Consider the following 47,258-nt stretch of genomic DNA (forward strand, 5'->3'; position numbering starts at 1 on the left):
AAACCGCTGGATATGAATAAGCTGAATGATGTTCTGGAAAACTGGCTGTAATTGCTTTTTCGGTGCATGGGAAAAGCAGACAGGAAAAAGAGAGAGGATTTTGTTATGACAGAAATGAAATATATATTTCCGAAGCAACTGCAGTCTGTGGCTGCTTTGGCTTTTATAGCCGTGCTGATCTTTCTGCTTCTTATCCTGACTGTAATGGTACATATGAGGAACAGAAAACTGAAAAGTACGCTGGAAGAACAGATGGCAGAACGACGGCTTTTGGACAAAATATGTTCAGACTTTACGGCGGTCTATATGGATATCATGATGCCGAGAATGAATGGACTGGATGCCGCAAGGACAATCAGGGAAATGAAAAGAAGGGATGCCATGAGGGTTCCGATCATTGCAATATCAGCAAATGCCTTTGCAGAAGATATTATCAACAGCCGGCTGGCAGGAATGAATGTCCATCTTGCAAAGCCGCTGGATGCGGAAAAAGTGATCGTTGCCTTAAAACAATGTATGGCAGATAATAGCGATGTAAAACTGCACGAAGATTTGTAGGAATAAAAAGACAGAGTATACTAAGAAAGGAAAAGAAACACCTGCATCAGGTGAACACCGTGATGGCAAAGGAGCCGTTCCTTCCTGTCGTCCGTCTGGAAAAGGATTTTACCAGGAACCGGCTTCTCCCCCTGAAGACAGTTTTGTCCGCACTGATCTCCATGGGTGGTTATATTATTTTTTATCTAGCTGATCCTGTCTCATTTTTACAACCAAGATAAGAGACGTTTTTGGGTAAAATAAACTCAGCGTGGTTGAAATTATGAGACAGGAGGTAAGATACGTGCCGAAGTCCAGAGGAGAGTCCGGCGAGAAGAACCTCATTGCAGATAGACTTAGACAGCTCCGGGAGGAGCGAGGGTTTTCGCAGAGAAAGCTGGCGATGGAGTTTCAGCTTATGGGACTTGATATTGATCGAAATGTTATTACAAGAATTGAGACAAAACAGAGATATGTGACGGATATTGAGCTGTGTGCCATCATGAAAGTCTTCCGGGTCTCAAGCGAGGAGCTATTAAACGGCTGGGAGGAGAAGATGCAGTTTATCCACACGCCGGAGGAGGAGCCGACGGAGCAGGAGAGACTGGGCGGAAGAGAAAAGCACCAGGGCGTTTCCCTGAAAGATTTTCCGAGAGAGGAAGATTTCAACGAGGTGGAACCGGAATAAGAAAAACCTGGAAAAGCGGGGAAGAGACCAAATGTGGAATCTTCTCCGCTTTTCATTCGTGATTTTATCGACTTATTGTGTAAGAATTCTGAAAGCATGGATTCTGACTGGATGATGTCAAACATGGGTCAGAATTATGCTTAAAGTTGGTGATGTGTAAGCAATTTTAGGAGATCACTTCCTCGAGTTCGAGCTTCGGGGATGCCATCAGCGAGTAGTTTGTGTGGTAGATGACAAAGCCCGGTGCACCGCCGGCTGCCTTCTTGACATGTTTGCGCTGAATGTAGTCGATCTCGACCTTCTCGTTGGTGCGTCCCTTCGAGTACCAGGCTGCGAGAGCACCGGCCTCTTCAAAGACGCGGTCCGGAAGTTCTTTTCCCTCCGTGCGAACGACAACGTGCGAACCCGGGATTCCCTTTGCATGGAACCACCAGTCATTGCCGTTTGCGATCTTGAAGGTGACTTCCTCGTTCTGATAGTTGTTCTTGCCGACGTAGATGTCAAAGCCGTCGGTCGAGCGGTAGTGATAAGGACGGCTCGTGATCTTCGGCTTCTTTGCGCCAAACGGACGCTTCTTGATAAAGCCAAATTCCGAGAGCTCTTCTTTGATCTGAACGAGGTCTTCCTCCCGGACGGCGATGTCGAGGGCGGCACTGATCGACTCGAGGTGATCGATCTCCTGCTTCGTCTCGGCGGTCAGATCGGTCAGAGCCTCAAACGTTCTCTTGAGCTTATTGTATTTGCTGAAATACTTCTGTGCGTTTTCCTGAGCGGAGAGCTGAGGATCGAGTGGAATCTTTACTTCTTTGTTCTCATAGTAGTTTAAGCATTTCAGTTCCTTCTCTCCGCCGGAGAGCTCATAGCCATACGTATTTAAGAGTTCGCCGTAAATCTTGAATTTATCGCGCTTCTCGGTATCCTTGAGCTGGCGAAGCTGAAGATCGTACTTCTTGTAGTTTCGCTCGAGGGCAGTCTGGACGACACGGCGCAGATCAACGGATTTCTGGCGGATTCGTGTCAGAATGCTCTTTTCTGCGTAGTAGGACTCGAGAAGCTGGCTGATGTTCTCAAATGTCTTTGCGGTGTAGGTCGCGCTGTCAAAGCAGGTCAGCGGGACGGACGCAAATTCAACCGGTTCTCCGCCCTTGTAGACGATGTTCGGTGTAAAACGTCCCTCTCTGACATCGTCGATCATCAGTGAGAACATGTGATAGAGATGAGTCAGCTCTGTCTCGTTCAGCTCGTTTGCGGAGCGGTCTCCGTCGATCGAGGCAATGTGGCAGAGTTCCTCTCCGATGATCGGGCTGATGCCCGTGAGTTTCTGGTAGAGTGCTTTCTGGATCGGGAGCGGGGCAGAGTGCATCAGATCAATAAACTCAGCTTCCGTTATGCTTAAGGGATCAGACTTCTCCGTCGTATGTGGGATGAAGTAGGGGCGACCCGGCAGAACCTCGCGCACGGAGCTGACCTGAGCGGAGATGTGCTTGATGCTGTCGAGAATTGTGCCGTCCTCCTTGCAGAAAATGATGTTGCTGTGCTTTCCCATCAGCTCAACGATCAGGCGCTTGCGTCTCAAATCTCCGAGCTCGTCGAGATGCTCGATCTCAAAGTCGATGATTCGCTCAAGACCCGGCTGGCTGATCTTCACGATTCTGCCGGTGCCGATATGTTTTCGCAGGAGCATGCAGAAATTCGGAGCCGTCAGTGGGCTTGGCTTATTCTTGTCTGTAAAGTAGACGAGAGGAAGGCTTGCGCTCGCCGAGATCGACAGACGCAGAGTCTCCCTGTTGTTTTTTACCGTAAAGAGAAGCTCGTCTTTCTCCGGCTGAGCGATCTTGTTGATCTTTCCACCCTCGAGCTTCGTCTTGATATCATGAACCAGATTTGCAATTACAATTCCGTCAAATGCCATATATTTATACCTCGTGTAATTTCTGTTGCTGTTTGCAGGGCGCGTGGACAGTAACGAACCATTTTATTATACAGGATTCACATTTGAATTTCAAGTTGACTTGCTTTTCCATTTGTCTTATAATGATTATTATCTATGGAAATCGTAGAGTATCACGCCTGACTAACCAGATCAGACATGTTTAAGATAGTTGAGACAGCAAATATGCATATCGCAGACAAAGGAGCAATACGATCAGATGATTAAGAGCATGACCGGATTCGGAAGGTGTGAGGTTGTCACATCAGAGTGCAAGATCTCTGTGGAGATAAAGGCGGTGAATCACCGGTATCTGGATCTGAGCATTAAGTTGCCGAAAAAGTTCAATTACTTTGAGGCTGGAATAAGAAATCTTCTCAAAAATTATATTCAGAGAGGAAAGGTGGATGTCTTTATCTCTTATGAGGACTACACCGAGGGAAACCTCTGTCTTCGCTACAATCGTTCTCTTGCAATGGAATATATGGAGCATTTCAAGAAGATGGAAGAGGAGTTCGGAATTCCGAATGATGTGACGGTTTCAAAACTTGCATCTCTGCCGGAGGTTCTTGTGATGGAGCAGGAGCCGGAGGACGAGGATGCGATGTGGCGTCAGCTCTCTGCTGTCGTCGAGGAGGCAGCAAAGAAATTTGTGGAGTCCCGCGTTCAGGAGGGAGAAAAGTTAAAGGCAGATCTCCTCGGAAAACTTTCCTATATGGAAGAACAGGTGGACTTCATTGTGGAGCGCTCTCCGGTGATTTTAAGCGAGTATCGCCAGCGCCTTGAGGACAAGGTGAAGGAACTTCTCGCCGGGGCCGTTTTGGAAGAAGGACGGATCGCCACGGAAGTGACGCTCTATGCGGACAAGATCTGTGTGGATGAGGAGATGGTTCGTCTGCGCAGTCACATTTCTGCAACTCGCAAGGAACTCGAGACCGGTGGAAGCGTCGGAAGAAAGCTCGATTTCATTGCACAGGAGATGAACCGGGAAGCAAACACGACACTCTCGAAGTCAACCGATCTTCAGGCGTCTGACTGCGCGATTGCGCTCAAGACCGAGATCGAGAAGGTGAGAGAGCAGATTCAGAATATTGAGTAAGAAGGAGCCGAGAAAGATGAGTCAGAAGGGATTGTTGACGGTTGTTTCCGGATTTTCCGGAGCTGGCAAGGGAACGCTGATGAAGGCACTGCTTGCAAAGTACGCAGACCGTTATGCGCTGTCGATCTCTGCAACCACGCGCGGACCGCGTGAGGGAGAGCAGGATGGACGGGAATATTTCTTCCTGAAAAAAGAAGAATTTGAGCAGATGATTGAGGAAGATGCCCTGATTGAGCATGCGCAGTATGTGGGAAACTATTATGGAACCCCGAAGAAGTATGTGATGGAACAGCGGGAAGCTGGAAAGGACGTTCTTCTCGAGATCGAGATTCAGGGTGCTCTGAAGGTGAAGGAGAAGTTCCCGGATACTCTGCTGATCTTTGTCACTCCTCCGAGTGCGAAGGAGCTTGAGTCCCGTCTGCGCGGTCGCGGAACGGAGACTGCTGAGGTCATTGAAAAGCGTCTTGCCCGTGCGGGGGAGGAGGCTGTCTACATGGATCAGTATGATTATATTCTGGTCAATGACGATTTGGACACCTGCGTGGAAGAGCTTCACCATTTGATTCAGTCTCAGCATGCGAGAAGCGAGGAAAACAGGGAGTTCTGTGCACAGATGAATCAGGAGCTTCAGGTTTATCGCAAATAAAATTATATTAATATGTCAGCGCAGGACGCAAAAGCGCCTGTGGAAAGGAGATTTTTCTATGTTACATCCGTCTTATACAGATTTGATTAATGCAGTAAACAGCGATGTGGAGCCGGGCGAGCAGCCGGTTGTACAGAGCCGTTATTCTATTGTTCTTGCAGCTTCCAAGCGTGCAAGACAGATCATCGGTGGAGATGATCCGCTCGTTGCAGCAGCACCGGGAAAGAAACCGCTTTCCATCGCAGTTCAGGAGCTGTACGAGGGTCGCGTAAAGATCCTTGGCGATGTAGAGTCCGAAGAGGATGAAGAGGAGACCAGAGAGGAGTATCTCGAGCTCGAGAAGAACACCGCTACCCTGTCTTACATTGACGAGAGCGCAGTTCGTGCAGCTGAGGATGCATCCAATGTCGTTCTTGAGATGGCAACCGAGGAGGCTGCTGGCCTGATCGGCGAGATGGCTCTGAAGAATCCGGCTCACATCGGCGAGGAAGAGTAAGATTGGCAAAAAAGGGATTCTATGAATTCTAAGAATAAGAATCCTGACAGAGAGAATTTAGAAATAAAGGGGGAGCCGTCTCATGATTTTTATCCGAGATGGCTTTTTCCATAGATATAGAAAAAATAAAAAATTTATTAAAAAATATTATCGTTGTACAAAGAGATAGAGAGATTAGGAGTAGTTTGTATAGATGAAAATTTTATGTGTTTCTCTTGGCTGTGACAAGAACCTGGTAGATACCGAGATGATGCTCGGTCTTCTGAATAAGGACGGATACAGCTTTACCGATGATGAGAACGAGGCGGATATCATTGTGATCAACACCTGCTGTTTCATCAATGACGCAAAGGAGGAGAGTGTCAATACAATCCTTGAGATGGCAGAGTTAAAGAAGACCGGTAAGTGCAAGGCTCTGATTGTAACCGGATGCATGGCACAGCGCTACAAGCAGGAGATCATCGATGAGATCCCGGAGGTGGACGGAATTCTCGGAACCTCGACTTACGATGAGATCTCTGCTGTCTTAAAGAAGGCTCTTGGCGGTGAACACGGCGTGAGCTGTTTCCATGACCTCAATGCACTTCCGGAGGTTCAGACGGAGCGTATGCTGACAACGGGCGGTCACTATGCATTCTTGAAGATTGCTGAGGGCTGTGACAAGCACTGCACATACTGCATCATCCCGAGCCTGCGCGGAAATTACCGCTCTGTTCCGATGGAGAGACTGTTAAAGGAGGCGGAGAGCCTTGCAAAGAAGGGTGTGCGCGAGCTGATTTTAGTCGCTCAGGAGACGACCCTCTACGGCGTGGATCTCTACGGAAAGAAGATGCTTCCGGAATTGCTTCATCGCCTTGCACAGATCGCGGGTATCTACTGGATTCGCATTCAGTACTGCTATCCGGAGGAGATCACGGATGAGCTGATCGAGACGATCCGCACCGAGGAGAAGGTTTGCCACTATCTCGACATTCCGATCCAGCATGCGAGTGACAATGTGTTGAGACGTATGGGACGGCGGACAAACCAGGCTCAGCTTCGCGAGATGATCAGCAAGCTCCGCACCGCAATTCCGGATATTGCACTCAGAACAACGATGATCGCAGGTTTCCCAGGTGAGACCGAGGAGGATCACGAGGAAGTGATGCGGTTCGTCGATGAGATGGAATTTGAGCGTCTCGGTGTGTTTGCGTACTCCGCAGAGGAGGATACTCCGGCAGCAGCCTTCCCGGATCAGATTGATCAGGAGGTCAAGGAGGAGCGCCGTGATGAGATCATGGAGCTTCAGCAGGAGATCGCGTTTGAGAAGTCCGAGTCGATGGTCGGTCGCGTGCTTGATGTGATGATCGAGGGCAAGGTCGCAGACGAGCCGGCGTATGTGGGACGTACCTATATGGATGCTCCGGGTGTGGATGGATACATTTTTGTCAATACCGGCGAGGCGATGATGTCCGGTGATTTTGTGAGAGTAAAGGTAACCGGTTCTTCAGATTACGATTTGATCGGGGAGGTCTACAATGAATCTGCCGAATAAACTTACGGTAATGCGTGTGATTCTGATTCCGTTTTTTGTGGTGAGCCTGCTTGCATTTAATGGTCAGGTTCAGATTTTGAGAAACCTGGCATGTGGTATTTTTATTGTTGCGAGTCTGACCGACATGCTTGATGGAAAGATTGCAAGAAAATACAATCTTGTGACAAATTTTGGAAAGTTTATGGACCCGTTGGCAGACAAACTTCTTGTCTGTTCGGCGCTGATCTGTTTGATTCAGCTTGGACAGATGCCGGCATGGATGGTCATTGTGATTGTCAGCCGAGAGTTCATTATCAGCGGTTTTCGCCTTGTGGCAGCGGAGCAGGGAATTGTGATTGCGGCAAGCTATTGGGGAAAATTTAAGACCACGTTTCAGATGATTGCAGTGATTTTGATGATTGTCAATCTTCCGGTGCTCCACCTTCTGACTCTGGTATGCACCTGGATTGCACTGATTCTGACGGTGGTATCCCTTGTGGATTACATTTCAAAGAACCATCGGGTTCTGACAGAAGGAAGGATGTAAAAAGAGATGACAGCGGAACTGATTGCAGTAGGAACCGAATTGCTTCTTGGAAACATTGTGAATACGAATGCGCAGTATCTCGCACAGCAGTGTGCAAATCTTGGAATTTCCATTTATTATCAGACGGTCGTCGGGGACAACCATGATCGTATGACGGAGACCGTAAAGACGGCACTCGACCGCTCGGATGTTGTGATTCTGACCGGAGGTCTTGGCCCGACAGAGGATGATCTGACGAAGGAAGTCTGCGCAGAGATCATGGGATTTGAGCTTGTGGAGGATCCGCACACGAGAGAACGGATCGAGGAATATTTCCGCGGAGGAATCTACAAGGAGATCCCGTCAAACAACTGGAAACAGGCGATTGTTCCGGATGGGGCGACCGTGCTTGACAATGACAATGGAATGGCACCGGGAATGATTATGGAGAAGAATGGCAAGACGGCAATTCTCCTTCCGGGACCGCCGAATGAGCTTGTTCCGCTGTTCAAGAATCAGGTGTATCCGTGGCTTAAGGAGCGTCAGCCGGAAGTCCTTCGCTCCCAGATGATCAAGGTGTGTGGAACGGGTGAGAGTCAGGTGGAGAGCAAGCTGATCGATCTGATTGACGGTCAGAAGAACCCGACGATTGCAACTTATGCAAAGACCGGAGAGGTTCATATCCGTGTGACTGCAAAAGCTCCGACGGAGGAAGAAGCGAAGAAGCTGATGAAGCCGGTGGTCAAGGAGATCAAGAACCGTCTCGGGGACCTTGTCTACTCGACGAAGGAGGATGAGACGCTTGAGATGGCGGTTGTCCGTTTGCTCAACAAGTATGAGCTGACTGTGACAACGGCGGAGTCCTGCACAGGTGGACTCGTCGCAGGTCGTCTTGTCAATGTGCCGGGAGCATCAGAGGTCTTCAATCAGGGATTTGTCACCTACTCAAACAAGGCAAAGCGCAAGTATCTCGATGTGAGCAAGAGCACGCTCAAGAAATACGGGGCAGTCAGCCCACAGACCGCGCGTGAGATGGCGACCGGAGGCGTGTTTGCAACGGATTCCGATGCGTGCGTCGCTGTGACCGGAATTGCCGGACCGGATGGAGGAAGCGAGGAGAAGCCGGTGGGTCTTGTCTATATTGCGACCTACATGAAGGACAAGGTCAATGTTGAGAAGTACCAGTTTAAGGGAAACCGCGAGAAAGTCAGAGAGCAGGCAGTGATGCGTGCACTCGATCTGCTCCGCCGTTCGATTCTTGATAATTATCGTTAATTATCGCTAGTGATTGCTAATGCGAATTGATTAATTGTGCATTGCGAAGTAAAAAGTAATTGCATTACGAATAAAAAGAAAAATGGGGGATTCGGAGATGGCAAATCAGTGGAGAAAACTCAGCTCGTCCGCATATGGATATTCGCTGGCGAGACTTGCGTTAAATTCCTGTATGTTGTGCGACGGCGAAACAGCTCTGGAATTTGCGGGATGTAGCGCGGACAAGGAATCATATGGACCTCTGGTGGAGACGCTTGTAAAACTTTTAAAGCGTTTCTGTGAGGGGGAGGATTCTGCGGAATTGACGCAGGAGGCACTTACGCTGAGAGAAGCGTGCAAAAAGCATATGGAGACGATGATTGGATTTGTGGATAATTTCTGCACCTATGAATATGTGTTCAACCGTATGGAGCGCAAGTATCGCGATGATCTTCCGACTGTGGAAGATTCTGATGATGAATTCTTTGCGCGACTGGTCCACTATATCACGGATGTGGAAGATCAGGCGACGATGAACCAGCGGATTCAGTTGGTGATCCGGGAGCTTCCGGTCCGCATGACGAGACAGAAGTTTTACAGCATTCTCAGAGAGTCCCTGTCTGTCTATATTGGATCAGATAAAGAAAGTCTCAAATCAATGATGTACTTTGTGCGCTCTGCGAGTATGTTGGAGATGAACGAGGAGCAGAAGCACCAGAAACCAGAGCTTGCAGAATTGTTGGATCAGCTGAGACAGCAGAATTTCTCCGACATGCCGAAAGAAACGTTTTTGGCATTTCAGGAGAAAATCATAAAAGCTGGATTACAGCTTTCGGGCGAGACGGATCTCTTCCGGAATCTTCAGGAAATGGTAAATGATCTCTGTGTGGTCTGCCTGTGCAAATCTTCGGCAGTCCGTGATGCAGTGGAAGAACAGCATGTCAATGCAATTTTGCGCGCCGTCTGCGAAGCTTGTGAGAAGAAGGAAGAGCTCGCAGAGACTGTCTTTGAAGAACTCGAGGCACTTGAGGGGATCCAGGAAGAGAATTTTGAGAAATATATGCGCATGGATTTTCAGGAAGACGCTTGGAAGAACGAGGAAGAGCTTACTTTGGCATTCCGTGTGGTGAACCTGATTTCAGACAGTCCATTTGCGAATCTTGAAAAGACGAAGTCCGAGGGCGAAGTTGACCGTACAATACTTGATCAGACGGTGAATGATTTTATCGCAGAGGTTGATCCACTCTTAAAGTCTCTTTCAAAAATGGTCTCCCGTGCAATCATGGCAGGAGTTTTGGGTGTGATTCCATTCTGCTTTAATTCCTCGCAGGAACTGTTTGAGTATGTGAAGAACAGTCTGGAGAGCTGTTCCGACTGGGCAGAGAGGGAGACGAGCAAGGAACTTCTGGAAATGTTGATGGAAGAAGAGGACTATGATCTGGTATAAACATCTCTACATCGGAAAAAAGGCATCGAGACGGCGTTTTGCGATTCTTCAGGGAATCCGACAGAAGAAGATTCAGCCGGAGGTCTATGTGATTACTCCGCCACAGAATGGGAATAATGTGCTTGATATCTATCCGTCTGCGATGCTTCTTCTTCCGCCTTACCGGGATCAGGAGCATCTGCTGATCGGAGTTGCCGTGACCTACTGGGAGGCGCTTGAGGTCGTGCGCCAGATTGTAGATGATATGTACCGGACAACCGGAGGGTTTGACTGGAGAGTGTTTGTCTCGGATTGTTCGGAGGCTTCGGATGTCGTAGATTTCTCGGAGTGTTCGAGCTTTTCGGAAGATTTGGATTTTTCAGAAGCTGATTTGAAGGAATCTTTTGAGTGTGGTTTTTCAGAGCATAATTCAGAACAGAACCGTTTGGATGAGGACGGGGCGGAAAAGGAAAATTAACGGATGCTGGCTGTCATTTTTGGAATCTTGAAAATTCTTGGACTGCTGATTCTTGGAATTCTCGGATTGATTTTACTGGTGTTGTGTCTGATTTTGTTTGTGCCGATCTGTTACCGGGCAGATCTGTCTCTCTATGAGAAATTTTGTGCGGAAGCTACGGTGAGCTGGCTGTTTCGTGCGATTTCTCTGACAGTTCGGCGAAAGGAAAAGACAGAGATTTCTCTGCGGATTTTTGGAATTCCACTCGGAAAGAAAAAGAGGGCTGAGGCTGTTGCAGTTGAGAAAGAGCAGAGCAAAGCATCAGAGGAGAGCACGCCTGGGCGTGTGACGGTACAGCCGAAAGAAGAATCGAAAGAAGAACCGAAAGAAAAGGAATCGGGGAATCCGATGAAACCAGAACGGTCAGAGATCACGGAAACGTCAGGAACGACCAGGAAATCCGAAACCGTCATAAAAAAATCGAAACAACCGGAACAAACAGAACAACCAGAAAAGCTCAGCGAGAAGAAACGGGAGGAAAACAAGGAAGATCCCAAAAATCCGAAAAGAACGACAGAAGAAATACAAGAAACGCAGGAAACGTCGAAGAAAACGAAACAGAAGAATCCGATAGAAAGAATAAAACAAAAGGCAAAGGCGATTCTAGGAAAAATCAAAATGTTTCTGAGTGGACTTAGAGGGCGTCTCGGAGGACTCAAAAAACGCCTGATGAGAATCGGCTCGAATCTTCAGGAGTTGAATGAGAAGCGAAAGCGTCTGATGGAGTTTCTTCGAAAAGAGGAGAACAAGCGAGTTTTTCGGCTCTTGAAGCGTCAGCTTGTTCGGTTTCTACGCCACGTTCTCCCGCAGAAACTCTCCGGAAAGCTGGTGTTTGGTCTCGGAGATCCGTATCTGACGGGGCAGGTGCTGACAGTCGTCAGTCCGTTTTATGGATTTTATGGAAGAAATTTTGCACTGACACCGGTGTTTGACGCGGAGGCGCTGGTGCTTGAAGGTGAGGCAAAGTTCAGAGGTCGGATTCGGATCGGGACTCTGCTTTGGATCGGACTCAGGATTCTGATTGATAAAGATGCCCGGAGACTGTGGAAGACATGGAGAAATTCGCGCAGATAGTTTTCTAAAGAGGGCAGGTCATAAGGAGGAATAGTGATGGCAGATAATCATTTTGCAGAGACAGTGGAGGCGCTGTTTAAGGGAATGGATCAGTTTGTGACGACGAAGACAGTTGTGGGTGAAGCAGTCAAGGTGGATGATGCGATCATTCTTCCGCTTGTGGATGTGACCTGCGGAATGGCTGCCGGTTCGTTTGCCGACAATGCGAAGCAGAACGGCGGAGGCGGAATGAGTGCGAAGATGAGCCCGAGCGCGGTTCTCGTGATCCAGAACGGAGTGACGAAGCTCGTGAACATCAAACAGCAGGACGCTGTGACGAAGATTCTCGACATGGTACCGGATTTTGTGAATAAGTTTACGGGCGGACAGAAGGAAGTCTCAAAGGAAGCGGTCGAGACCGCGGAGACGATCGCTGAGAATGCAAAAGAAGTGACCAAGAAATAGGAAATAGAAAAAAGAAGTAAACCAAAGAAGCTTGCAAAAGTAAAAGAACAACAATCAGGGAAAACCAAAAGAAGATTAAAGAATAATAAGAAGTAAAGAAAAGCATCCGTCTGCGGAATCGTTTTATGGACACTTGCATATGGTGATAGTATCAGAAGAAAAAGGATGAGAAGGATCAAAAGAATTTGATTTTGATCCGTTGATTCGATCGATCCCATCGTGTAAGGAGGAATCCATGAAGCGAGTCTGTGGTCTGATGCTTTTTTGTTTTGGAATGGGGATGACCCTCTTACTTTTTATCCCCGAAACTCTGACAACCCTGATTTTCATCATCGGGTGTCTGACGTTTGGGTATTATCTGTTTGCATGTTGACAAATTGGAAGTGTTATGGTGTTAGAATCTGAGAAAGATGACTCAGTTAATTCATGAAGATTGGTTCATGAAATGCAAAAAAGCTGTCAGCCCAAGTGGACTAACAGCTTTTTAAATGCCATAAATTAAGCACGCTCTACTAAGCCAGAACGTAAGCAAGAAGTACAAACGTACATCTTCTTAGCGCCGCCGTTTACCTTAACCTTGACAGATTTAACGTTTGCTTTCCAGATCGCGTTGGATCTTCTATGGGAATGGCTCACATTATTTCCGAAGTGAGCAGCCTTTTCACAGATTGCACATTTAGCCATGATTGCACCTCCTTCACCGCTACTTGCCTCCGGGTGGAGGCTACAACAAATGTATGATAACAGAAGTTCGACATTTTTGCAAGTAAAATTTGAAAAATTTCAAAAAAAATGTAACAAGAAAACTTGGAATGGACACAATATCGGGTGTGTGGTATACTTATTTAGTTAAAAGATGTCTTGAATTTAGATTTTGGCGTGATAGCATGGTAACTTTCTAAGGGGTATGAAGTTGCGCGTTTATGCGCCTTATTGGTATCGCGTTAAGATCTGTGTAGGTAACTGTGAATGTGAAGAGGAAGATGAGGAAGACACAGAACAGTTATTCAGTTAAGAAAAATTGCGACCCGAGATGGAATTTGCCCGATCAGGCAGATGGTATCATCTTTCGATCGCGGAAAAATAAAAATGGAGGGATGGCTATGAAAGGACATATCAACAACAAACTTGGCGAAATCCAGATCAGTTCAGATGTTATCGCCCTTTATGCAGGTATGACAGCAGTGGAATGCTTCGGAATCGTCGGAATGGCGGCAGTGAGCATGAAAGACGGACTTGTAAAACTGCTTAAAAGAGAGAGTATCACACACGGAATCACAGTAAGTGTGGAGGACAACCACATTTCTCTGGACTTCCATGTGATTGTGGCTTATGGAGTCAGCATCTGTGCAGTTGCAGACAACCTGATTGCCAATGTAAAGTACAAAGTAGAAGAATTCACCGGAATGGAAGTTGACAAGATCAATATCTATGTAGAAGGTGTACGAGTAATTGATTAATGAAGGAGGAAGCATACCGGTGAGTATGAAGGATATTGATGCACATCTGTTACAGAGAGCATTTCTCTCTGCGGCAAAAGGATTAGAGGCAAAAAAAGAATGGATTAATGAGTTGAACGTATTTCCGGTTCCGGATGGAGATACGGGAACAAACATGACGATGACGATCATGTCGGCAGCGCGCGAGGTTGCAGGCATTGAGCAGCCGACGATGGAGAACCTTGCAAAGGCAATCTCCTCTGGCTCCCTGCGCGGTGCACGCGGTAACTCCGGTGTTATTTTATCTCAGCTTCTGCGCGGATTTACGAAGGAGATCAAGAATGCGGACAAGATCAATGTCACAGTTCTTGCAAATGCCTTTGTGCGTGCGACTGAGACGGCTTACAAGGCAGTTATGAAGCCGAAGGAGGGCACAATCCTGACCGTTGCAAAGGGCATGGCAGACAAGGCTGTGGAGCTGGTTCCTCAGACCGATGATGTCATTGAGTTTGCAGAGAAGGTCATTGAGCAGGGTGACTATGTGCTGAGCCAGACCCCGGAGATGCTTCCGGTTCTGAAACAGGCAGGCGTTGTGGATTCCGGCGGTCAGGGTCTGATGCAGGTGCTCAAAGGCGCCCTTGACGGACTTAACGGCAAGGAAGTCGATATGACGATTCCGGCGTCCACCGGTGCAGGTGTCTCTGCGATGACCTCAGGAAAGAGCGCTGCCGGTTCTTCTGACATTGAGACTGCTGACATCAAATTCGGTTATTGTACCGAGTTCATCATCAATCTCGAGAAGGAGTACACCGAGAAGGATGAGCATGAATTCAAGGCATACTTGGAGTCTCTCGGCGATTCGATCGTTGTCGTTTCCGATGATGATGTCGTGAAGGTTCATGTTCACACGAATGATCCGGGTCTTGCAATCCAGAAGGCACTGACCTACGGTTCTCTGTCCCGCATGAAGATCGATAACATGCGCGAGGAGCACCATGAGCGTCTGATCCAGAACGCAGAGAAGCTTGCAAAGGAGCAGAAAGATCAGGAGGAAAGAGAGAAAGCAGAGCAGGCAAAGGCGAGCGAGGAGCCGCGCAAGCCGGCAGGATTCATTGCAGTTTCTGTTGGAGAAGGACTCAGTGAGATCTTTCGCGGAATTGGAGCAGACTATATCATTGAGGGTGGTCAGACGATGAACCCGAGTACCGAGGATATGCTTTCTGCAATCGAGAAAGTCAATGCGGATGTGATCTACATCCTTCCGAATAACAAGAACATCATCCTTGCAGCGGAGCAGGCAAAGTATCTCGTCGAGGACAAGAAGATTGTGGTTGTTCCGTCCCGCACCGTTCCGCAGGGAATCACGGCTCTGATTAACTTTGTTCCGGATCAGACCCCGGAGGAGAACCTTGAGACGATGAAGGATGAGATGGCGCGCGTGAAGACGGGTCAGATCACCTACGCAGTCCGCAACACGAACATTGACGGCATGGAGATCCATGAGGGAGACATCATGGGAATCGGCGATCATGGTATGCTCACGGTCGGCACCGGAATCGAGACCGTCGCTCTCGACAGCCTCAAGGCAATGGCAGACGAGGAGTCCGAGCTTGTGACGATCTACTACGGAAGCGATGTGAAGGAAGAGGATGCTCAGGCACTCTTAGACAAGGCAAAAGAGGCATTCCCGGATCTTGAGATTGAGCTTCAGAATGGCGGACAGCCGATTTATTATTACATGATTTCCGTGGAATAATCTTGTTTCCATGAAATAACTTTATTTCTGTGGAGTAATTTTTTATGAATCAGGAACCTATTACGAGTTTAAAGGGCATCGGTGAAAAAACCGGTGCCCTGTTTCAAAAATTGGGAATTGAGACTGTGGACGATCTGCTCCACGACTATCCGAGAGGATACGATTCCTACGAGCCTCCGACACCGATTGAGTCGGTGAGAGAGGGGGAGATTGTCGCGGTCTCCGGAGTTCTCTTAAAGACGGCATCGGTGCGCCGATTTAAGCAGGTCGAGTTGACGCTTGCCTCAGTCAAGGACCGGAGCGGAGTCATGCAGTTGACGTGGTACCATATGCCTTATCTGCGCGCAACGCTTCAGATGGGAAAACGTTTCGTCTTTCGCGGAAAGGTCGTGAAAAAGGGAAGTCGTCTTGAGCTGGAACAGCCGGAGATCTTTTCGCTCGAGGATTATGAGCGGGTCATGGGATCGATGCGCCCGGTCTACGGTCAGACAAAAGGGCTTGGAAACAAGGCGATTGTGCGCGCGATGGAGGAGGCATTTGCCCGTCGCACGATGGAGAGGGAGTACCTTCCGGAAGATCTGCGGAGCCGTTATGAGCTTGCGGAGTACAACTATGCGCTCGAGCACATTCATTTTCCGGCTGACCGCGCGGAACTTCTGATGGCGAGAAAGCGTCTCGTCTTTGATGAGTTCTTTTTCTTTTTACTGGCAGTGCGAAGACTCAAGGAAAAACGGCAGGATCAGACCTCCGCGTTTGTGATGCATCATGCAGAGGAGGTCGATGCGCTTGAAGCCCGTCTGCCGTATGCGCTGACCTCAGCCCAGAAGCGCACGCTTACCGAGGTGCGGAGGGATCTTGAGAGCGGTCTTGTGATGAACCGTCTCGTTCAGGGTGATGTCGGATCGGGAAAGACCGTGATTGCGATCCTTGCTCTTCTCCAGACCGCATACAATGGATTTCAGGGCGCTCTGATGGCTCCGACCGAAGTCCTCGCAAGACAGCATTTTGAGTCGATGCAGGAGTTGTTTGAGAAATGGGGAGTCACAAAGCAGGTCGTGCTCGTGACCGGTTCAATGACAGCGAAGGAGAAGCGGGAAGCATACAAGAAGATTGCCTCCCACGAGGCAGACATCATCGTCGGCACCCATGCGCTGATTCAGGAAAATGTTCACTACGACAAACTAGCCCTCGTGATCACCGATGAACAGCATCGTTTTGGTGTCGGACAGAGGGAGGCGCTCGGTCAGAAGGGCGCTGAGAGCCTGAAAGTTTTATCTGGTGCAGAAGCAGAGAAGCACCAGGAGACAAGCACTCTGCCCCATGTGCTTGTGATGAGCGCGACACCGATCCCGAGAACACTTGCGATCATTCTCTACGGCGACCTCGACATCTCGGTGATCGATGAGATGCCGGTCGGCCGTCTGCCGATCAAGAACTGTGTCGTCGATACGGGATATCGCGATCGCGCCTACCAGTTCCTTGCAAAAGAGCTGGGCGCGGGTCATCAGGCATATGTGATCTGCCCGATGGTCGAGGCGAGTGAGATGATCGAGGCGGAGAATGTGCTTGATTACACGAAACTTCTGAGGGAACGGCTTCCGGGCGCGCGGATTGAGTATCTTCACGGTCGGATGAAGGGCAAAGAGAAGAATAAGATCATGGAGGCATTTGCATCCGGCGAGATCCAGATTCTCGTGTCGACGACGGTTGTCGAGGTCGGAGTCAACGTGCCGAATGCGACAGTAATGATGATTGAGAATGCGGAGCGCTTCGGACTCGCCCAGCTTCATCAGCTTCGCGGACGAGTCGGGCGCGGAAAGGCTCAGTCATACTGCATCATGGTCAATGGCTCCGATCAGGATGGAACGCAGGAGCGCCTTGACATTTTGAACCGCTCAAACGATGGATTTTACATCGCATCGGAGGATCTGAAACTGCGAGGACCGGGAGATTTCTTTGGCATGCGTCAGAGCGGAGATCTGGAATTTCGCCTTGCGGATATTTTCACGGACGCAGATCTCTTAAAGACCGTCGCCAGAGAGGTTGACGCGCTATTAAAGTCAGATCCGGAACTTATAGACCCGGATCACGAGGCACTTAGGGAGCGGATGGATGTGTATGTGAGCAAGGGGTATGAAAAGTTGAATCTGTAAGAGATGGTTAAGATAAAAACTCTGCTTGACAAATTTGAAATTCAGGCTTACAATTCATTTAACAAAACAAACCAAAACCAAACAAACCGATGAGAAAGACGAGTAGGCTTTCCTCTAAAATCACAGAGAGTTGCAGATGGTGGGATTGCAACATGGCGGAGATTGTTGAATGGACTTTCGAGGGCGATTCTGAAACTGAGACAGATCATCAGAACCTTACTTTTTTACTTTTATGAGGTTATTTTTGATGAATGAAGATCGGGAGTATGGAGCGACGGAAACTGTGACCGTTATCTGACAGCACATATGCATGTATGTGAAAAAGAGGGCTATTGCCAATTTGAGTGGTACCGCGGATTAAGTAAATGTGAATTCGTCTCAGATACAGGAAACTGTATCTGGGACTTTTTTTATTTCATAGGAAATGGCATTCCAAATGGCGTCCCATGAAACAAAAAATGCTCCACGAGAATGTGCCAAGGCATATTCCTTATTTCAAAATTTCAGGAGGAAAAGATTATGAAAAAGAGAAATGTGAAAGCAGTGATTCTGGCGACAATGGCGATGGCAGTACTTGCAGGATGTTCTTCCTCAAAAAATACCGAGACGACAACCACTTCTTCCGAAGCGACAAGCTCCGCAGAGTCCAAGGCAGAGGACGGAAGCAGTGCAGAGAGCAGTAGCGCAGGAGAAGATACCGGCGTGGCAGAGATCGCAGATGGCGATTTCACCGTAGGAATCGGTCAGTTTGCAGAGCACGGTTCTCTTGACAACTGCCGAATCGGTTTCCTTCAGGGACTTGCAGATGAGGGCATCGTCGAGGGCAAGAACCTGACCGTCCTTTATGAGAATGCACAGGCAGATGGCGGTACCGCAAGTCAGATCATGGATAACTTCCTTGCAAAGAAGGCAGATCTGATCTGCGCGATTGCAACTCCGATTGCACAGAGTGCATACAGCGCAGTTAAGAAAGATGGCGTTCCGGTTATCTACACCGCAGTAACCGATCCGGTTGCAGCAGAGCTTGCAAATGCAGATGGAACTCCGGTCGGTGAGATTACCGGTACAAGCGACAAGCTCCCGGTTACCCAACAGCTTGAGATGATCCGTAAAGTGCTTCCGGATGCAAAGACGATCGGTATCATGTACAGCACAAGTGAGATCAACTCCGTTTCCGCAATCGAGGAGTACAAGGAGGCAGCGGGAGATTACGGATTTGAGATCGTGGAGAGCGGTATCTCTTCCACAGCAGATATTCCGTTGGCAGCAGACAATCTGGTTGAGAAGGTAGACTGCATCACGAACCTGACTGACAACACCGTTGTAAGCTCTCTTCCGGTCATCCTTGACAAGGCAGGAAAGAAGAACATTCCGGTATTTGGAAGTGAGGTAGAGCAGGTAAAGATCGGCTGTCTCGCAGCAATGGGACTTGACTATGTGAGCCTTGGTGAGCAGACCGGTAAGATGGCAGCACAGGTATTAAAGGGCGAGAAGAAGGCAAGCGAGATGAACTTTGAGGTCATCAAGGAAGCTGCTTTCTACGGAAACACAAAGGTAGCAGAGAACCTCGGAATTACCCTGCCGGATGAGCTGACTGAGAGTGCAGCAGGACTCTTCGATGAGATTAGCTCAACCACAAAGTAACTTCGATAACTACTGATAACTCGAAAGACGATTAGAAGCTGGGGGAGAGAGATGTCCATTGTACTTGGCGTGATGGAGGAGGGTCTGATCTATGCGATCATGGCACTCGGCGTATATATTACTTATAAAATTCTGGATTTTCCGGATCTGTCTGTGGACGGCACGTTTCCACTCGGAGCAGCAGTCACGGTCATGCTGATCTTAAAAGGTGTGAATCCATTTCTGACTCTGTTTCTTGCATTTTTAACCGGAGCGTTTGCCGGATGCATCACAGGAATCATTCACGTCAAGTTCAAGGTGCGTGACCTGCTTTCCGGTATTATCGTGATGACAGCGCTCTACTCGCTCAATCTTCGCATTGCGGGAAAAGCAAATGTGCCGATTTTCAGTCAGGAGACAATTTTTGAAAATGCATGGCTTGAGAGTATGGTACCGGAGGCACTTGAACCGTATCTCGTAGCTTTGATTCTTCTTGTGATTGTTGTGGTCTGTAAGATACTTCTCGATCTGTATCTGAACACGCGCTCAGGATTTTTGCTTCGGGCAGCGGGAGACAACGATGTGCTTGTCACCTCTCTGGCAAAAGACAAGGGTATGGTAAAAATCCTCGGTCTTGCGATCGCAAACGGATTTGCTTCCCTTGCAGGCTGTGTGTACTGTCAGCAGAAAGGCTTCTTTGAGATCAGCACCGGAACCGGAACTATGGTTATCGGACTTGCAAGTGTTATCATCGGAATGAAGCTCTTGAAGCGTTTTAATTCGGTCAAGGCGACGACAGCAGTCATTACGGGATCTGTGGTCTACAAAGCCTGTGTCTCGATTGCGATTGCGATGGGAATGGCAGCTTCGGATCTGAAGCTGATCACAGCCGTTTTGTTCCTGGTGATTCTGGTAGTCAGCAACCGGACAGAGGGCAAAGTAAAAATTGCAGGAAAGAAGGGGAAATAAGTGCTCGAACTCAGTCATATTCATAAATATTACAATGCAGGAACCGTCAATGAGATGTGTCTGTTTCAGGACTTTTCCCTGACGATTCAGGATGGGGAGTTCGTCTCCGTCGTCGGAAGCAATGGATCGGGAAAAACCTCGATGCTCAATCTGATCTGTGGAAGCATTCCGCTTGATTCCGGTTCGATCCGGATCGGCGGAAAAGACATCACCAACATGCCGGAATTCAAGCGTCAGCGCAAGATCGGTCGCGTTTACCAGAATCCGGCAATGGGAACCTGCCCGAGCATGACGATTCTTGAAAACATGTCCCTTGCGGACAACAAGGGCAAGCCATTCAACCTTCGCCCGGGAACAAACCGTCAGCGCGTTGATTTTTATCGGGAGCAGTTAAAATCTCTCGGACTCGGTCTTGAGGACAAGATGGATGTGAAAGTCGGAGTGCTCTCCGGCGGTCAGCGTCAGGCGATGGCGCTTCTGATGTCGACAATGACTCCGATTGAGTTTTTGATTCTCGATGAGCACACCGCTGCACTCGACCCGAAGACTGCCGAGATCATCATGCAGTTGACCGGAAAGATCGTGGAGGAGAAGCACCTGACAACGATTATGGTTACACATAATCTGCGCTATGCGGTGGAATACGGAAATCGTCTTCTGATGATGCACCAGGGACACGCGGTCATGGATCGCGCTGGAGCAGAGAAGACAAACACCCAGATCGATGAGATTCTTGAGAAATTCAATGAGATCAGCATCGAGTGTGGAAATTAAAAAGTGAAGCATGAAACGAAAAAGAAGAGGCGTGAAATGCGCCTCTTTTTCATACCCATTTATCTGCTTGAAATAGGGAGCATTTGCCGATTATCTTATTTTATAGTTTTTTCAGAAATGAAATGGGATTCTTATGGTATACTCTTTACAGAGAGTTTTTTTGGGATTTCCTATTTTAAAAAGTTAAAAAAGGGAAAAACGATAAACAAAACAGAACAATCAGAAAGGGGTGTACCAGATGAGATTAAAGACACGTCTTGCGATTGCGTTTCTTGCATTTTCCATCCTGCCGGTGATTTTTGTCGGTATGGTGCTTTCGATGGGAAAACTGTTCGTGCTGTACCGGTTCAATGAATTCGGTCCGGAAGTGCGCTCCATGGTGATTCAGATGCTGGTTTCCGGCGTGCTGATGCTCGTCTTTGTCTGTGCGTCGCTGACGATCTGGGTGTATCGCTCGATCTTAAGACCGCTGAGCAAATTGCAGGAGGCAACCAGAAAGATCCGGGATGGCAACCTTGATTTCACGCTGGATGTGGAGGAAGACGATGAAATCGGAGAACTCTGCCAGGACTTTGAGGAGATGAGAATTCGCCTGAAAGAGAATGCGGAGGAGAAGATTCAGTACGATATTGAGAGCAAGGAGCTGATCAGCAATATCTCTCATGATTTAAAGACACCGATCACCGCAATTAAGGGATATGTCGAGGGAATTCTCGACGGAGTGGCATCTTCGCCGGAGAAGCTGGACAAATATATCCGAACGATTTACAATAAGGCAAACGACATGGATCGCCTGATCGATGAGCTGACGTTTTACTCCAAGATTGATACGAATAAGATTCCGTATACGTTTTCCAAGATCAATGTGAACAGCTATTTTGGAGACTGTGCGGAGGAAGTCGGACTCGATATGGAATCGAGAGGGATCGAACTTGGATATTTCAACTACGTCAGTGATGATGTGGTCGTGATCGCTGATGCCGAGCAGATGAAGCGAGTGGTCAACAACATCATCAGCAACTCGGTTAAGTACATGGACAAGCCGAAGGGGATCATCAACATCCGGATCAAGGATGTCGGGGATTTCATTCAGGTCGAGATCGAGGACAATGGAAGGGGCATCGCGGCGAGGGATCTTCCGAATATTTTTGATCGCTTTTACCGGACTGACGCATCGAGAAATTCTTCTCAGGGTGGAAGCGGAATCGGTCTCTCGATTGTGCGCAAGATCATTGAGGATCACGGCGGACGGATCTGGGCGACGAGCAGACTCGGAATCGGCACGGAGATGCATTTTGTGCTGAGAAAGTATCAGGAAGTTCCGCAGACAGAACCTTCTGTTCCTGAGTCAGATCGACGTGGCGGCTCTAATAAGAAGGAATCCGGAAAGAAAGATTCCGGAAAAAAGGAAAAGTCGTCAAAGTAGAAATAACAGAGGCTATTGAAAATCAGCGATATATAAAGCAAGATAGAAAAAGCAAGATATAGAAAGCAGTAAATTAAGAGATCAGTAAATAAGAAAGCAACATATAAATAAGTAGTGGAGCGTGGAAAAATGAGCAGAATTTTGATTATTGAGGATGAGACGAGCATTGCAGAGCTGGAAAAGGATTATCTAGAGCTGAGTGGATTTGAGGTAGAACTGGAGGAGAACGGAAAGAAGGGACTTGACCGTGCTCTCGGAGAGGATTTTGATCTTCTGATTCTTGATCTGATGCTTCCGGATATGGATGGATTTGAGATCTGCCGTCGTTTCCGCGAGGTGAAGAATACGCCGATCATCATGATCTCTGCGAAAAAGGAAGATATTGACAAGATCCGTGGTCTGGGACTCGGAGCGGATGACTATATGACAAAGCCGTTCAGCCCGAGCGAGATGGTGGCGCGTGTGAAGGCACATCTTGCGCGCTATGAGCGTCTGATTGGAAGCGGAAGTCCGGAGAACGAAGTCATTGAGATTCGCGGACTCAAGATTGACAAGACCGCAAGACGCGTGTGGGTCAATGGAGAGGAGAAAAACTTCACGACGAAGGAGTTTGATCTTCTGACCTTTCTCGCACAGAATCCGAACCATGTATTTACAAAAGAAGAACTCTTCTCAAAGATCTGGGATATGGAGTCGATCGGAGATATTGCGACAGTCACGGTTCACATTAAGAAAATTCGCGAGAAGATCGAGTTTAACACCGCGAAACCTCAGTATATTGAGACGATCTGGGGTGTGGGCTATCGTTTCAAAGTATAAATCAGAGCGGATGCGCAGTGATTTTAATAGGAAGATGTCAGCAAAGCTGATTAAAATCACGCGCCAAGTTGATGCTTGCGTCGACCTGAATAAGAGAAACAAAAAGCCAATATAGCTGAAAACAGAAAAATACGGAAATTGCGGGAAAAGCAATTCTGGCATAGAATATAAGAATAGGACAGGAAGGAATAGAGTTGCAAATGAAAAAGAAAACAGGAATCTGCATGGCGATGGCGATGCTTTTGATGACAACACCGGCATGGGCGGGATCACCGATCATTGCAGTCGGAAGTGGCAACAGCACGACATCAACCTCTTCTGTGATCACAGAGACGGTACAGCTCAATCAGAGTCCTTCACAGGAGATCTTAGGAGAGTCGACAGCATCGTTTGTACCGGAAAAATTTGTGCTTCCGCAGGATGCCTCTGTCCTTGTTGTTGTCGAGGGACGCGGTGGCACCAACTGTCAGGTTTATGCATATGAGAAGACTGCCAATGGCACCGATGGCACAGGCTGGACGAAATGCCTTGAGGTAGCCGGTCATCTCGGACGGAACGGAATGAGCAACGATCGCCATGAGGGAGATAAGACGACCCCGATCGGTGTTTTCCGGATGAACACTCCGTTTGGTCAGGCACAGGCGCTTGAGGGATTTCCGTCTGACTACATTCAGGTTGATGACTCCTATGTCTGGGAGGAGACGAGCAACAAGTTAGTCAAGGGTTCCATCGAAAAAGGCGAGCGAGTTGGTGCTCAGGGCTATGCAGGCTATTACAACTATGTGATTGACGCAGGATACAACCGCAATGCCGTTTCCGGTCGCGGTTCTGCGCTCTTCCTTCACTGCGATATGCCGGGAGATACCGAGACATCGGGATGCGTGGAGATTCCGCAGGCAGACATGATCACGATTATGAAACTCTACGGAAAGTACGGCAGTGGTTATTCCTACATTGCACAGGCTCCGCAGGGAACATTTGATCAGATTTATGATTCTTACGGAACGAACAACGGACTGTCCCCGGAGGGAGTGTTTGCAAAATAGGAGAGAGAATCTGGCAAAAAATCTTTCCCACACGGAGTCATTCGCCATTGTGTGTACCTCAGAAAAACACAGTCAAAAAGAAGTCAAAAAAGCAAATAAATTTACATAAAAATTCGGGATTTTGTTTGATTGACATGAAAACATACCTGTGTTAAAATTTTTAGACGTATGCGAGAGAGGATTCAAGGTCTATCTTGAACCCTCTCTTTCTTTAAGAAAAGAGAGACAGTTGCAGGAGAGAAAGAGAGTACAACCATGTCTGCCCGGAAACATTGTGCTTGATGTAAAATAGAATCTATTTGCAAAGGGATGACGGAAACCGGAAGAAAAATCGCTGATTGACTGACTGGATTGTTCTTTATTCAAATCAAATGGAACCGAAAATCATAGAGAGACCCATACAAAGATACAAAAGCAAAAAAGAGAGATGGAAACAGAAACGGGTGGACAATACGAAGCGTATTACTGTGTGAAACGTATGAAAACCCGAAAACAGGAAACAAAAAAGCAGGTAAGAAACAAACAAGAAACAAAAATGAAGGAAAATGAGGACACAGAATGGATACAGTAAAATTTGAAGAGTTACAGATTGATGACAGAATTCTGAGAGCTGTGACGGATATGGGATTCGAGGAGGCTTCCCCGATTCAGGCAAAGGCAATTCCGGTTCAGATGGAGGGCTTGGACATCATCGGACAGGCACAGACCGGAACGGGAAAGACTGCAGCATTTGGAATTCCTCTGCTTCAGAAGATCGATCCGAAAAATAAGAAACTTCAGGCGATTGCACTCTGTCCGACGCGCGAGCTTGCGATTCAGGTAGCAGATGAGATCCGCAACCTTGCAAAGTACATGCACGGCATCAAGGTTCTGCCGATCTACGGTGGTCAGGACATCGTGCGCCAGATCCGCGGACTTAAGGATGGCACCCAGATCATCGTCGGCACCCCGGGCCGTGTGATGGATCATATGCGCCGGAAGACGATCAAGTTTGATCAGGTACATACAGTGATCATGGACGAGGCAGATGAGATGCTGAACATGGGATTTTTGGAGGATATGGAGACGATCTTGAGCCAGCTTCCGGAGGAGCGTCAGACAATCATGTTCTCTGCAACGATGCCGGACGCAATTCAGAAGATTGCAAAGACGTTCCAGAAAGATCCGCAGATCGTCCGCGTGGTGAAGAAGGAGCTGACGGTTCCGAAAGTAACCCAGTATTATTATGAAGTAAAGCCGAAGACCAAGGTTGAGGTGATGTGCCGTCTTCTCGACATGTATGCTCCGAAGCTGTCTGTCGCTTTCTGCAATACGAAGCGTCAGGTTGATGAGCTGGTGCAGGAGCTTCAGGGAAGAGGCTATTTTGCAGAGGGTCTTCACGGAGACTTAAAGCAGATCCAGCGTGACCGCGTGATGAACAGTTTCCGAAATGGTCGCACCGAGATTCTTGTCGCAACCGATGTGGCAGCGAGAGGAATCGATGTCGACGATGTCGAGGCAGTGTTCAACTACGACATTCCGCAGGACGAGGAGTACTATGTACATCGAATCGGTCGTACCGGTCGTGCAGGTCGTGAGGGTATCGCATTCAGTTTTGTTGTAGGACGCGATGTATACAAACTGCGCGACATTCAGCGTTACTGCAAGACGAAGATCGTTCCTCAGGCAATTCCGTCCCTCGACGACATCACCGAGATCAAGGCAGAGAAGATCCTCGATCAGGCAAAGCAGGTGATGGCAGATATGGATCTGAGCCGAGTTCTTCATATTGTAGAGAAGAAGCTCCTCGAGGAGGATTACACCTCCCTCGATCTCGCTTCCGCTCTTCTGAGAATGAGCATGGGTGAGGAAAATCAGGACATTGCGATCGATTCCCAGCCGGCACGTTCCCTCGATGATCTCGATTCCTGGGGTCGTGGTGGAAGAGGCAGAGGTCGTGACAACGGTCGCGGACGCAGTGGAAGAGACAACCGTGGCGGTCGTGGCAGAAAGAGCGACGGCGATATGGCTCGCCTTTTTGTAAATCTTGGAAAGAATCAGGGTGTGAGACCGGGAGATATTTTGGGTGCGATTGCGGGCGAGTCCGGAATCTCCGGTCGTATGATCGGAAGCATCGACATGTATGACAAATATACCTTCGTCGAAGTTCCGTCGGATTGTGCAGGAGAGGTTGTGGAGTGCATGAAAAATGCAAAGATCCGTGGTAAAAATGTCCACGTAGAGCTTGCAAACTCCCAACAGTAATGTGAAAAATACCAAAATAATCTTGACAGTGGTGAGAAAAATATGGTAATATAACAAAGTACATATTTTTATCATACTACCTTAGAGAAAATGAGAGCAGGGTTGAGACCGGTGACGGTGTGACCTTGCTCTTTCTTTATGGTTTGAGAAAAAAATAACAATTAAAAACGGAATTGGCAACAAAACCAAATCGGCAACAAATCAACAGCATCATCATGAAAATTTAATCATAACTGACAGGGGGAAGGATATTATGGGGAAATATGTCATTGCACTGGATCAGGGAACAACAAGCTCTCGCTGTATTCTCTTTGACCGGGAGGGAAGCATATGCAGTGTAGCACAGAAGGAGTTTACACAGATCTTCCCACAGCCGGGCTGGGTGGAGCACAACCCGATGGAGATCTGGTCATCACAGCTTTCCGTGGCACTCGAGGCGATGGGAAAGATTGGTGCGCATTACAGTGATATTGCGGCGATCGGAATCACGAACCAGAGAGAGACGACGATCGTCTGGGATAAGGAGACCGGTGAGCCGGTTTACAATGCGATTGTCTGGCAGTGTCGCAGAACCGCAGATCGCATCGAGAAGCTCAAAGCAGACGGAATGGAGGAGAAGATCCGTGAGCGCACGGGACTGATTCCGGATGCTTATTTCTCGGGAAGTAAGATTGCATGGATTCTCGACAACGTCGAGGGCGCACGTGAGCGGGCAGAGCGGGGGGAGCTTTTGTTCGGAACGGTTGATACCTGGCTGATCTGGAATCTGACAAAGGGATGCATCCATGTGACAGATTACACAAACGCATCCCGCACAATGCTTTTCGATATTCACAAGAAATGCTGGGACGATGAGATTCTTGCATACTTTAACATTCCGAAATGCATGCTTCCGGATGTAAAACCGTCAAGCTGTGTATACGGATATACATCCTCGGATGTCATGGGAGGAAAGATCCCGATTGCGGGTGCAGCGGGAGATCAGCAGGCAGCGCTGTTCGGTCAGTGCTGTTTTGAGCCGGGAGAGATGAAGAATACTTACGGAACCGGATGCTTCCTTCTGATGAATACCGGAGTGAAGGCGATCAATTCCACACATGGACTTCTGACGACGATTGCGGCTTGTACCGCGGAGGAAACTCATTATGCACTTGAGGGAAGTGTATTTGTCGCAGGTGCGGCAGTGCAGTGGCTTCGTGATGAGATGCGTATGGTCAGAAGTGCTTCCCAGACCGAAGAGTATTGTACCGCAGTTGAGAATACTGGCGGAGTCTATGTTGTTCCGGCATTTGCAGGTCTTGGTGCTCCGTATTGGGAACAGTATGCGAGAGGAACGATCGTCGGTGTGACGCGTGGAACGAGCAAGGAGCAGTTTATCCGTGCGACGGTGGAGTCGATGGCATATCAGGTTTACGATCAGATCGAGGCGATGCAACAGGATTCCGGAATTGCACTCAAGAAACTCAAGGTTGACGGCGGCGCGAGTGCCAATAACTTCCTGATGCAGTTCCAGTCAGATCTTCTCGGATCTGAGCTGGTTCGCCCGCAGTGTATTGAGACGACAGGACTCGGAGCAGCCTACCTTGCAGGTCTTGCGGTCGGTTACTGGAAAGACCGCGATGAGATCCGTGAAAACTGGAAGGCGGAGCGCGATTTTGCACCGGAGATGCCGGAGGAAGAGAGAAAGAAACTCATCAAGGGCTGGAAACGAGCAGTTCGCTGTGCACTTGCCTGGGCACAGGAAGATGAGGACGAATAAGGATGAACAACGAGGACGAAGTCGTTAGCATTTTTGCAACGCAGGAATGAGAACGGGAATGACAAAACTTCGGAAAAATAAGTTAAAATAAGAGACGACTAAGAGACGTTTCGAGAAACTGAGGACACAATTGCAAATTTGGACATAAACTATGCAAAAATAAGAATACCTTTATTTTCTTAGGAGACAATTCGAAAAAATGTTAAAATTCTTCAAAGAAAAAGTGAAATATAAATAAAATTTTTATTGACATTAGGACAAAATGACGGTATACTTGTTCTCAGTTGAGAAGTACTTGTACACATTGCATGGAGATGAGAGAGCGCGCAGTGATGTAATTGAAAGAGCATGTTCGATTCAGTTATATCATTGCGTGTTTTTATTTCACAGAAACCTTGCAGTGTGGAGGAGTATCGCAGGGAGAAGAGACTGCGACAACAGAAATTATGAAAACGGAGGAAGGGTGTTATGAAAAAACGAGTAGCATTGCTTCTGGGCGCAGCGACGATGATGGCTGTAGCTCTGACTGGTTGTGGAGGCGGTAAGTCTTCCGATTCTGGTTCTGCATCAAATGGGGGAGATGCCGGAACGACGACAGCAGATGGCGGAAGCTCCGAAGCCCACAAGGACACTCTGGTGATTGGTACGGATGCAGATATCAACAATCTGGATCTTCAGTCCCAGCAGGATCAGATCAACAACATTGTTCTGAAGAATACGCATCAGACTCTGGTATTCTTCAACAACGGTTCTCAGGGAGATGAGCGTTTTGGTCCGTGTCTGGCAACTTCGTGGGAGCAGGAAGATGATACCCACATCAAGATGAGTCTTCGTGACGATGTTCATTTCAACGATGACGACGAGACTCCGATGACCGCAGAGGATGTCAAGTTCACGCTGGATATGGCGATGGACAACATGGTAGCTTCCGTCCTCAAGGGTTATGTTGGAACAACGGTTCTCGATGATTACACGATCGAGATTGAGACTGAGAGCTACAACAACGAGTTCATTCAGTCCCTGTCTTCGGTTCCGCTGTCCATTCAGTCTAAGAAGGCATATGAGAGCGGTATGGAAGATCCGTACTACATCGGAACTGGTCCGTACAAGTTCGATGAGTGGGTAGAAGGCGAGTATTGCCGTCTGAAGAAAGTTGACGATTACTGGGGCAACGATCTTCCGGCAGATGATAACCTGGCACCGGGTGTTGTAGATACGATCGAGTTCAAGCCGTACATCGAGGCATCTTCCCGTGTTATGGCACTTCAGGCAGGCGAGATTGATGTCTGCGTAAACCCGCCGATCAACGAGTTACAGTATCTGGAAGATGATGACAACATCACCGTTTATGAGCAGACCGGAACCCGTCTTTTCTACTTTGCATTCAACGTAGAGAAAGAGCCGTGGAACAACCAGAAACTGCGTCAGGCAGTTGCATGTGCGATCGATCGCAATGCAGTACTTGAGGCAGCTGTATACGGCAAGGGTACTCTTCAGAAGACGATCCTGAACCGTGGTCTGTGGGGCTTCTACGATGATATGGAAGGCTTTGATTACAACGTAGATCGTGCAAAAGAGCTGATGGCAGAGGCTGGTTATCCGGATGGTGGAATCACCACTACCCTGACTTACGCTTCCGGTACTCCGTATGAGCAGATTGCAACCGTTATTCAGGCAAATCTGGCTGACATCGGAATCACCGTAACCCTTGAGCCGATGGAGACTGCAACCTTAAAGTCCACCTGTGTAGATGGCAAGCAGGAGCTCTTCCTGTGGAGATGGAACGAGGATTCCAAGGTTGACTTCGTATACCGTGACCTGTTCTATACCGGTTCTGGTTCTAACTATCATCACTTCTCTGACCCGAAGGTTGATGAGCTGACCGATCTGGTAGCAACTGAGAAGGATGCTGATCAGCGTCTCGCAGATGCAAAGGAGCTTCAGGAGTACTTAGTAGATCAGTGCCCGCAGGTTCCGCTTTACATTGCAAACCTGGTAGTTGCATACAACAAGAACCTGAAAGGTACCTATTTCTACGGCGGTGGAAACCATGACTGGCGTCATGCATATGTAGCAGAGTAATCATTGTAGCGGACATCATGGAAGTATTTATCTTACCTATGTTCTAAGAATTTAAAAACCGTGATGGAACAGTGAGAACGATGAAATCTTGCGGGCTACCGGTTTCCGGGCCCGCAAGATTTTTTTCAGCAAAGATTTATCTACTTATCAATATTTATTACTTGAACAGATAAATCAAAGCAAAATAAAGTTGATGTGAATGGGTTTGATTTTAAAAGGAGAAGGAGTGAGTAGCAGATGATAAAATACATAGTCAAGCGCCTCGTAATGCTGGTGCCGGTAATTCTGGTTACCTCGTTTCTGATTTTCTGGGCGATGAGCCTGACCGGCGGTGATCCGGCGCTGATGCTTGCGGGTGATAATGCACAGCCGGAGCAGGTAGAGCAGATCCGCGAAGAACTCGGTCTGAATGATCCGTTTATCGTGCGCTATGCAAACTACATGAAGGGCATGGTAACCGGAGATATGGGTAAGTCCTATGTGACAAAGCGTGATGTATTCAAGACCTTTATGGAGCGTCTTCCTAACACGTTGTTACTTGGAGGAACAGCAGTTGTGATTGCCGTTCTCGTCTCGGTTCCACTCGGTGTCTACACCGCGATACATCAAAATACATGGAAGGATACGGCGGGCATGATATTCGCCCTATTCGGAACATCGATGCCGAACTTCTGGCTCGGATTGATGCTCATTATCATCTTTTCCCTGAAACTCAAACTTCTGCCTACCGGAGGTAAGGGCGGAATTGACAGCCTGATCCTGCCGGCAGTAACCGTTGGTTTCGGTCTGGCAGCTCTGATCACAAGAACAACTCGTTCCTCCATGCTCGATGTGCTCCGTCAGGATTACATGACGACTGCACGTGCAAAGGGATGTTCCGAGAAGCGTGTTATCTTCACCCACGGTCTGAAGAATGCGCTGATCCCGATCATCACTGCAATCGGTCTTCAGATGTCTCTGGTTATCACCGGTTCTGTACTGGCTGAGACCGTATTCTCCTGGCCGGGAATCGGTCGTCTCGTTTACGATTCCATTTCCAAACGAGATACGCCGATGGTAACGGGATCGATCATCATGTGTTCGATTCTGATGTGTATCATCAATCTGGTGGTAGACCTGATTTACGCATTCTTTGATCCGCGTATCCGGGCACAGTACAGCAAGAAGGGGTGATCGTATGGCACAGACAAATTCAACCGGAAATACAAAACATGTAAAAAAGCGTACCATGCTCCAGGAAACCTGGAGACATCTGATCCGCAACCGCGGAGCCGTGCTTGGCATGCTGTTTCTTCTGTTCCTTGTTGGCGCAGCACTTTTCAGTCCATTGATTTTTGACTATGAGAAGGATGTAATCGGTCAGAACATGCAGGATCGTCTGATGGCTCCGTGTGCAGCACACTGGTTCGGAACTGATGAGTTCGGACGTGACCTGTTTGCCCGTGTCATCTACGGTGCACGTTATTCTCTGATCATCGGTGTCGGCTCCGTGTTCCTCGGTCTGATTGTCGGAACGATTCTTGGTTCTCAGGCAGGATTCCGTGGAGGTGTTGTGGATTCCATCATCATGAGAGGAATTGATATTTTCTATTCGATCCCGAACATCATGACCGCAGTTGTTATCGTTTCCCTGCTTGGTACAAGCACCGTAAACTTAATGATTGCACTGGCATTCTCCTGCGCGAGCAGTTTTGCCCGTATCGTGCGTGCGTCGGTTATGACGATCCGTGATCAGGAGTATGTAGAGTCTTCCTACGCAATGGGACTTCCGACCTGGAAGATCATCGTAAAACATATCCTTCCGAACTGTCTGTCCCCGATCATCGTACAGATCACTCTGTTGATCGGAACGACGATCATTTCAGCTTCCTCCCTGAGCTTCCTTGGAATCGGTGTTCCGGCTCCGGCTCCGGAGTGGGGTGCACTTCTTTCCGCAGGACGTGGTCACATCCGTGATGCAAGCTACATGTGTATCATTCCGGGTCTTGCAATCATGATGACCGTACTGGCACTGAACCTGCTCGGTGACGGACTTCGTGATGCACTTGATCCGAAGCTGAAGAAGTAAGTTGCGGGAGAGTGAGGAGCAACAAAAATAGGAGGAGAATGGCATGGCAGAAGATTTAGTTCTTGATATTAAAGATCTGGTGGTGCACTATGAGACCGAAGACGCAGATGTGTGTGCGGTAAATGGCATTGACATTCAGATCAGAAAAAAACGTACTTTGGGACTGGTAGGTGAGACCGGCGCCGGAAAGACGACGACCGCGCTCTCAATCCTGAACCTGATCCCGAACCCGCCGGGCGTAATCAAAAACGGGTCGATTCACCTTGACGGAAAAGATATCCTGAAAATGTCTCAGGAGGATTTGCAGAAAGTCCGCGGAAATGATGTGGCAATGATCTTCCAGGACCCGATGACGGCTTTAAACCCGGTTATGACGGTTGGAGAGCAGATCGGTGAGAGTATCATGCTCCATCAGAATATTTCCAAACAGGAAGCATTTGAGAAGGCAAAAGAGATGCTTAAGATGGTAGGTATCGCAGAGTCCCGTGCCTACGATTATCCGCATCAGTTCTCCGGTGGTATGAAACAGCGAGTTGTCATCGCAATCGCACTTGCTTGTAGCCCACAACTTCTGATCGCCGATGAGCCGACGACCGCTCTGGATGTAACGATTCAGGCACAGGTTCTTGAGCTGATGAAACAGCTGATTCAGGAGAAGGAGATGGCAATGCTTCTGATCACTCATGATCTGGGTGTTGTCGCTGAGGTCTGCGAGGATGTGGCAGTTATGTATGCCGGACGTATCGTGGAGAAGGGAACGGCAGACGATGTGTTCAACCACATGCGTCATCCGTATACCGAGGGTCTGTTTGATTCCCTGCCGAACTTGAAGCAGAGAGGCGAACAGCTCGTTCCGATTCGCGGTCTGATGCCGGATCCGTCGGATCTTCCGCCGGGATGTTCGTTTGCTCCGCGTTGTCCGTATGCGACCGAGGCATGTACAAAGTCAATTCCTCCGTTAAAGTCTGTGGAGGGAAGCAAGACGCATTTTGTGGCATGTACCGCATATGAAAATCCTGATTTCAGCTTGAGGAGGAACGAAAATGGCAAATAAGACAATTCTGGAAGTCCAGAATCTCACAAAATTTTTCACAACTCCGGCAGGTCAGTTGCACGCAGTCGACGGAGTCAGCTTTAAAATCGAAGAGGGAAAGACGCTCGGAATCGTAGGAGAGTCCGGATGCGGAAAGTCCACGACCGGAAGAACGATCCTGAAACTTCTTGAGCCGACCGGCGGAAAGATCATTTTCGACGGAAAGGACATCACCTCATACAGCAGAAAGCAGATGCGTCCTCTGCGCCAGGAGATGCAGATGGTCTTCCAGGACCCGTTCTCCTCTCTGGACCCGCGTCAGACGGTTATGCAGTTGATCGGTGAGCCGATCATCGAGCACAAGCTGTTAAAGTCCAAGAAGGACATTGAGGATCGCACACTTGAGCTGATGGAGACCGTAGGTCTTGCAGAGCGTTACATCAACGTATACCCGCATGAGCTCGATGGTGGACGCCGTCAGCGTATCGGTATCGCGCGTGCGCTTGCCGTAAATCCGAAACTGATTGTCTGCGATGAGCCGGTATCTGCACTGGATGTGTCGATTCAGGCACAGATTCTGAACCTGTTGAAAGAGCTTCAGGAGAAAATGGGTCTGACCTACATTTTCATCACCCACGATCTGTCTGTTGTAAAATACTTCTCAGATGATATCGCAGTTATGTATTTGGGACAGATGGTTGAGAAAGCACCGTCCGATGTCCTGTTTGCAAATCCGGTACATCCGTACACGAAGGCACTGCTGTCTGCAATCCCGCTTCCGATTGTCGGAAAAGAGAAGCCGAAGCGCCAGCTGATCAAGGGCGAGATCACCTCCCCGGTTAATCTGCCGGATGAGTGCCGTTTCATGAAGCGTTGTGACTTTGCAGACGAGTGCTGTAAGAAGTGCAATCCGAAGCTCCATGAGATCGAGCCGGGACACTTTGTGGCATGTACGAGAGTCGCAGAGGGAACGATCTAAGAATAAAAAAACGATTCAAAAGGGGAAACGTTACAAAAAACGCGTATTTTACTGTAAAAGGAGAATAGCAGAAAAATGGAAACAGCTGTATGGGGGAGCATGCTCGAGCAGTTTACGGCTACCGGAATGACGAATCAGATGGAATATCTGCTCAGAATTCTGATTGCGTCCTTGCTCGGCATTATGATCGGAAGTGAGCGAAAAAACAGAAACAAGTCGGCAGGAATCCGCACGCATATGATTATTGCGATGGGATCAGCGCTGATGATGGTAGTCTCTAAGTATGGATTTTATGATAATTCCAGATGGGATGCCTCCCGTGTGGCATCTCAGGTTGTCAGCGGTGTCGGCTTCCTCGGCGCTGGTGTCATCTTTGTCCGCAACAACTTGGTCAGCGGTCTGACGACCTCTGCCGGTATGTGGGCAACTGCCGGTGTCGGTCTTGCAATGGGTGCCGGAATGTATGTCGTTGGAATCTGCTCGGCAGTCATGGTTGTGGTGATCCAGTTTATCACCCACAAGATTTCTTATTTTGCAAATGTTGCGACAAACGGTTATTTGCGAATGACGATTGACCAACAACCCGGCGCGGTCGAACGAATGCAAAATTACCTAGAAGGGCAACGAGTCGAGATCGCCGGTGTGAAGATTAACAAGAACAAGAAGGAAGAAATCAAACTTGAGTTCGATGTGGTCTATCCGCCGGGATTTAAGAAGGGCGAGCTGATTGCAAACCTCGTGGAGATGGATCATGTGATCGCAGTCAGCGAGTAGGAAGTCATCAAAATTGTGAGCTTATCACAAAAGATTGTGAAAATACAAACGATTGTCTGTAAATGATTGACAAGACCCCAATGTTGTGCTAGAATGAAAAACAGTTAAATACGATACCTTTTGAGAGAAGAGAGTAAGGTGAAGATGAGCAGGAGATCATTCTGCTATATTCCCTTACTCTCTTTTTTTGTAAAGGATCGGACTAAGCAAGTATTCAAAGAATCTCTTTTGCACTTACATTTTCGGGCGAAAAGAAATCTGAGACTACGTTAAGAACATGGAGGAGGACATGATGAAGAAGATGGATTACGATGTGGTGGTAATCGGTGGCGGTGTTGTGGGCTGTTCGATTGCCAGGGAGCTTTCCCGCTATGACCTGCACACCTGCGTGATTGAGCGGGAAGAGGATGTCTGCTCCGGTACGTCAAAAGCAAACAGTGCGATTGTACATGCCGGATTTGATGCACATCCGGGTTCCTTAAAATCCCGTTTTAATGTTGAGGGCAACCAGATGATGGGGGATCTGGCAAAGGAACTGGATTTTGATTTCAAGCAGAATGGCTCTCTTGTGCTCTGCTTCCATGAGGAAGATATGCCGGCGCTGAAAGATCTGTATGAGAAAGGCGTAGAGAACGGAGTAAAGGATCTCGCCATTATCAGTGGAGATGAGGTTCGCAAGATGGAGCCGAACACGACCGACACGGTTGTGGCTGCTCTGTATGCACCGACTGGTGGTATTGTCTGCCCGTTCGGTCTGACGATCGCAATGGCTGAGAATGCCTGCGACAACGGCGTAGAGTTCCGTTTCCTGACTGCTGTTGAGAGCGTAGAGGCAGTTGAGGGTGGTTACACCGTAAAGACTTCCAAGGGCGAGATTTCCTCTCGTTATGTGGTAAATGCTGCCGGCGTTTATGCAGACGAGATTCACAATATGGTGAGCGCAAAGAAACTGCACATCACCGCAAGAAAAGGCGATTACTGCCTGCTCGACAAAGAGGCAGGAAGCCTGGTATCCCACACGATCTTCCAGCTTCCGGGTAAGATGGGTAAGGGCGTTTTGGTTACCCCGACTGTTCACGGAAACCTGTTGACTGGTCCGACCGCAGTGGATGTGGAGGACAAGGAGAAGACGGCGACCTCTGCTGAGGAGCTTGCAGATCTGATGTCCAAGGCAACGATCGGTGTCAACAACATCCCGTTCCGTCAGGTTATCACTTCCTTCGCAGGTCTTCGTGCTCACGAGGATGGCGATGACTTTGTGATCGGTGAGGTTGAGGATGCAGAGGGCTTCTTCGACGCAGCTGGCATCGAATCTCCGGGTCTTACGAGTGCTCCGGCAATCGGCGTTTACATTGCAAAGCTGGTGGCAGAAAAGGCTGAGGCAGGCGAGAAGGCAGACTGGAACGGAACTCGCAAGGGCATTGTTCGTCCGGAGCTGCTCAGCAAGGAAGAGCGCGCAGAGCTGATCAAGAAGAATCCGGCTTACGGAACAATCATCTGCCGTTGTGAGGATGTCAGCGAGGGTGAGATTGTCGATGCAATCACCCGCACGTTGGGAGCAACTTCCCTCGATGGAATCAAGCGTCGTGTCCGTCAGGGTATGGGACGTTGTCAGGCAGGCTTCTGCACACCGAGAACGATGGAGATTCTCGCTCGTGAGAAGGGCATGAAGATGGAAGAGATCTGCAAAAATGCACCGGGTTCTGAACTGCTGACCGGGGAGCGATAACAGGAGGGGAAAATCATGACACAGCATGACATTGTAATTATCGGCGGAGGCCCGGCAGGCCTGGCAGCAGCTGCTGCCGCAAGAAGAGCAGGTGTGGAAGATATCCTGATTCTGGAGCGTGACAGCTGTCTTGGCGGTATCTTAAACCAGTGTATCCACAACGGATTTGGTCTTCATACATTTAAGGAAGAGCTTACCGGACCGGAGTATGCATCCCGCTACATCAAGATCGTGGAGGAGATGCAGATCCCGTACAAGCTCAACTGTATGGTAATCGATATCAACGACAAGAAGGAAGTTACCTTCATCAACAGAGAGGATGGTCTGACGACGATTCAGGCAAAGGCAATCATCCTTGCAATGGGATGCCGTGAGCGTCCGAGAGGAGCCCTGAACATTCCGGGATATCGTCCGGCAGGTATCTACTCCGCAGGAACCGCACAGCGTCTGACGAACATCGAGGGCTATCAGGTAGGTAAGGAAGTTGTCATCCTTGGTTCCGGTGATATCGGTCTGATCATGGCAAGAAGAATGACGCTTGAGGGAGCAAAGGTAAAGGTTGTCGCAGAGCTGATGCCTTACTCCGGCGGATTAAAGAGAAACATCGTTCAGTGCTTGAACGACTACGATATTCCGCTGAAGCTCAGCCACACCGTTGTGGACATCCAGGGCAAAGAGCGTGTAACCGGAATCACTCTTGCAGAGGTAGATGCAAACCGCAAGCCGATCCCGGGAACCGAGGAGTTTTACAGCTGTGATACCCTGCTTCTGTCCGTAGGTCTGCTTCCGGAGAACGAGCTGACCAAGGGTGCAGGCGTTTCGATGAACCGCGTGACCTCCGGTCCGAACGTAAACGATCAGCTCGAGACGAGTGCAGAGGGAATCTTTGCATGTGGAAACGTGCTTCACGTTCATGACCTCGTAGACTATGTATCTGAGGAGGCAACCTTAGCTGGAACGAATGCAGCTGCCTATGTACAGGCTGGCGCAGAGAAGAAAGAGGGACATGTTGTTCCGCTGTTCGGCGAGAATGGCGTTCGCTACACCGTTCCGCAGACTCTCGATACCGAGAATATGAATGACAAGATTACGGTTCGTTTCCGTGTGGCAGATGTCTACAAGGATCGCTATATCAGCGTTTACTATGATGGAAAGCGCGTTGCACACAGAAAGAAAAAAGTACTGGCTCCAGGTGAGATGGAGCAGGTTATCATCACAAAGGATAGCCTGAAAGATTGCCCGGATCTGGAAAAGATTGTGATCTGCACGGAGGAAGAATAAGATGGAAGTGAGAGAACTGACCTGTATCGGCTGCCCTTTGGGTTGCCCGCTGACTGTCCATATGGACGGAGATGAGATTACCGTAACCGGAAATACCTGTAAGCGCGGTGAGGAGTACGGTAAGAAAGAAGTGACGAACCCGACCCGTATTGTGACCTCTTCTGTACGCGTGAACGACGGAGCAATCGCAATGGTTTCTGTCAAGACTGCAAGCGATATTCCGAAGGGAAAGATTTTTGACTGCATGAAGGAGATCAGTGAGACGGTTGTGAATGCACCGGTTGCAATCGGTGATGTTGTGATTGCAGATTGCGCAGGAACGGGTGTTTCCATTGTTGCAACCAAGAATGTTGCCCATATCTAATCCATAGAGAATTTGTATCATTATACCATAAGAGAATTTATTAAAGGAATTCAATAAGAAATTCATGGGTGATTGATTTGGAAGATCATTTATAAAATAAGAGGATAGACCAAGACCAGTCAGGGTGTTCGGAGATGGCTACAAAACCGTTCTGAACACCCTCTCTGTTACTTATAGGTTCCGATTTTTATGATTGATTTTTTGTGATTTGCATTGAGAAGATAGCAATCAGTGGCAGAATGTGATAAAATAAATCGATAAGGAACGAGAAAGAAAGATAAAAAAGATCGAAAAGAAGCCAGGAGAAGGAGAGGGTAAGATATGAATTTCAACATCAATGGGATCTTCAATCCGGAGAACCGTTTTTGGAGCTTTATTGATAAGATTGTGAATCTCTGTTTGCTTGGAATCTTGTGGGCATTGTTTTCCCTGCCGGTTGTGACGGCTGGAGCATCGACGACGGCGCTGTTTGGATATACGCTTCCGCTGACGGAGGATGAGGAGGGGTATGTGTGGCAGACCTTTATCCGGACATTCCGGAAACACTTTGTCAAGAGCACGGTTTTCTGGATCGGAATCCTCGCAGGTGAGGGATTTCTCGTCTATGATCTCTACTGTTGCCTCCACTTAAATGTGCCGGGAGCACTCCGAATTGTGGCATTTGCTGTGCTGGCTTGTCTGATAATTGTTTTTTCTTTAACAGCAGTATGGCTCTTTCCGCTGACGGTGTATGAGGACGGAACGATTCGCCAGACGCTCTCTCGGGCAGTTGTCCTTGCGGTAGGTAATCCTGGTATGACCGTGGCGATTGTATCGCTGTACGCACTCTTTGGAATTGCAGTGTACTATATTCCCGTCCTGTTTATGGTCTGGTTTGCCTTTTTTTCTTATCTGACTTCGTATTTTTATCGTGCGACTTTCCGCAAATATCTCCAGAAAGAAGATTGACGAGGAGAAAATTTATGGGGCTTATATGAAAAGGCCCCATAAAAAATCGTCAAAATTGTTAAAAAATAATCAATAAATTGTGAAAAATAAAACAAGTAGTGAAAAATTATATAAAAAATTTTCAAAAAAGAGTTGCATTTTATACAAAACAATGGTAGAATCAATGTCATAAGAAATGAATACGCCGAGGAAGAGATGATGAGATTATGGCAAAAAGAGATGCGCACCGCTGTGCGGGGGGAAGATGCATCAGTTTTGTGTAATCTCTTTTTTTGCGCTCATTTTCCGAAAACGGCGCTCTAAGAAGGGAGAAGGAATATGAGAAAAAAGATCGCGTTGGTTATGGCAGCAGTGACAGCGGCAACCACACTGGCAGGATGTAGTGGTGGTGGTTCTACCGGAAAAGCAGGTGGACAGAACACGACGGCAGAGACAAGCGCAGAGGCAGGAGAGACCACCGGAGAGGTGGATGCCTCCAAGTATGAGGTCACAGAGCCGATCACGATCAAATGGTGGCACGCACTTGAGGATCAGTATTCAGATACCGTGCAGAAGGTTGTTGATGATTTCAACAATTCTCAGGATCTGATCACCGTAGAGGCAGAGTACATCGGAAGTTACAGCAAGGTAAATGAGGCTCTGGTTGCCGCACACGCAGCAGGAACGGATCTTCCGGCAATCACCGTTGCAAATACCTCCTACATCGCAGAGTACGGAGCAGGCGGACTGACCGAGGATCTGACCCCATACATTCAGGCGAGCGATTATGATGTTGCAGACTTTGGTGATGGTATGATCAAGGCATGTCAGTATAACGACAAGGTTGTTTCCCTTCCATTCCTGATCTCCACTCAGATCATGTTCTACAACAAGGATATGGCAGATGAGATGGGAATCACGATTCCGGAGAAGTGGAGCGATATGGATGCATTCCTTGACAAGGCAACCCAGAAGAACGCAGACGGTTCCACCGCTGTATACGGTACCATCATTCCTGGTTGGGATCAGTGGTATTTTGAGACCTTCTACCAGAACAACGGTGTGAAGATTATCAACGACGATCAGGTAACCACCGATCTGGCTGATGAGAAGGCAGTTGCAGTAGCACAGAAGATCAAAGACTGGTGCGACAAGGGTTACACCTACTGGACCGGTACCGGTGATGATGCTTCCTCCAACATGAGACAGAACTTCATCGATGGAAAGGCATTCTCCGTTGTACATACGACTTCTCTTTACAACACCTATGTAGATCAGTGTGACTTTGAGGTTGGCATGTCCTGGCTTCCGGGTGGCGACACCAAGGATCAGGAGATCGGCGGATGTTCACTTCTGATTCCGGCAAAGAACGATCAGGCAACCAAGAATGCGGCTTGGCAGTTCATGCAGTACCTGTGCAGTAAGGATGTCAACATGACCTGGGCAGAGGGTACCGGTTACATGCCGACAAGAAAATCTGTTCTTGATACGGATGAGGGTAAGGCGTTCCTTGAGAAGAAGCCGGCATTCCAGGCAATTCTGGACAACCTTGACGAGATCAACCCGAGAATCCAGCACAAGGCTTGGGGTCAGCTTGCTACGATCTGGAAGAACTCCATGGCAGAGGTTATGATGGAAGGCGGAGATGTTCCGTCCGCAATGGAGCAGATGGCAGACGAGATCAACGATGTACTTGGTGATTCATAATAAGAATAAGAGTTAAGTTGAGAAATGTGTAACTGCGGGGGATAGAGTAGTTACAAAAGAGGGAGCGTTACTGTTTGCACCTGTTTGTACAACCGGTCAACCGATAGATGGACCGTGAGTGAGGCAGATAGGGATGCAGGCAGTAACGCTGCAAGGTTACGATAAACACAAGCGGGGGTGTAGCAACATGTCAAACAAGAAAATTAACCCCAGGAGTGCATCTGCCTGGAAGGATTTCTTATGTGTCCTTCCGGTGCTGGTATTCCTGGCAGTCTTTACCTATTATCCAATCGTTAAGCTGCTTCAGATTAGCTTTACCGACTGGAACCTGCTGAATGATACCTGGAATTATGTCGGATTCAAAAACTGGGTTTGGCTCTTCGGAGGCTCCGGAACAAAGTATCTGTGGAACTCTCTGAAAGTAACTTGCCTGTACTCAGCAGGAGAGCTTTTTATTACCCTTGTCGGTGGCATGGTGTTTGCACTCATCTTCAACCGTATGACAAAGGGATTTTCGGCGATGAGAGCAATCGTCTTCATGCCGAAGTACGTAGCAATGTCTTCCGCAGCAGTTGTTTTCCTGTGGATCTTCAATAAGGACAACGGAATTTTCAACTACCTGCTCTCCTTAGTAGGACTTCCGGCAGTTGACTGGCTCGGTAACCGCCACATGGCTCTGATTTCTGTATTGATGCTGACCGGATGGCGTTGCGTTGGATACGGAATGATGGTTTATCTGGCAGCAATGATGGGAATCGCTCAGGATTACTATGAGGCAGCCTCCCTTGACGGAGCAAACAAGGTTCAGCGTTTCTTCAAGATCACGCTTCCGATGCTTTCTCCGACCACTCTGTTCCTGTTTGTAACGACCTTCCTTTCCTCTATGAAGGTGTTCCAGTCCGTAGATATCTTGACACAGGGCGGACCGTATCGTTCCACTGAGGTATTTGTTTACAACATTTATCGTTATGCAATGGTAGATTTCCGTATGGACCGTGCATCGACAGTTGCAATCTTTTTCTTCGTACTGCTGTTGATCGTGACGGTTGCGACGATGAAGGTTTCCGGTGGAAACGTAACTTACGATTCATAGGAGGAGAACAATCATGGGTAGACAGGCAAATGCCAATGGCATCGATTTGAACGAGGCTGCACGGCATAAGAAAAAAGTGATGACGGTACTCCAGTATGTTCTGGCTACGATTGTTCTTTTGATTGTCGTATTTCCGATCTATTGGATGTTGGTATCTTCAGTAAAATCACAGGAAGAGATTCTTCTTCCGGTTCCGACTCTCTGGCCGAGAGAGTTCCATTTTGAGAACTACATCAACGTGCTCAAGAGAGGCAACTTTATCAAGTATTATTACAACACGGCTGTGATGACAGCCGGAATCCTGATTTCTCAGGTCGTAACCGGTATCTTTGCGGGATACGGTTTCGCAAAGGGAAAATTCAAGGGACAGAATCTGTGCTTCATCATCGTGCTCGGCGCACTGATGATTCCGCTTCAGGTAACCTTCATTCCGATTTACATCATGATGGCAAACTGGGGAATGTCTGAGACCTTCATCGGCCTGATCCTTCCGGAGGCAGTATCTCCGTACTACATCTTCATGCTTCGTCAGACCTTCATGTCGATCGACGACAGCTATCTCGAGGCTGCACGTATGGATGGACTTGGAAGAATCGGAATGATCACAAAGATCCTTGTTCCGATGTGTAAGTCCACACTGTTCACCGTAACGCTTGTAACCTTTACAAACGGATGGAACGCTTACTTCTGGCCGAAGATCATCGCAAAGGGCGAGACGAGACGAGTTCTGACGGTTGGACTGGCTTACTTAAAGAACACATTTGCAGGACAGGCAACGATGAACAACCATGAGATCATGGCTGGTGCAGTGCTTGCGGTTGTACCGGTTATCATCCTGTTCTTCATCTTCCAGAAGTACATGCTGACCGGTTACTCGAAGGCGGCAATGAAGTAAGACAATTTTGATTTGGGGTTATTGAGTAATTACTTCGGTAAATTGAAATGTATTTAAAATGTATTTGAAATGTATTTGAAACATTATTTATAAAGATTTTGTGTAAAACCTACACGAAACAGATGCAAAAAGATAGAGAGAGTGCTATACTTGGCATAGAGCAGTTGACGTATAAGAACAGTTGATTGTTCACCTGATTTTGCATCTGTTTCATGACAGACGACAAGAAAAATGTGAGAAACAGCGGAGGGAAACGAGATGAAGGTTTATGCACACAGAGGTTACAGCGGAAGATATCCGGAGAATACGATGCTCGCATTCAAGGAGGCTGGAAAACTCGGCGTTGACGGTATTGAGCTTGATGTTCAGCTGACAAAAGACGGAGAGGTTGTTGTCATCCACGACGAGAAGATCGATCGCACGACAGACGGAACCGGTTATGTCAGAGATTATACACTTCAGGAGCTGAAGAAGTTCAATGCAGCTCAGATTTGGAATGGAAAATATGGTTTTCAGGAGATCCCGACCTTCGAGGAGTACTGTGCATGGGCGAAGGATCAGTCGCTTGTGACCAATGTGGAGATTAAGAGCGGAGTCTTTTATTACGCAGAGCTGGAGGAGAAAACTCTGGCACTGGTAAAGAAATACGGACTGGAAGATCGCATCATCTTCTCCTCCTTTAATCATACCTCTGTATTTCTGCTGAGAAAGCTCGCACCGGAGATTCCGGGAGGTGCGCTCGTAGAGCATGAGGGACTTGGAAATGCCGGATATTACTGCAAGAAGTACGATATGCAGTGCTATCATCCGGGCTACAAGGGTCTGACCGAGGAAGAGGTTAAGATCTGCCATGAGAATGGCATTGATGTCAATGTATGGACGGTCAATGATATGGCAACGCTCGAACAGCTTTGGGACTGGAAGTGCGAGGGTGTCATCAGCAATTATCCGGATGTCTGCAAACGCTATGTTGACAGCAAGGCAAGTGAGCAGTAAGAGAAATAATTGAAATGTTAAATGTTTAAAAATTCATAGGAAAAGAACATTATCTGTTCAGCAAGGGGAAAAGTTATGAGAAAAAGGCTTTCGCAGGAACGCAAAGTCCAGAGATGGGCTATGTGTTTTGGCAAAGCCTTTTTTTGTTAATTTTTAGCCATTTATCTTTGCGTTGCGGGGTCACTTTGGATGATTTGGAAAGTGACGGTTTCGTGGGTTTTGCTTGACGGATTGGAAATACGTTGCTAAAGTAAAGGAGAACATATGGAGAGTCAATTAGAGAAAGAATGGGGAGTTGAAAGAATGAAGGCAATGGAGTTGTTTGAGAGTTCACCGGTGATTGCAGCGGTAAAAGACGATAAAGGACTGTACCGGTGTTTTGATTCAGAGTGTCAGGTGGTATTTATTCTGTATGGAACGATTTTAAATATCACGGATATTGTGCGACAGATCAAGGAGCACGGAAAGATTGCAGTGGCTCATGTGGATCTGATTCAGGGGCTGAGTGCCAAGGAAGTGGCAGTCGACTACATTCGCACAAATACGCTGGCAGATGGAATCATCAGTACAAAACCGCTCCTTGTCAAACATGCGGTGGAGTCCGGACTGCTCGGCGTTCAGAGAACCTTCTTGATTGATTCGATGGCGATGAGCACGACGAAGAAGCAGATTGAGTCGTTCCGTCCGGATGCGATTGAGATTATGCCGGGAATTATGCCGAAGGTTCTTCAGGAGATTCGCGGATTTACGGAGGTTCCGATTATTGCCGGAGGTCTGATCTCCGATAAAAAGGATATCATGGCAGCATTTTCCGCGGGAGCAGATGCGATTTCCACGACGAAGGAAGATTTGTGGTTTATGTAGGATTTTTTGAAACCGAAAACGGTGCTGACAAGATAAGAGTGACAAAATAGGAAAAGAGACAGGAGGAAGCGAAGATGAGTGAGTTTGCATATAAGTACGGATTTATCGGAATGGGAAATATGGGATTTGCGATGTTGAAGGGGCTTCTTCAGGCGACTCCGGCGGAGAGTCTCACTTTTTCAGCGAGAAATCGGGAGAAGATGGTAAAGGTGGAGGCGGAGACCGGTGTGCATCCGGCTTCCTCAAATTTGGAGTGCGCAAAATCTTCCAAGTACCTGATTTTGGCAGTGAAACCTCAGCAGTATGATACTGTGATCGGAGAGATCCGGGAGGTGGTATCTGCGGATCAGGTGATTTTGTCAATCGCTCCGGGAATCACGATTGAGGATCTCGGAAAGCGCTTTGGAAAGCCGGTGCGTGTGGTCAGAGCAATGCCGAACACACCGGCGCTTGTCGGAGAGGGAATGACCGGAGTCAGCTTTGAGGAAGATCAGTTTTCTGAGAAAGAGAGAGCGGATATTCGTGAGTTCTTCTGCTCATTTGGAAGGATGGAGATCGTCGGGGAGAACCTGATGAATGCGGTTGTCTGCGCGAGTGGAAGTTCTCCGGCATACATTTACATGATTATCGAGGCGCTTGCAGACAGTGTGGTGAAGTATGGACTGCCAAGAGCGTCTGCCTATCAGATGGTTGCACAGACGGTCCTCGGAAGTGCGAAGATGGTGCTTGAGACAGGCAAACATCCGGGAGAACTCAAGGATCAGGTCTGCTCCCCGGGTGGCACGACGATCGCCGGAGTTTCTGCACTTGAGGAGTATGGTCTTCGGAATGCATTGATTAAGGCATCTGATGCATGCTATGAGAAGTGTACGAGAGTAAAATGACGTAAATGACGCAAGTAAAGTAACATGAACGGACAAGTATGAAAAAGACTGGAAGAGAGGAAATGAGATTATGGAGAATAAAGAGACAAAGAAGATTCCGCCGGTAATCCGCAAGGATCGTCAGTTGAAATATACCGGAAACATTCTCAAGATTTATGAGGATACGGTGATTGCAAACGGACATGAGGCACACTGGGATTACATTCATCACGACGGAGCAGCGGCGGTTGTCGCAGTTGCAGATGACGGAAAGCTGCTGATGGTGCGCCAGTACCGCAATGCGCTTGATCGCGAGACACTTGAGATTCCGGCAGGAAAACTGGATGATCCGAATGAGCCGAAGATTGAGTGCGCATACCGGGAGCTTGAGGAGGAGACAGGATATCGCTGTGATAAGCTGGAGTATCTGATGAGTCTGAATACGACGGTCGCATTCTGTGATGAGGCGATTGATATTTTTGTTGCCCGCAATCTGATTCCGTCTCATCAGCATCTCGATGAGGATGAGGTGATCAATGTCGAGGCATGGGAACTTGAAGATCTCGAAGAGCTGATCTACACCGGAAAGATGACGGATGCGAAGACCGTTGCAGCGATTATGGCTTATGCGAGAAAGTACCGGAGATAAGAGAAGAAAGAAAAACTAAAATATAAAAGAAAAAAATCAGAAGGTTTGGTGTGTTGGGTACATTTGTTATGTTAGTTACCCTAATTACCATAGCTATCCTAGATACGCTGGTTACGCTCCGCCAACTGGTACACGTTTTGATCATTCGAATAAAGACACATTTTTCCTTGTATTCTATCATAGAGTATAAAAAATGTTGCGGAGTGCGTGATGAAGAGAGTACAGCGACTTTTGCTCTGGGCAGTGGCGGGATGGATTCTTGCCTCGATTTTGGCAAACCGTGCATTTATCTCCGGTCTGATTAATGTGAGCGTGCTTTTTGATCTGCTCGAGAACCGGTGCGGGGATCTTTCGGGGGAGAGCAGGGGTGGATTTTTTCGGATGATCGCTTTGCGCTTTATGCAGACCGGAGGGCTTGCGCTGATCTGTGCGGGGCGGTTTGCGAGCGTGGGAGTGAGGATTATTCTGTTTCTGATTGGAGCCTGTGCATCTGCTACGCTTGTGATTTTGACATGGACGAGGGGAGCGGGCGGGCTTGTTCTTTTTCTGTGTGCATCTCTTCCGCAGGATCTTTTTTATCTGGCATCGTGGTTTCTTTTGATTGCAGAGAGTGTGGAGTATCCGCAAACCGTAAAAAGACCGTATCAGAGACGAATCTGGGTGATTGCAGGACTTCTCTGCGCAGTTGGAACCTGGGTGGAATTTGTGATTGGGGACTGGATTCTCAAAAATTTCGTTTCCTTTTAGGACATCTAAGCGGGAATCCTCGGCCATTCAATGACCGAGATGAAAGCGC

The 47,258-nt window shown here is 48.1% G+C and carries 43 protein-coding genes and 1 pseudogene; 42 read left to right on the forward strand and 2 right to left on the reverse strand.

Going from position 1 to position 47,258, the window contains the following annotated elements; genetic code table 11:
* Positions 1-105 precede the first annotated feature (105 nt).
* Positions 106-558 carry a response regulator gene (locus tag AC4EVX_RS09155; RefSeq protein WP_308451458.1) on the forward strand — a complete coding sequence of 151 codons (453 nt, stop codon included), beginning with the start codon at positions 106-108 and terminating at the stop codon, positions 556-558.
* A gap of 283 nt (positions 559-841) precedes the next feature.
* Positions 842-1,225, forward strand: coding sequence for a helix-turn-helix domain-containing protein (locus AC4EVX_RS09160; RefSeq protein ID WP_308451459.1), 384 nt, complete (start codon positions 842-844; stop codon positions 1,223-1,225).
* A gap of 166 nt (positions 1,226-1,391) precedes the next feature.
* Here AC4EVX_RS09160 and AC4EVX_RS09165 read toward each other — a convergent pair whose 3' ends face one another.
* On the reverse strand, positions 1,392-3,137 hold the full coding sequence (locus AC4EVX_RS09165) for an NFACT RNA binding domain-containing protein (protein WP_177977321.1): 1,746 nt from the start codon (positions 3,135-3,137) through the stop codon (positions 1,392-1,394).
* Between the two features lie 238 nt (positions 3,138-3,375).
* On the opposite strand from AC4EVX_RS09165, the gene AC4EVX_RS09170 reads away from it, so the two are divergent.
* From AC4EVX_RS09170 to AC4EVX_RS09220, 11 genes and pseudogenes are all read left to right on the forward strand, one after another.
* A complete protein-coding gene (locus AC4EVX_RS09170) occupies positions 3,376-4,254 on the forward strand; it encodes a YicC/YloC family endoribonuclease (RefSeq protein WP_490160055.1) in 879 nt (292 codons plus the stop codon).
* 16 nt (positions 4,255-4,270) lie between these two features.
* On the forward strand, positions 4,271-4,900 hold the full coding sequence (gene gmk / locus AC4EVX_RS09175) for a guanylate kinase (protein WP_177977975.1): 630 nt from the start codon (positions 4,271-4,273) through the stop codon (positions 4,898-4,900).
* 58 nt (positions 4,901-4,958) lie between these two features.
* Positions 4,959-5,213, forward strand: a pseudogene (rpoZ, locus tag AC4EVX_RS09180) (DNA-directed RNA polymerase subunit omega); the annotation flags it as partial.
* Between the two features lie 376 nt (positions 5,214-5,589).
* The gene (gene rimO / locus AC4EVX_RS09185) at positions 5,590-6,930 is read left to right on the forward strand and encodes a 30S ribosomal protein S12 methylthiotransferase RimO (RefSeq protein WP_490160056.1); all 1,341 of its coding nucleotides are present in this window, start codon (positions 5,590-5,592) and stop codon (positions 6,928-6,930) included.
* Complete coding sequence (pgsA, locus tag AC4EVX_RS09190) at positions 6,914-7,456, forward strand: CDP-diacylglycerol--glycerol-3-phosphate 3-phosphatidyltransferase (RefSeq protein ID WP_308451463.1); 543 nt, start codon at positions 6,914-6,916, stop codon at positions 7,454-7,456. The genes rimO and pgsA overlap by 17 nt, the downstream gene beginning before the upstream one ends.
* A gap of 6 nt (positions 7,457-7,462) precedes the next feature.
* Positions 7,463-8,710 carry a competence/damage-inducible protein A gene (locus AC4EVX_RS09195; protein WP_490160057.1) on the forward strand — a complete coding sequence of 416 codons (1,248 nt, stop codon included), beginning with the start codon at positions 7,463-7,465 and terminating at the stop codon, positions 8,708-8,710.
* A 97-nt stretch (positions 8,711-8,807) separates the two neighbouring features.
* Complete coding sequence (locus AC4EVX_RS09200) at positions 8,808-10,136, forward strand: hypothetical protein (protein WP_490160058.1); 1,329 nt, start codon at positions 8,808-8,810, stop codon at positions 10,134-10,136.
* Entirely contained in the window at positions 10,123-10,593 is a 471-nt protein-coding gene (locus AC4EVX_RS09205; RefSeq protein WP_490160059.1) for a hypothetical protein, read from the forward strand. The genes AC4EVX_RS09200 and AC4EVX_RS09205 overlap by 14 nt, the downstream gene beginning before the upstream one ends.
* A 3-nt stretch (positions 10,594-10,596) precedes the next feature.
* The gene (locus AC4EVX_RS09210) at positions 10,597-11,706 is read left to right on the forward strand and encodes a DUF2953 domain-containing protein (RefSeq protein WP_490160060.1); all 1,110 of its coding nucleotides are present in this window, start codon (positions 10,597-10,599) and stop codon (positions 11,704-11,706) included.
* 36 nt (positions 11,707-11,742) lie between these two features.
* Entirely contained in the window at positions 11,743-12,150 is a 408-nt protein-coding gene (locus AC4EVX_RS09215; protein WP_177977326.1) for a GerW family sporulation protein, read from the forward strand.
* A gap of 235 nt (positions 12,151-12,385) precedes the next feature.
* The gene (locus AC4EVX_RS09220; protein ID WP_177977327.1) at positions 12,386-12,523 is read left to right on the forward strand and encodes a hypothetical protein; all 138 of its coding nucleotides are present in this window, start codon (positions 12,386-12,388) and stop codon (positions 12,521-12,523) included.
* Between the two features lie 125 nt (positions 12,524-12,648).
* On the opposite strand, the gene rpmB is transcribed toward AC4EVX_RS09220, so the two are convergent.
* Positions 12,649-12,834, reverse strand: coding sequence for a 50S ribosomal protein L28 (gene rpmB, locus AC4EVX_RS09225; protein WP_118533668.1), 186 nt, complete (start codon positions 12,832-12,834; stop codon positions 12,649-12,651).
* Positions 12,835-13,253: 419 nt separating this feature from the next.
* Between rpmB and AC4EVX_RS09230 the strand changes: the two genes are divergently transcribed.
* From AC4EVX_RS09230 to AC4EVX_RS09370, 29 genes are all read left to right on the forward strand, one after another.
* The gene (locus tag AC4EVX_RS09230; protein WP_177977329.1) at positions 13,254-13,610 is read left to right on the forward strand and encodes an Asp23/Gls24 family envelope stress response protein; all 357 of its coding nucleotides are present in this window, start codon (positions 13,254-13,256) and stop codon (positions 13,608-13,610) included.
* A 19-nt stretch (positions 13,611-13,629) separates the two neighbouring features.
* Positions 13,630-15,345: a DAK2 domain-containing protein gene (locus tag AC4EVX_RS09235; RefSeq protein ID WP_490160061.1), complete on the forward strand. Its 1,716-nt coding sequence runs from the start codon at positions 13,630-13,632 to the stop codon at positions 15,343-15,345.
* Between the two features lie 44 nt (positions 15,346-15,389).
* Positions 15,390-17,498 carry an ATP-dependent DNA helicase RecG gene (recG, locus tag AC4EVX_RS09240; protein ID WP_490160062.1) on the forward strand — a complete coding sequence of 703 codons (2,109 nt, stop codon included), beginning with the start codon at positions 15,390-15,392 and terminating at the stop codon, positions 17,496-17,498.
* Positions 17,499-18,017: 519 nt separating this feature from the next.
* Positions 18,018-19,142 carry an ABC transporter substrate-binding protein gene (locus AC4EVX_RS09245; RefSeq protein ID WP_308451470.1) on the forward strand — a complete coding sequence of 375 codons (1,125 nt, stop codon included), beginning with the start codon at positions 18,018-18,020 and terminating at the stop codon, positions 19,140-19,142.
* Between the two features lie 51 nt (positions 19,143-19,193).
* Positions 19,194-20,090 (forward strand): ABC transporter permease subunit, encoded by an 897-nt coding sequence (locus AC4EVX_RS09250; RefSeq protein WP_177976739.1) that lies wholly within the window; start codon positions 19,194-19,196, stop codon positions 20,088-20,090.
* Positions 20,091-20,864 (forward strand): ABC transporter ATP-binding protein, encoded by a 774-nt coding sequence (locus AC4EVX_RS09255; RefSeq protein WP_490160063.1) that lies wholly within the window; start codon positions 20,091-20,093, stop codon positions 20,862-20,864.
* 238 nt (positions 20,865-21,102) lie between these two features.
* Positions 21,103-22,290: a sensor histidine kinase gene (locus AC4EVX_RS09260; RefSeq protein WP_490160064.1), complete on the forward strand. Its 1,188-nt coding sequence runs from the start codon at positions 21,103-21,105 to the stop codon at positions 22,288-22,290.
* A gap of 129 nt (positions 22,291-22,419) precedes the next feature.
* Positions 22,420-23,109 (forward strand): response regulator transcription factor, encoded by a 690-nt coding sequence (locus AC4EVX_RS09265; RefSeq protein WP_177976736.1) that lies wholly within the window; start codon positions 22,420-22,422, stop codon positions 23,107-23,109.
* A gap of 200 nt (positions 23,110-23,309) precedes the next feature.
* On the forward strand, positions 23,310-24,155 hold the full coding sequence (locus AC4EVX_RS09270; protein ID WP_490160065.1) for a hypothetical protein: 846 nt from the start codon (positions 23,310-23,312) through the stop codon (positions 24,153-24,155).
* Between the two features lie 558 nt (positions 24,156-24,713).
* Positions 24,714-26,399, forward strand: coding sequence for a DEAD/DEAH box helicase (locus AC4EVX_RS09275; RefSeq protein WP_177976734.1), 1,686 nt, complete (start codon positions 24,714-24,716; stop codon positions 26,397-26,399).
* 253 nt (positions 26,400-26,652) lie between these two features.
* Positions 26,653-28,158, forward strand: coding sequence for a glycerol kinase GlpK (gene glpK, locus AC4EVX_RS09280; RefSeq protein ID WP_490160066.1), 1,506 nt, complete (start codon positions 26,653-26,655; stop codon positions 28,156-28,158).
* Positions 28,159-28,626: 468 nt separating this feature from the next.
* Positions 28,627-30,240 (forward strand): ABC transporter substrate-binding protein, encoded by a 1,614-nt coding sequence (locus AC4EVX_RS09285; RefSeq protein WP_308451477.1) that lies wholly within the window; start codon positions 28,627-28,629, stop codon positions 30,238-30,240.
* A gap of 237 nt (positions 30,241-30,477) precedes the next feature.
* Complete coding sequence (locus AC4EVX_RS09290; RefSeq protein ID WP_308451478.1) at positions 30,478-31,413, forward strand: ABC transporter permease; 936 nt, start codon at positions 30,478-30,480, stop codon at positions 31,411-31,413.
* 4 nt (positions 31,414-31,417) lie between these two features.
* Positions 31,418-32,308: an ABC transporter permease gene (locus tag AC4EVX_RS09295; RefSeq protein WP_308451479.1), complete on the forward strand. Its 891-nt coding sequence runs from the start codon at positions 31,418-31,420 to the stop codon at positions 32,306-32,308.
* A gap of 43 nt (positions 32,309-32,351) precedes the next feature.
* The gene (locus AC4EVX_RS09300) at positions 32,352-33,362 is read left to right on the forward strand and encodes an ABC transporter ATP-binding protein (RefSeq protein WP_490160067.1); all 1,011 of its coding nucleotides are present in this window, start codon (positions 32,352-32,354) and stop codon (positions 33,360-33,362) included.
* Positions 33,352-34,320 carry an ABC transporter ATP-binding protein gene (locus tag AC4EVX_RS09305; RefSeq protein WP_490160068.1) on the forward strand — a complete coding sequence of 323 codons (969 nt, stop codon included), beginning with the start codon at positions 33,352-33,354 and terminating at the stop codon, positions 34,318-34,320. Before AC4EVX_RS09300 ends, AC4EVX_RS09305 begins: the two co-directional genes overlap by 11 nt.
* Before the next feature lie 75 nt (positions 34,321-34,395).
* A complete protein-coding gene (locus AC4EVX_RS09310) occupies positions 34,396-35,094 on the forward strand; it encodes an MgtC/SapB family protein (protein ID WP_490160069.1) in 699 nt (232 codons plus the stop codon).
* Between the two features lie 292 nt (positions 35,095-35,386).
* On the forward strand, positions 35,387-36,823 hold the full coding sequence (locus tag AC4EVX_RS09315) for an NAD(P)/FAD-dependent oxidoreductase (protein WP_490160072.1): 1,437 nt from the start codon (positions 35,387-35,389) through the stop codon (positions 36,821-36,823).
* Positions 36,824-36,838: 15 nt separating this feature from the next.
* Entirely contained in the window at positions 36,839-38,104 is a 1,266-nt protein-coding gene (locus AC4EVX_RS09320; RefSeq protein ID WP_308451483.1) for an NAD(P)/FAD-dependent oxidoreductase, read from the forward strand.
* Position 38,105: 1 nt separating this feature from the next.
* A complete protein-coding gene (locus AC4EVX_RS09325; protein WP_177977397.1) occupies positions 38,106-38,468 on the forward strand; it encodes a DUF1667 domain-containing protein in 363 nt (120 codons plus the stop codon).
* Positions 38,469-38,789: 321 nt separating this feature from the next.
* Positions 38,790-39,416 (forward strand): DUF624 domain-containing protein, encoded by a 627-nt coding sequence (locus AC4EVX_RS09330; RefSeq protein ID WP_177977398.1) that lies wholly within the window; start codon positions 38,790-38,792, stop codon positions 39,414-39,416.
* A gap of 318 nt (positions 39,417-39,734) precedes the next feature.
* Entirely contained in the window at positions 39,735-41,102 is a 1,368-nt protein-coding gene (locus tag AC4EVX_RS09335; RefSeq protein ID WP_490160070.1) for an ABC transporter substrate-binding protein, read from the forward strand.
* Positions 41,103-41,289: 187 nt separating this feature from the next.
* Positions 41,290-42,195, forward strand: a complete 906-nt coding sequence (locus tag AC4EVX_RS09340; protein WP_177977987.1) for a carbohydrate ABC transporter permease — start codon at positions 41,290-41,292, stop codon at positions 42,193-42,195.
* A gap of 13 nt (positions 42,196-42,208) precedes the next feature.
* The gene (locus tag AC4EVX_RS09345) at positions 42,209-43,090 is read left to right on the forward strand and encodes a carbohydrate ABC transporter permease (RefSeq protein ID WP_308451488.1); all 882 of its coding nucleotides are present in this window, start codon (positions 42,209-42,211) and stop codon (positions 43,088-43,090) included.
* Positions 43,091-43,348: 258 nt separating this feature from the next.
* Positions 43,349-44,086: a glycerophosphodiester phosphodiesterase gene (locus tag AC4EVX_RS09350; RefSeq protein ID WP_177977989.1), complete on the forward strand. Its 738-nt coding sequence runs from the start codon at positions 43,349-43,351 to the stop codon at positions 44,084-44,086.
* 264 nt (positions 44,087-44,350) lie between these two features.
* On the forward strand, positions 44,351-44,950 hold the full coding sequence (locus AC4EVX_RS09355) for a glycerol-3-phosphate responsive antiterminator (protein ID WP_490160071.1): 600 nt from the start codon (positions 44,351-44,353) through the stop codon (positions 44,948-44,950).
* Positions 44,951-45,024: 74 nt separating this feature from the next.
* Complete coding sequence (gene proC / locus AC4EVX_RS09360; protein WP_177977990.1) at positions 45,025-45,834, forward strand: pyrroline-5-carboxylate reductase; 810 nt, start codon at positions 45,025-45,027, stop codon at positions 45,832-45,834.
* Between the two features lie 70 nt (positions 45,835-45,904).
* On the forward strand, positions 45,905-46,462 hold the full coding sequence (locus tag AC4EVX_RS09365; RefSeq protein ID WP_177977991.1) for an NUDIX hydrolase: 558 nt from the start codon (positions 45,905-45,907) through the stop codon (positions 46,460-46,462).
* A 210-nt stretch (positions 46,463-46,672) separates the two neighbouring features.
* Positions 46,673-47,209, forward strand: a complete 537-nt coding sequence (locus tag AC4EVX_RS09370) for a hypothetical protein (protein ID WP_177977992.1) — start codon at positions 46,673-46,675, stop codon at positions 47,207-47,209.
* The last annotated feature ends 49 nt before the right edge of the window (positions 47,210-47,258 follow it).

The sequence above is a fragment of the Brotaphodocola sp. genome, assembly GCF_983179755.1.

Excerpts from the sequence above, each read along its gene's own strand:
- AC4EVX_RS09205 (WP_490160059.1), top strand. The coding sequence starts at position 10,123 with ATGATCTGGTATAAACATCTCTACATCGGAAAAAAGGCATCGAGACGG.
- AC4EVX_RS09340 (WP_177977987.1), top strand. The coding sequence starts at position 41,290 with ATGTCAAACAAGAAAATTAACCCCAGGAGTGCATCTGCCTGGAAGGAT.
- AC4EVX_RS09200 (WP_490160058.1), top strand. The coding sequence starts at position 8,808 with ATGGCAAATCAGTGGAGAAAACTCAGCTCGTCCGCATATGGATATTCG.
- AC4EVX_RS09265 (WP_177976736.1), top strand. The coding sequence starts at position 22,420 with ATGAGCAGAATTTTGATTATTGAGGATGAGACGAGCATTGCAGAGCTG.
- gmk (WP_177977975.1), top strand. The coding sequence starts at position 4,271 with ATGAGTCAGAAGGGATTGTTGACGGTTGTTTCCGGATTTTCCGGAGCT.
- AC4EVX_RS09305 (WP_490160068.1), top strand. The coding sequence starts at position 33,352 with ATGGCAAATAAGACAATTCTGGAAGTCCAGAATCTCACAAAATTTTTC.
- AC4EVX_RS09365 (WP_177977991.1), top strand. The coding sequence starts at position 45,905 with ATGGAGAATAAAGAGACAAAGAAGATTCCGCCGGTAATCCGCAAGGAT.
- AC4EVX_RS09285 (WP_308451477.1), top strand. The coding sequence starts at position 28,627 with ATGAAAAAACGAGTAGCATTGCTTCTGGGCGCAGCGACGATGATGGCT.
- AC4EVX_RS09165 (WP_177977321.1), bottom strand. The coding sequence starts at position 3,137 with ATGGCATTTGACGGAATTGTAATTGCAAATCTGGTTCATGATATCAAG.
- AC4EVX_RS09195 (WP_490160057.1), top strand. The coding sequence starts at position 7,463 with ATGACAGCGGAACTGATTGCAGTAGGAACCGAATTGCTTCTTGGAAAC.
- AC4EVX_RS09295 (WP_308451479.1), top strand. The coding sequence starts at position 31,418 with ATGGCACAGACAAATTCAACCGGAAATACAAAACATGTAAAAAAGCGT.
- AC4EVX_RS09245 (WP_308451470.1), top strand. The coding sequence starts at position 18,018 with ATGAAAAAGAGAAATGTGAAAGCAGTGATTCTGGCGACAATGGCGATG.
- pgsA (WP_308451463.1), top strand. The coding sequence starts at position 6,914 with ATGAATCTGCCGAATAAACTTACGGTAATGCGTGTGATTCTGATTCCG.
- AC4EVX_RS09275 (WP_177976734.1), top strand. The coding sequence starts at position 24,714 with ATGGATACAGTAAAATTTGAAGAGTTACAGATTGATGACAGAATTCTG.
- rimO (WP_490160056.1), top strand. The coding sequence starts at position 5,590 with ATGAAAATTTTATGTGTTTCTCTTGGCTGTGACAAGAACCTGGTAGAT.
- AC4EVX_RS09155 (WP_308451458.1), top strand. The coding sequence starts at position 106 with ATGACAGAAATGAAATATATATTTCCGAAGCAACTGCAGTCTGTGGCT.
- AC4EVX_RS09260 (WP_490160064.1), top strand. The coding sequence starts at position 21,103 with ATGAGATTAAAGACACGTCTTGCGATTGCGTTTCTTGCATTTTCCATC.
- AC4EVX_RS09230 (WP_177977329.1), top strand. The coding sequence starts at position 13,254 with ATGAAAGGACATATCAACAACAAACTTGGCGAAATCCAGATCAGTTCA.
- AC4EVX_RS09345 (WP_308451488.1), top strand. The coding sequence starts at position 42,209 with ATGGGTAGACAGGCAAATGCCAATGGCATCGATTTGAACGAGGCTGCA.
- AC4EVX_RS09330 (WP_177977398.1), top strand. The coding sequence starts at position 38,790 with ATGAATTTCAACATCAATGGGATCTTCAATCCGGAGAACCGTTTTTGG.
- AC4EVX_RS09270 (WP_490160065.1), top strand. The coding sequence starts at position 23,310 with ATGAAAAAGAAAACAGGAATCTGCATGGCGATGGCGATGCTTTTGATG.
- AC4EVX_RS09250 (WP_177976739.1), top strand. The coding sequence starts at position 19,194 with ATGTCCATTGTACTTGGCGTGATGGAGGAGGGTCTGATCTATGCGATC.
- AC4EVX_RS09350 (WP_177977989.1), top strand. The coding sequence starts at position 43,349 with ATGAAGGTTTATGCACACAGAGGTTACAGCGGAAGATATCCGGAGAAT.
- AC4EVX_RS09170 (WP_490160055.1), top strand. The coding sequence starts at position 3,376 with ATGATTAAGAGCATGACCGGATTCGGAAGGTGTGAGGTTGTCACATCA.
- AC4EVX_RS09355 (WP_490160071.1), top strand. The coding sequence starts at position 44,351 with ATGGAGAGTCAATTAGAGAAAGAATGGGGAGTTGAAAGAATGAAGGCA.
- rpmB (WP_118533668.1), bottom strand. The coding sequence starts at position 12,834 with ATGGCTAAATGTGCAATCTGTGAAAAGGCTGCTCACTTCGGAAATAAT.
- AC4EVX_RS09310 (WP_490160069.1), top strand. The coding sequence starts at position 34,396 with ATGGAAACAGCTGTATGGGGGAGCATGCTCGAGCAGTTTACGGCTACC.
- AC4EVX_RS09210 (WP_490160060.1), top strand. The coding sequence starts at position 10,597 with ATGCTGGCTGTCATTTTTGGAATCTTGAAAATTCTTGGACTGCTGATT.
- AC4EVX_RS09320 (WP_308451483.1), top strand. The coding sequence starts at position 36,839 with ATGACACAGCATGACATTGTAATTATCGGCGGAGGCCCGGCAGGCCTG.
- recG (WP_490160062.1), top strand. The coding sequence starts at position 15,390 with ATGAATCAGGAACCTATTACGAGTTTAAAGGGCATCGGTGAAAAAACC.
- AC4EVX_RS09370 (WP_177977992.1), top strand. The coding sequence starts at position 46,673 with ATGAAGAGAGTACAGCGACTTTTGCTCTGGGCAGTGGCGGGATGGATT.
- AC4EVX_RS09315 (WP_490160072.1), top strand. The coding sequence starts at position 35,387 with ATGAAGAAGATGGATTACGATGTGGTGGTAATCGGTGGCGGTGTTGTG.
- AC4EVX_RS09220 (WP_177977327.1), top strand. The coding sequence starts at position 12,386 with ATGAAGCGAGTCTGTGGTCTGATGCTTTTTTGTTTTGGAATGGGGATG.
- glpK (WP_490160066.1), top strand. The coding sequence starts at position 26,653 with ATGGGGAAATATGTCATTGCACTGGATCAGGGAACAACAAGCTCTCGC.
- AC4EVX_RS09335 (WP_490160070.1), top strand. The coding sequence starts at position 39,735 with ATGAGAAAAAAGATCGCGTTGGTTATGGCAGCAGTGACAGCGGCAACC.
- AC4EVX_RS09325 (WP_177977397.1), top strand. The coding sequence starts at position 38,106 with ATGGAAGTGAGAGAACTGACCTGTATCGGCTGCCCTTTGGGTTGCCCG.
- AC4EVX_RS09300 (WP_490160067.1), top strand. The coding sequence starts at position 32,352 with ATGGCAGAAGATTTAGTTCTTGATATTAAAGATCTGGTGGTGCACTAT.
- AC4EVX_RS09215 (WP_177977326.1), top strand. The coding sequence starts at position 11,743 with ATGGCAGATAATCATTTTGCAGAGACAGTGGAGGCGCTGTTTAAGGGA.
- AC4EVX_RS09290 (WP_308451478.1), top strand. The coding sequence starts at position 30,478 with ATGATAAAATACATAGTCAAGCGCCTCGTAATGCTGGTGCCGGTAATT.
- proC (WP_177977990.1), top strand. The coding sequence starts at position 45,025 with ATGAGTGAGTTTGCATATAAGTACGGATTTATCGGAATGGGAAATATG.